At 38.8% G+C, this 57671-nt stretch carries 61 protein-coding genes (1 of these 61 running past the window's edge); 24 read left to right on the forward strand and 37 right to left on the reverse strand.

Annotated features, from left to right (window positions below; all coding sequences use genetic code 11):
• The 4 genes from EAH57_RS11655 to EAH57_RS11670 form a co-directional block, all read right to left on the reverse strand.
• Positions 1 to 709: phage late control D family protein (locus EAH57_RS11655; RefSeq protein WP_215624552.1), on the reverse strand; the 709-nt coding region annotated here is incomplete at its 3' end.
• A 148-nt stretch (positions 710 to 857) separates the two neighbouring features.
• Positions 858 to 1211 (reverse strand): winged helix-turn-helix domain-containing protein, encoded by a 354-nt coding sequence (locus EAH57_RS11660; protein WP_121930194.1) that lies wholly within the window; start codon positions 1209 to 1211, stop codon positions 858 to 860.
• Between the two features lie 61 nt (positions 1212 to 1272).
• Entirely contained in the window at positions 1273 to 2382 is a 1110-nt protein-coding gene (locus EAH57_RS11665) for an S-(hydroxymethyl)glutathione dehydrogenase/class III alcohol dehydrogenase (protein WP_121930322.1), read from the reverse strand.
• Positions 2383 to 2402: 20 nt separating this feature from the next.
• Positions 2403 to 2678: a metal/formaldehyde-sensitive transcriptional repressor gene (locus EAH57_RS11670; protein ID WP_121930195.1), complete on the reverse strand. Its 276-nt coding sequence runs from the start codon at positions 2676 to 2678 to the stop codon at positions 2403 to 2405.
• A 296-nt stretch (positions 2679 to 2974) separates the two neighbouring features.
• On the opposite strand from EAH57_RS11670, the gene EAH57_RS11675 reads away from it, so the two are divergent.
• Complete coding sequence (locus EAH57_RS11675) at positions 2975 to 4483, forward strand: phospholipase D family protein (RefSeq protein WP_121930196.1); 1509 nt, start codon at positions 2975 to 2977, stop codon at positions 4481 to 4483.
• 16 nt (positions 4484 to 4499) lie between these two features.
• Here the strand turns inward: EAH57_RS11675 and EAH57_RS11680 are convergent, their stop codons facing one another.
• Entirely contained in the window at positions 4500 to 5090 is a 591-nt protein-coding gene (locus EAH57_RS11680) for a uracil-DNA glycosylase family protein (RefSeq protein ID WP_121930197.1), read from the reverse strand.
• Positions 5091 to 5261: 171 nt separating this feature from the next.
• Here EAH57_RS11680 and EAH57_RS11685 point away from each other — a divergent pair, with 171 nt between their 5' ends.
• Positions 5262 to 5894: a glutathione S-transferase family protein gene (locus EAH57_RS11685; protein ID WP_121930198.1), complete on the forward strand. Its 633-nt coding sequence runs from the start codon at positions 5262 to 5264 to the stop codon at positions 5892 to 5894.
• 175 nt (positions 5895 to 6069) lie between these two features.
• Here the strand turns inward: EAH57_RS11685 and EAH57_RS11690 are convergent, their stop codons facing one another.
• The 5 genes from EAH57_RS11690 to EAH57_RS11710 form a co-directional block, all read right to left on the reverse strand.
• The gene (locus EAH57_RS11690; protein ID WP_121930199.1) at positions 6070 to 6330 is read right to left on the reverse strand and encodes a hypothetical protein; all 261 of its coding nucleotides are present in this window, start codon (positions 6328 to 6330) and stop codon (positions 6070 to 6072) included.
• A gap of 174 nt (positions 6331 to 6504) precedes the next feature.
• A complete protein-coding gene (locus tag EAH57_RS11695) occupies positions 6505 to 7203 on the reverse strand; it encodes a histidine phosphatase family protein (RefSeq protein ID WP_121930200.1) in 699 nt (232 codons plus the stop codon).
• Between the two features lie 188 nt (positions 7204 to 7391).
• Positions 7392 to 8264 (reverse strand): MBL fold metallo-hydrolase, encoded by an 873-nt coding sequence (locus tag EAH57_RS11700; RefSeq protein ID WP_121930201.1) that lies wholly within the window; start codon positions 8262 to 8264, stop codon positions 7392 to 7394.
• A gap of 1 nt (position 8265) precedes the next feature.
• Positions 8266 to 8685, reverse strand: a complete 420-nt coding sequence (locus EAH57_RS11705) for a YeeE/YedE family protein (RefSeq protein WP_121930202.1) — start codon at positions 8683 to 8685, stop codon at positions 8266 to 8268.
• On the reverse strand, positions 8685 to 9101 hold the full coding sequence (locus EAH57_RS11710) for a YeeE/YedE family protein (RefSeq protein ID WP_121930203.1): 417 nt from the start codon (positions 9099 to 9101) through the stop codon (positions 8685 to 8687). The genes EAH57_RS11705 and EAH57_RS11710 overlap by 1 nt, the downstream gene beginning before the upstream one ends.
• A 232-nt stretch (positions 9102 to 9333) precedes the next feature.
• Here EAH57_RS11710 and EAH57_RS11715 point away from each other — a divergent pair, with 232 nt between their 5' ends.
• Positions 9334 to 9705, forward strand: coding sequence for an MbcA/ParS/Xre antitoxin family protein (locus EAH57_RS11715; protein WP_004671256.1), 372 nt, complete (start codon positions 9334 to 9336; stop codon positions 9703 to 9705).
• Positions 9702 to 10466: an RES family NAD+ phosphorylase gene (locus EAH57_RS11720; protein WP_121930204.1), complete on the forward strand. Its 765-nt coding sequence runs from the start codon at positions 9702 to 9704 to the stop codon at positions 10464 to 10466. Before EAH57_RS11715 ends, EAH57_RS11720 begins: the two co-directional genes overlap by 4 nt.
• Before the next feature lie 56 nt (positions 10467 to 10522).
• Here EAH57_RS11720 and EAH57_RS11725 read toward each other — a convergent pair whose 3' ends face one another.
• The 6 genes from EAH57_RS11725 to EAH57_RS11750 all read right to left on the reverse strand — a co-directional run bounded on the left by EAH57_RS11725 (position 10523) and on the right by EAH57_RS11750 (position 16227).
• Positions 10523 to 10999 carry a DUF6438 domain-containing protein gene (locus tag EAH57_RS11725; RefSeq protein WP_121930205.1) on the reverse strand — a complete coding sequence of 159 codons (477 nt, stop codon included), beginning with the start codon at positions 10997 to 10999 and terminating at the stop codon, positions 10523 to 10525.
• A 144-nt stretch (positions 11000 to 11143) separates the two neighbouring features.
• A complete protein-coding gene (gene ispD, locus EAH57_RS11730) occupies positions 11144 to 11839 on the reverse strand; it encodes a 2-C-methyl-D-erythritol 4-phosphate cytidylyltransferase (protein ID WP_121930206.1) in 696 nt (231 codons plus the stop codon).
• A complete protein-coding gene (ftsB, locus tag EAH57_RS11735; protein ID WP_004671267.1) occupies positions 11829 to 12194 on the reverse strand; it encodes a cell division protein FtsB in 366 nt (121 codons plus the stop codon). The genes ispD and ftsB overlap by 11 nt, the downstream gene beginning before the upstream one ends.
• A 127-nt stretch (positions 12195 to 12321) precedes the next feature.
• Positions 12322 to 13611 carry a phosphopyruvate hydratase gene (gene eno / locus EAH57_RS11740; RefSeq protein ID WP_004671269.1) on the reverse strand — a complete coding sequence of 430 codons (1290 nt, stop codon included), beginning with the start codon at positions 13609 to 13611 and terminating at the stop codon, positions 12322 to 12324.
• 91 nt (positions 13612 to 13702) lie between these two features.
• Complete coding sequence (kdsA, locus tag EAH57_RS11745; protein ID WP_121930207.1) at positions 13703 to 14560, reverse strand: 3-deoxy-8-phosphooctulonate synthase; 858 nt, start codon at positions 14558 to 14560, stop codon at positions 13703 to 13705.
• 35 nt (positions 14561 to 14595) lie between these two features.
• Positions 14596 to 16227: a CTP synthase gene (locus tag EAH57_RS11750; RefSeq protein ID WP_121930208.1), complete on the reverse strand. Its 1632-nt coding sequence runs from the start codon at positions 16225 to 16227 to the stop codon at positions 14596 to 14598.
• Positions 16228 to 16597: 370 nt separating this feature from the next.
• On the opposite strand from EAH57_RS11750, the gene EAH57_RS11755 reads away from it, so the two are divergent.
• Positions 16598 to 17035 carry an internalin gene (locus EAH57_RS11755; protein ID WP_121930209.1) on the forward strand — a complete coding sequence of 146 codons (438 nt, stop codon included), beginning with the start codon at positions 16598 to 16600 and terminating at the stop codon, positions 17033 to 17035.
• Positions 17036 to 17106: 71 nt separating this feature from the next.
• On the opposite strand, the gene EAH57_RS11760 is transcribed toward EAH57_RS11755, so the two are convergent.
• From EAH57_RS11760 to EAH57_RS11775, 4 genes are all read right to left on the reverse strand, one after another.
• On the reverse strand, positions 17107 to 18192 hold the full coding sequence (locus EAH57_RS11760) for a YheT family hydrolase (RefSeq protein ID WP_121930210.1): 1086 nt from the start codon (positions 18190 to 18192) through the stop codon (positions 17107 to 17109).
• A gap of 19 nt (positions 18193 to 18211) precedes the next feature.
• Positions 18212 to 18928 carry an SGNH/GDSL hydrolase family protein gene (locus tag EAH57_RS11765; protein ID WP_121930211.1) on the reverse strand — a complete coding sequence of 239 codons (717 nt, stop codon included), beginning with the start codon at positions 18926 to 18928 and terminating at the stop codon, positions 18212 to 18214.
• A gap of 28 nt (positions 18929 to 18956) precedes the next feature.
• On the reverse strand, positions 18957 to 19370 hold the full coding sequence (locus EAH57_RS11770; RefSeq protein ID WP_121930212.1) for a nuclear transport factor 2 family protein: 414 nt from the start codon (positions 19368 to 19370) through the stop codon (positions 18957 to 18959).
• A 76-nt stretch (positions 19371 to 19446) separates the two neighbouring features.
• The gene (locus EAH57_RS11775) at positions 19447 to 21471 is read right to left on the reverse strand and encodes an NADPH-dependent 2,4-dienoyl-CoA reductase (RefSeq protein WP_121930213.1); all 2025 of its coding nucleotides are present in this window, start codon (positions 21469 to 21471) and stop codon (positions 19447 to 19449) included.
• A gap of 125 nt (positions 21472 to 21596) precedes the next feature.
• On the opposite strand from EAH57_RS11775, the gene EAH57_RS11780 reads away from it, so the two are divergent.
• The gene (locus EAH57_RS11780; protein ID WP_005196825.1) at positions 21597 to 22154 is read left to right on the forward strand and encodes a PadR family transcriptional regulator; all 558 of its coding nucleotides are present in this window, start codon (positions 21597 to 21599) and stop codon (positions 22152 to 22154) included.
• Complete coding sequence (locus EAH57_RS11785) at positions 22154 to 23065, forward strand: alpha/beta fold hydrolase (RefSeq protein ID WP_121930214.1); 912 nt, start codon at positions 22154 to 22156, stop codon at positions 23063 to 23065. The genes EAH57_RS11780 and EAH57_RS11785 overlap by 1 nt, the downstream gene beginning before the upstream one ends.
• Before the next feature lie 61 nt (positions 23066 to 23126).
• On the opposite strand, the gene EAH57_RS11790 is transcribed toward EAH57_RS11785, so the two are convergent.
• Positions 23127 to 24170 (reverse strand): 3-deoxy-7-phosphoheptulonate synthase, encoded by a 1044-nt coding sequence (locus EAH57_RS11790; protein ID WP_121930215.1) that lies wholly within the window; start codon positions 24168 to 24170, stop codon positions 23127 to 23129.
• A gap of 608 nt (positions 24171 to 24778) precedes the next feature.
• Between EAH57_RS11790 and EAH57_RS11795 the strand changes: the two genes are divergently transcribed.
• Positions 24779 to 26356 carry an ATP-binding cassette domain-containing protein gene (locus EAH57_RS11795; protein ID WP_121930216.1) on the forward strand — a complete coding sequence of 526 codons (1578 nt, stop codon included), beginning with the start codon at positions 24779 to 24781 and terminating at the stop codon, positions 26354 to 26356.
• 61 nt (positions 26357 to 26417) lie between these two features.
• On the opposite strand, the gene EAH57_RS11800 is transcribed toward EAH57_RS11795, so the two are convergent.
• The 5 genes from EAH57_RS11800 to argC form a co-directional block, all read right to left on the reverse strand.
• Positions 26418 to 26780, reverse strand: coding sequence for a YnfA family protein (locus tag EAH57_RS11800; RefSeq protein ID WP_121930217.1), 363 nt, complete (start codon positions 26778 to 26780; stop codon positions 26418 to 26420).
• Positions 26780 to 29065: an ATP-dependent Clp protease ATP-binding subunit ClpA gene (gene clpA / locus EAH57_RS11805; protein WP_121930218.1), complete on the reverse strand. Its 2286-nt coding sequence runs from the start codon at positions 29063 to 29065 to the stop codon at positions 26780 to 26782. The genes EAH57_RS11800 and clpA overlap by 1 nt, the downstream gene beginning before the upstream one ends.
• A gap of 519 nt (positions 29066 to 29584) precedes the next feature.
• Positions 29585 to 29998, reverse strand: a complete 414-nt coding sequence (gene clpS / locus EAH57_RS11815; RefSeq protein ID WP_171065229.1) for an ATP-dependent Clp protease adapter ClpS — start codon at positions 29996 to 29998, stop codon at positions 29585 to 29587.
• Between the two features lie 22 nt (positions 29999 to 30020).
• Complete coding sequence (locus EAH57_RS11820) at positions 30021 to 30770, reverse strand: DUF6776 family protein (RefSeq protein WP_121930220.1); 750 nt, start codon at positions 30768 to 30770, stop codon at positions 30021 to 30023.
• Positions 30771 to 30851: 81 nt separating this feature from the next.
• Positions 30852 to 31895 (reverse strand): N-acetyl-gamma-glutamyl-phosphate reductase, encoded by a 1044-nt coding sequence (gene argC, locus EAH57_RS11825; protein WP_121930221.1) that lies wholly within the window; start codon positions 31893 to 31895, stop codon positions 30852 to 30854.
• 295 nt (positions 31896 to 32190) lie between these two features.
• Between argC and EAH57_RS11830 the strand changes: the two genes are divergently transcribed.
• Positions 32191 to 33720, forward strand: coding sequence for a hypothetical protein (locus tag EAH57_RS11830; RefSeq protein WP_121930222.1), 1530 nt, complete (start codon positions 32191 to 32193; stop codon positions 33718 to 33720).
• A 137-nt stretch (positions 33721 to 33857) separates the two neighbouring features.
• Here EAH57_RS11830 and EAH57_RS11835 read toward each other — a convergent pair whose 3' ends face one another.
• On the reverse strand, positions 33858 to 34553 hold the full coding sequence (locus EAH57_RS11835; RefSeq protein WP_121930223.1) for a SprT family zinc-dependent metalloprotease: 696 nt from the start codon (positions 34551 to 34553) through the stop codon (positions 33858 to 33860).
• The gene (gene rpiA, locus EAH57_RS11840) at positions 34553 to 35224 is read right to left on the reverse strand and encodes a ribose-5-phosphate isomerase RpiA (RefSeq protein ID WP_121930224.1); all 672 of its coding nucleotides are present in this window, start codon (positions 35222 to 35224) and stop codon (positions 34553 to 34555) included. The genes EAH57_RS11835 and rpiA overlap by 1 nt, the downstream gene beginning before the upstream one ends.
• Before the next feature lie 98 nt (positions 35225 to 35322).
• On the opposite strand from rpiA, the gene ilvA reads away from it, so the two are divergent.
• The 3 genes from ilvA to EAH57_RS11855 all read left to right on the forward strand — a co-directional run bounded on the left by ilvA (position 35323) and on the right by EAH57_RS11855 (position 39023).
• The gene (gene ilvA, locus EAH57_RS11845) at positions 35323 to 36867 is read left to right on the forward strand and encodes a threonine ammonia-lyase, biosynthetic (RefSeq protein ID WP_171407456.1); all 1545 of its coding nucleotides are present in this window, start codon (positions 35323 to 35325) and stop codon (positions 36865 to 36867) included.
• A 166-nt stretch (positions 36868 to 37033) separates the two neighbouring features.
• Complete coding sequence (locus tag EAH57_RS11850; RefSeq protein ID WP_121930226.1) at positions 37034 to 37684, forward strand: potassium channel family protein; 651 nt, start codon at positions 37034 to 37036, stop codon at positions 37682 to 37684.
• Position 37685: 1 nt separating this feature from the next.
• The gene (locus EAH57_RS11855) at positions 37686 to 39023 is read left to right on the forward strand and encodes a TrkH family potassium uptake protein (protein ID WP_121930227.1); all 1338 of its coding nucleotides are present in this window, start codon (positions 37686 to 37688) and stop codon (positions 39021 to 39023) included.
• 47 nt (positions 39024 to 39070) lie between these two features.
• On the opposite strand, the gene EAH57_RS11860 is transcribed toward EAH57_RS11855, so the two are convergent.
• A complete protein-coding gene (locus EAH57_RS11860) occupies positions 39071 to 40240 on the reverse strand; it encodes a phospholipase A (protein WP_121930228.1) in 1170 nt (389 codons plus the stop codon).
• A 22-nt stretch (positions 40241 to 40262) separates the two neighbouring features.
• Positions 40263 to 43202, reverse strand: a complete 2940-nt coding sequence (locus tag EAH57_RS11865) for an insulinase family protein (RefSeq protein ID WP_121930229.1) — start codon at positions 43200 to 43202, stop codon at positions 40263 to 40265.
• A 659-nt stretch (positions 43203 to 43861) separates the two neighbouring features.
• Here EAH57_RS11865 and EAH57_RS11875 point away from each other — a divergent pair.
• The 8 genes from EAH57_RS11875 to EAH57_RS11910 all read left to right on the forward strand — a co-directional run bounded on the left by EAH57_RS11875 (position 43862) and on the right by EAH57_RS11910 (position 49672).
• Complete coding sequence (locus tag EAH57_RS11875) at positions 43862 to 44875, forward strand: adenosine kinase (protein ID WP_121930324.1); 1014 nt, start codon at positions 43862 to 43864, stop codon at positions 44873 to 44875.
• 16 nt (positions 44876 to 44891) lie between these two features.
• Positions 44892 to 45200: a Rieske (2Fe-2S) protein gene (locus EAH57_RS11880; RefSeq protein WP_121930323.1), complete on the forward strand. Its 309-nt coding sequence runs from the start codon at positions 44892 to 44894 to the stop codon at positions 45198 to 45200.
• 21 nt (positions 45201 to 45221) lie between these two features.
• Positions 45222 to 45833 (forward strand): OB-fold-containig protein, encoded by a 612-nt coding sequence (locus EAH57_RS11885; protein WP_121930230.1) that lies wholly within the window; start codon positions 45222 to 45224, stop codon positions 45831 to 45833.
• Positions 45834 to 46343: 510 nt separating this feature from the next.
• Complete coding sequence (cydP, locus tag EAH57_RS11890) at positions 46344 to 46535, forward strand: cytochrome oxidase putative small subunit CydP (protein WP_034595018.1); 192 nt, start codon at positions 46344 to 46346, stop codon at positions 46533 to 46535.
• Positions 46535 to 48112 carry a cytochrome ubiquinol oxidase subunit I gene (locus EAH57_RS11895; RefSeq protein ID WP_121930231.1) on the forward strand — a complete coding sequence of 526 codons (1578 nt, stop codon included), beginning with the start codon at positions 46535 to 46537 and terminating at the stop codon, positions 48110 to 48112. Before cydP ends, EAH57_RS11895 begins: the two co-directional genes overlap by 1 nt.
• A complete protein-coding gene (gene cydB / locus EAH57_RS11900; protein ID WP_121930232.1) occupies positions 48109 to 49254 on the forward strand; it encodes a cytochrome d ubiquinol oxidase subunit II in 1146 nt (381 codons plus the stop codon). The genes EAH57_RS11895 and cydB overlap by 4 nt, the downstream gene beginning before the upstream one ends.
• Positions 49255 to 49269: 15 nt before the next feature.
• Positions 49270 to 49374: a cytochrome bd-I oxidase subunit CydX gene (gene cydX / locus EAH57_RS11905; protein ID WP_005080515.1), complete on the forward strand. Its 105-nt coding sequence runs from the start codon at positions 49270 to 49272 to the stop codon at positions 49372 to 49374.
• Between the two features lies 1 nt (position 49375).
• Positions 49376 to 49672, forward strand: coding sequence for a cyd operon YbgE family protein (locus EAH57_RS11910; RefSeq protein ID WP_121930233.1), 297 nt, complete (start codon positions 49376 to 49378; stop codon positions 49670 to 49672).
• A gap of 158 nt (positions 49673 to 49830) precedes the next feature.
• Here the strand turns inward: EAH57_RS11910 and EAH57_RS11915 are convergent, their stop codons facing one another.
• The 6 genes from EAH57_RS11915 to EAH57_RS11940 form a co-directional block, all read right to left on the reverse strand.
• Complete coding sequence (locus tag EAH57_RS11915) at positions 49831 to 50385, reverse strand: GNAT family N-acetyltransferase (protein ID WP_121930234.1); 555 nt, start codon at positions 50383 to 50385, stop codon at positions 49831 to 49833.
• Between the two features lie 68 nt (positions 50386 to 50453).
• Positions 50454 to 51134, reverse strand: coding sequence for a DUF2057 family protein (locus tag EAH57_RS11920; RefSeq protein ID WP_121930235.1), 681 nt, complete (start codon positions 51132 to 51134; stop codon positions 50454 to 50456).
• A gap of 229 nt (positions 51135 to 51363) precedes the next feature.
• On the reverse strand, positions 51364 to 51960 hold the full coding sequence (locus tag EAH57_RS11925) for a nitroreductase family protein (RefSeq protein ID WP_121930236.1): 597 nt from the start codon (positions 51958 to 51960) through the stop codon (positions 51364 to 51366).
• Positions 51961 to 52144: 184 nt separating this feature from the next.
• Positions 52145 to 53269, reverse strand: a complete 1125-nt coding sequence (ftsY, locus tag EAH57_RS11930) for a signal recognition particle-docking protein FtsY (RefSeq protein WP_121930237.1) — start codon at positions 53267 to 53269, stop codon at positions 52145 to 52147.
• A gap of 117 nt (positions 53270 to 53386) precedes the next feature.
• On the reverse strand, positions 53387 to 53716 hold the full coding sequence (locus EAH57_RS11935; protein ID WP_121930238.1) for a hypothetical protein: 330 nt from the start codon (positions 53714 to 53716) through the stop codon (positions 53387 to 53389).
• 139 nt (positions 53717 to 53855) lie between these two features.
• Positions 53856 to 54215 (reverse strand): hypothetical protein, encoded by a 360-nt coding sequence (locus tag EAH57_RS11940; RefSeq protein WP_005197129.1) that lies wholly within the window; start codon positions 54213 to 54215, stop codon positions 53856 to 53858.
• 241 nt (positions 54216 to 54456) lie between these two features.
• Here EAH57_RS11940 and EAH57_RS11945 point away from each other — a divergent pair, with 241 nt between their 5' ends.
• The 3 genes from EAH57_RS11945 (at position 54457) to EAH57_RS11955 (ending at position 55984) form a co-directional block, all read left to right on the forward strand.
• Entirely contained in the window at positions 54457 to 54690 is a 234-nt protein-coding gene (locus tag EAH57_RS11945; protein ID WP_004671340.1) for a hypothetical protein, read from the forward strand.
• Between the two features lie 344 nt (positions 54691 to 55034).
• Positions 55035 to 55412, forward strand: a complete 378-nt coding sequence (locus tag EAH57_RS11950) for a DUF2750 domain-containing protein (protein ID WP_121930239.1) — start codon at positions 55035 to 55037, stop codon at positions 55410 to 55412.
• A 140-nt stretch (positions 55413 to 55552) separates the two neighbouring features.
• The gene (locus EAH57_RS11955; protein WP_121930240.1) at positions 55553 to 55984 is read left to right on the forward strand and encodes a CBS domain-containing protein; all 432 of its coding nucleotides are present in this window, start codon (positions 55553 to 55555) and stop codon (positions 55982 to 55984) included.
• Positions 55985 to 56046: 62 nt separating this feature from the next.
• On the opposite strand, the gene EAH57_RS11960 is transcribed toward EAH57_RS11955, so the two are convergent.
• A complete protein-coding gene (locus tag EAH57_RS11960; RefSeq protein WP_121930241.1) occupies positions 56047 to 57261 on the reverse strand; it encodes an aspartate aminotransferase family protein in 1215 nt (404 codons plus the stop codon).
• A gap of 167 nt (positions 57262 to 57428) precedes the next feature.
• On the opposite strand from EAH57_RS11960, the gene grxD reads away from it, so the two are divergent.
• Positions 57429 to 57671, forward strand: the 5' portion of a protein-coding gene (gene grxD / locus EAH57_RS11965) for a Grx4 family monothiol glutaredoxin (protein ID WP_004671348.1). Its footprint extends 99 nt past the window's final position; only the first 243 of its 342 coding nucleotides appear in the window; it begins with the start codon at positions 57429 to 57431; the stop codon falls past the right edge of the window.

Consider the following 57671-nt stretch of genomic DNA (forward strand, 5'->3'; position numbering starts at 1 on the left):
TGGCACTGCTGCGATGGTAGCGAATCGTTCTTCGATTTAAGGCTTGGTATTGGTTGTTGTCATCGATCAAACGAAGTTTTTGGGCTTGGATTGGGCTATTGCTGTTGGCAACGTTGAGTTGGGCTTCATCGATCAGCCAGTTAATGCCTTCGCTTCTGAGTAAGCGGCTAATAAAGTCGTAGTCGCTTTCATTGGCTTGCATCACAAAGGGTCGGACATCGTAGTCTTGTGTAACGCCGCTAATATCAAGCGTAAGACTGGATGCAAATAAGGGACTACGTTGTTGCCATTCTTTGAAAAGGGTTTGAATAATATCCAACACGGTTTTATTCATAAACACGCGGCTGTTACGGCGTTTGTGCCACAGTGCAGTAGGGTCTTGCAGTTTGAGTTTATATAGAGTCAAACTTCCATCAGACTGCCCTTGTACGGCCTCGGTGATAATCCCTGTGGTTCTGAATAGTGTGCCTATATCCGTAACGGTATCGACAGCAACTTGGCAACCAATGAATTGTTTTAAGGGAATAGCCACATTGGTTGATAGGCAGAACAGTTCGGCAGTAACCCCACCATTCAGACTATGCGTACCTTCAATACGCTGCAAAAATACCTGATTGGCTAAAGCAGGATTCGAAAATTGAATATGAATTGCACGTTTTTGTGCGGTTAAGCCAAGTTGTTCTAATGCAGCATAAATAGTCTTGAACATTGCTTCTTATTGAGTTTTTTTAAACGTGAAGGCATTTTACAGGAAAAATCGCGCTTATGTTCAGACAGTTTCGTCTATTTGTGACGATTTGTGTCACCATCATAGAAGGGATGCCTTTTAAAAATTCACTGGACAATCATCCTATTCTTCATTTTACTTTCATATAATTAGATAGCTCTTCAAATTCAGTTGCTAGTGCTTGAGCCACATGCTGCTCCATTATTCTAAATTTATTTAATACCAATTGTCCTAATTCCGTGACCACTGCACCACCACCATGCGTTCCACCAGTCTGGGTTTCAACAAGATTGGAACGAAAACATTGGTTCATGGTATCTACCAATTGCCACGCACGCCGATAGCTCATATTCATGGATTTAGCGGCTTGAGAGATTGAACCTGTACGTTGAATCGCTTCAAGTAACTCTGCTTTTCCAGGTCCAAACGCAATTTCATTTTCCGACAGTATACGAACATGAATTTTTAAACGTACTTTAGCCATGAATAAATGCTCATAAATGATTTGATGGCACTTTTCGCACCATCAAATCTAAACTTAAAAATTAGAAATGAATCACAGTACGGATAGATTTACCTTCATGCATCAAATCAAAGGCTTCATTAATATCCTCAAGTGGCATGGTATGCGTTACAAAAGGCTCCAGTTGAATTTCACCTTTCATCGCATCTTCTACCATTTTCGGGAGTTGCGAACGACCTTTCACCCCACCGAAAGCTGTACCCATCCACTTACGACCTGTGACCAACTGGAAAGGACGTGTCGAAATTTCCTGACCTGCACCGGCCACACCAATAATCACTGATTGTCCCCAACCACGATGTGCACACTCCAACGCAGAACGCATCACATTGGTATTACCAATACATTCAAAAGAATGATCAACGCCCCAACCTGTCATTTCTACAATCACTTGCTGAATCGGTTGTTCATAATCTTTTGGATTTAAACAATCCGTTGCACCAAACTGTTTCGCCAATTCAAATTTCTCTGGATTTGTATCCACCACAATGATTCGCCCAGCTTTAGCCTGACGTGCACCTTGTACTACAGCCAAACCAATACCACCTAAACCAAAGACTGCAACACTATCGCCCTCTTGTACTTTGGCTGTGTTATGTACTGCACCGATACCTGTCGTTACACCACAGCCTAATAAACAGACTTGTTCATGATTGGCTTCAGGGTTGATTTTCGCCAAAGAAACTTCAGCTACAACCGTATATTCGCTGAAAGTTGAACAACCCATATAGTGGTAAATTGGCTGGCCATTATAAGAAAAACGGGTTGTGCCATCAGGCATAACACCCTTACCTTGAGTTGCACGAACCGCAACGCATAAATTGGTTTTGCCCGATTTACAGAATAAACATTCTTTGCACTCAGCGGTATACAGCGGAATGACATGGTCACCAACTGCAACACTGGTTACACCTTCTCCGATTTGAACCACAACTCCTGCGCCTTCATGACCCAAAACGGCAGGAAAAACACCTTCAGGATCATCACCTGATAAAGTAAATGCATCTGTATGGCATACACCTGTATGCGTAATTTTAATGAGGACTTCACCTGCTTTAGGTGGCTCAACATCAAGCTCTACGATTTGTAATGGTTCACCAGCGGCAAAAGCAACGGCTGCACGAGATTTAATCACAATGACACTCCTGAATTTTACTTTAAATAAGATTTAAGAATTTTACTGACTTGAATCAGCTCTTGACTGCGTTGCAACTCGGAAGATTCACCGACAACCAAAGTATCTTTTAAATGAATTTCGAGAAGTTCAGTCATCAAACCATTTATTGCGCCACGAACTGCACAGATTTGCTGCAAAATATCTGCGCATTCTGCGTCATTTTCCAAAGCACGCTCAACACTCTGGACTTGACCTTGGATTCGTCTTACACGAGTGAGGATCTTTTTTTTGTCCTCTAATTGCTTAGGCATAATGTAGACCACATTAAATCTAAAAATATACTATACACCAGTATAGTACTATGGCTCAATATTTATTGATTTATATACTATACAGTTGTACCGATTGAGAGTATTTAGATAGGAAAAATATATAAATAAAAATATAAGTTATTGATTATATTTATAATTACATTTAAACCTTGGAAAGAAAACGTATTTAGATATATAAGAAAATCAATCACCTACAAATTACTGTTGGACTCACACGCTTGATAAATAAAATGATAAATAATTCATACCATTTCAAAATAACGACACTTGTTATTATGTTAGCAATGAGTGGCTGTTCACTGCCCCCCAATCAAAACCATGATCGGAGTAATCCTTTGCAAACAAAAACAAAATGGATAAATGATCCTCAAACCGATCTTAATATTGAAAAGGGTTTAACTGCATTTTTAGCTTTGGATGATGCATTTTTAAGTATCGCATCTCGTATTCACTTAATCAGGAATGCTAAACATCGTTTAGATTTGCAATATTACATTTGGAATGATGATCCAATTGGCAAATTGATGCTTTATGAATTACTCAATGCTGCTGACCGAGGGGTTAAAATCCGGCTACTTATTGATGATCAAAATGGCGTCAAACTTGATAAAACTCTCAAAGCGCTATCCATACATCCAAACCTAGACATTCGTATTTTTAATCCATATAAGTTTAGACATCTGCGATTCATTGATTATATTTTTAGGTTAAAGCAAATTAATCATCGAATGCACAATAAACTCACAATTGCTGATTCATCAATCGCAGTTACTGGTGGCCGAAATATTAGTAATGAATACTTTGACGCCAGCGATCAATTCCAATTTAGTGACATGGACATCTTATTTTATGGTGCGTCTGTTGATCACGCTGCTGAGGTCTTCGATGAGTTTTGGCAAAGTCCTTTAAGTTATTCTACTGAACAGTTGCTTGGCCAAGGCACACCGCAGCAATTTGAAAGTATTAGGCAAAGCTATCAGGCTTTTGACGAAGAAAATACGCTCACGGAAAAGAAGCTTGAAGCTGCGCAGGATTATTTAAAAATCCGTCTTCAAAACTACCCTGTTCAATGGGCAAAAGCACACTTTGTTGCGGATCGTCCAAATAAGGCGTCAGGTCAAGCTAAAGATCAAGAACTGCTATATTCGCAAGTCTTAAAGATTATGGGGCCCCCCACGCAGCACATGGAATTGGTTTCGGCCTATTTTGTGCCAACTCAACGTGGAACAGAATACTTAAGCCAATTATCGAATAACGGTATCAAAGTTAGGGTGCTCACAAATAGTTTGGTCGCCAATGATGTCGCTGTGGTACATTCATTTTATAGTCAATACCGTAAAACGCTTCTACAAAATGGCGTACAACTTTACGAGTTCAAACCCAATATCGAAAGAAAAAAACGGACTTGGTATGAAATCGCAACGGGTAGCGTAATTCCTGTAAAAGGCAAAAATCGCTCAAGCCTACATGCAAAATTCTTTGATGTAGATGGTAAAGTTTTTATTGGTTCTTTTAATTTTGACCCTCGTTCTGCGCATTTAAACACTGAAGTCGGTTTGGTGGTTGAATCAGATCAATTACAGAATCAAATTACCGCACTTCTGGATGAACACATGCTACAAGTCGCCTATAAACTTAAACTTGATTCAGATGGCAATATTGTTTGGTTTGAACATAAGGAAAATGGTCAAGTAATTGAACATCATCACGACCCTGAGAGTACTAGATTCCAAAGGTTTAGCATGTATTTCGTGTCTTATTTTCCAGTGGAATGGATGATGTAGTTCAATTTTAGATTGATTACACCAAACCAATTATTTCAAAGAATTGTCGATAAGCATCCGCTTTTTTTTCTAAGGCTAAAGGATATGCCCGTGACGATGATGGTAAACGATATAAATTAAGCTCACGATTAGCATAATTTACTTGTACAGATTGACCAATCATTGGCTTATTTGCTTGCTCTGGAAAATGCTGCATTAAAGTATCAGTTGCCTTATCCCCTGTGGTCATGATGGTATGGCACATTGGGATTTGCTCTAGCAATTCCGATAAATCTGTTGGTTTGACGATTTCCAAAAACTTGTCCGAAGCATTACCTTGCAGTCGTTTAACTTGATAGGCCGTATCAAATATTCCGATACCAATTTGTGTTAAGAAATCACGAATTTTTGGTTCCTTAAAATTTCTGTTCGACAAATCTAAAAAGTAATCTTTATCTTCAAAGAAAATCAAACCAAAGATACGCCACATATCGTTCTGATAGTTTGGATAATAAAAATTCATTTTCCATCTATTTTGAGGTGGTGGAAAACTTCCTAACATGAGCAGTTTTGCATGAGCAGGCAGAAAAGGAGTTAGCGGATGTGTTTCTATTTCTATATCAGCCATTTATGTAAAAAACCAAATTTAAAATTGAGTGAATAATTTTGATCATTTTATAGAAATTTCAAGCTTTTTGCTTGTGCCTTTTCGTATAGCAACATTTCAACGCGTTTAATCGTTTATTGAAATTCGAAAAGTGTGTGAAAATTGCCGTAAAACTCATTAACAGGAATTATCATGATCACATTACATCATTTAGATCAATCACGTTCTTTTCGAATTTTGTGGCTACTTGAAGAAATTAAACAGCCGTATCAACTACAACGCTATTACCGTGATTTAACCACACATTTAGCACCTGAGTCCTTAAAAAACATTCATCCTTTAGGTAAGTCTCCTGTGATTGAGTGGCAAGGTAAAACCATTGCGGAATCGGGTGCTATAATCGAATTATTAATTCAGAAATTTGCACCTCACTTAGCACCTGACATCGATGATGCTAGTTATGTAGACTATCTACAGTGGATTCATTTCTCTGAAAGCTCTGCCATGTTGCCATTTTTATTAAAAGTTTTTAATGAGATAGAGACGAAGCAAGGTACACAGTTGGTATTTTTAGAAAACTATACTCAAGTAGAATTTGATAAGGTCTTTGGTTTTCTTAATGAATATTTAGAAAATAAATCATATTTGGTGGAGGATCGTTTAACTGGTGCAGACTTTATGATGGGATTTGGACTTCATGCCTTAATTCATCAAATGGCACAAGGTGAGAAATATCCAAATATTCAAAAATATGTCGAGGGATTAAGTTTATTACCTAGCTGGAAAGCAGCAGTAAAAATTGAACAAGACGGAATGAAAACCTAAAACGAAAAATATTATTAAATCACTGAATAGGAAAAGATAATTGTTGAACTGAATGCTGAATTACAGATTTATGCTGTTTTTATCGTTCTTCTTTTCCTTCTAAGTTACTAAAACAAGAGTTTTTATACAATACAGAAATGGAAAGCCCAGCTAAGGGCTTTCCGATCTAATCATTTTAAGCGTGAAATTCCTTCGTGGTCATCTCACCTAAATAACAAATAGATAACGTAAACAAGTTCTCAGGATCTGCTGATGAATCATTCTTTCTGATCCACTCCAATCCAATTACACCAAGCTCATTTAATTTTGATTGGGAAACGGGTGGTAAAAAGGTTTCCAAGGGCAGTTGAATGCTAAAATTTCGAGTATTACCACTACCATTCTTATCATTAAAAGTATAACCAATTAAATACCAGTGATATTTTTGTTCAGACATTTCTTATTCTCAAGTTGAATTGTTGAGATATTTTTATACCACAGAAACTCGAAAAACCCACTCAGAACACGTGTGCCTGTCTATTTTTTGTCACATTTCCATAGACTCACAAGAGTTGAAGTCTGAGTAAGCGGACATCACTTTTTAGATGATTTAATACACGAGTTTTCCAAGTTACAACCAAGTTAACAAATCTGGATTTTTAGATTTGATAAATTGATGCTCATTCACACTTAGCAACTGTGGTTCACCATTGACTAACTTCAAGGTAGTAACACTTGTGTTCGCAATCGACCAGCTTAGCGCGAAAGTACGTTGCACACTTAGCTCAAGTAATTTACCAACTACAACGGAGATCACGCCACCTGAGGTGAAAACAACGGCTTCTTGGGGTTGTTTATGTGCTAACTCTGTACATAAACTTTCTAATGCACTTTCTACACGCATTTTAAAGGTGATCCAAGATTCGTCATACTCATGATGAAATTCTTCATTTGTCCAACGAGCAATCGCTTGATCGAAAATCTGAAATAAATAAGCTCTTGGATCTACTTCTTGAAAGACATCTTGTTGCAATACTTCTGGTTGGGCAAACCTTGGCTCATATAAAGAAAATACTTGCTGATGATTAAACTCATTCCATAACCCATCAGTTTTATAATCTGCTTGAGGAAAACACTCATTCAATGAAATTTGCGTGGTTTGTTGATGGCGCTTCATGCTACCTGAAACGATATAAGGCGGTTCAGTAAAAAGATGCTTAAAATACTGCCCTAAGAGCTTTGCTTGTGCTTCACCATTTTCAGATAGCTCATCGTAATCACTTTTACCAAATGAAGCCTGACCATGTCTGACTAAATAAATGGTGGTCATTTAAACACCTTAATTTCAGCAAGTTTTAAAATGAATTGTATTTTTATCATAGCGTTGACTGAATGTACAAAAGTTTATGTTAGGAAATTGAATGGTGCTAAGGTTAATAAAATAGATGATTAAATTTACTTAGGCTATTTTTAGCACATGCAATAACATCGACATTTAGTAACCCCGGCTTAGATGATTCACTGCTTAAAGTAGTTAAGAGGTAACTTTAAATAACGTATGCCATTGGACTCAGGTTCAGGAAAACGTCCAGCATCCATGTTGATTTGAATAGATGGCAGAATCAGTTTGGGCATAGCTAAAGTTGCATCTCGTGCTTGTCGCATATTCACAAAATCTTGTTTGCGGGTTTTAGCATCGATATGAATATTACTCTGTTTTTGTGCATTGATACTTGTTTCATAACAGTATTCACTTCTTCCTTCAGGTTTGTAATCATGGCAGAGAAAAACTCGTGTTTGATCAGGAAGCTCATATAAAGCTTGTACAGAATCAAATAAAGTATCTGCACTGCCTTTGGGAAAATCACACCGTGCCGTACCGTAATCAGGCATAAATAGTGTATCGCCTACGAACACGGCATCACCGATTACATAGCTCAAGCATGCAGGTGTATGCCCAGGTGTTGGAAGATTAAATGCATCCAATTTACCAATGCTAAAATGCTCATTATCTTTAAATAAATAATCAAAGGTTTGATGTGTATTAAAATACTTTATATCAATGCCATATATCGCACTAAAAGTTTCTTGAACAATGCTGATCTTTTCACTCATCGCAACTTTTCCGCCCAATTTTGATTTTAAATATTGCGAAGCCGTTAGATGGTCTGCATGTACATGTGTTTCCAATATCCACTCAACTTTTAATTGATAATCCCCAATATATTGAATGATTTGATCCGCGCTTTCAGTCGAGGTTGAAGCTGATGCAGCATCATAATTCAATACACTATCGATTACAGCGCAACAGTTCGTTTGTGGATCGTTCACTACATAACTAAATGTATTGGTATCTTGATCAAAAAAAGCTTTAACTTGAGGATGTTGCATTTTATTTCTCCGACCGTTCAACCCATACATAATCGATAAACATACCAAACAGCATTGCCATAATGAAATACCAAATCTCAGAATAACCCAAACCAATCAATGTAATTGCAGGCGCAGGACAAACACCCGCAATTCCCCACCCTATACCAAATAGTATGGCTCCTATCACAAGTTTCTTATCAATTTGAGTATTCGTTGGTAAAGTAATTTTTTCTCCAAATAATGTTTTTGGGTGCCGAATTGCTTTTTGGAAAGGAATAATCGCAACGGCAATTGCTCCAATCATCACAAACATTAAACTAATATCCCATTGGCCAAAGATATCTAAGAAACCCAAAACCTTTTCTGGATTTGACATCCCAGAAATCATTAAACCTAAAGCAAATAAACCACCAAAGAAAAAAGCGAAAATATTTTTCATTACATCGCTCCCAATAGATGACGAGCTATATATACCGTTACGATCCCAGCAAACATAAATATCATCGTTGCGATTATTGAACGGATAGATAAACGACTTATCCCACAAATACCATGTCCACTGGTACAACCTGACCCTAGACGTGTACCAAAACCGACCAATAAACCAGCAATAATCAAGGCTATCGGCGATGACACTAAGATAATTTCAGGCTGAATAAAAAATTGATAAATAAATGGGGTGATAAGCAAACCTAACAAAAACCAAAAGGCAGAACTTTTAAGCATTGATTTGGGTTGAAGTAGTTGGGCGATCAAACCACTAATACCTGCGATACGACCATTCACATATAAATAACCAACGACTGCTAATCCAATAAGAACACCACCAAACAATGCCATCAAAATGCTATACATATCTCACCTCAACATTATGTGTTTTTATAATATATTATTTAGCATAATAATATAAGCTATTTTATTAATCCAATCTAATGATTGATTTATCTATCTTTATTCCTTAAAAATTAGAATCATTGATCAAGCTCTACTTCTATCATACTGACAAAAAACCATTACTCAAGCACCACATTGTGCATAATGCACAATTAAACTATAATAAGTGCATATACAACATGAGGGTTTCATCATGAGTGCATTACTAAAACAACCCGCAGACAAAAAAGTAGTCCTCGCTAAAGCGGTGCTCAATGCAGCAGAGCAACTTGACCTAAAACAAGTACAATTGGCCGCCATTTTAGGTGTACACCGTACAGCGATCAGCCGATTGAAAAACAATCCTGAGTTAGATCCTGCTTCTAAACAAGGTGAATTGGCGCTATTGCTTATTCGTCTATCACGCGCATTATATGCTTTGACAGGTGGAGACACAGACTGGATGCGTCACTTTATGAATACACCAAATCGTGTGACTGGTGGTGTTCCTGTTGAACAAATCGAAAGTGTGAGTGGACTGGTGTCTGTTCTGCAATTTGTTGATGCAATTCGAGGTAAAGTATGACGGCCATTGGAAAAAATCTATGGCAACAGTGTGAAGGAAACAAACAAATAACGCCTCTATCTGGTACTTTATATCGTTTAGTTGAGAGCCAAGAACAAATTGCGACACGACAATTAGTTGATACCTTAGAAGAACAAGCATTATTGGAGGATATGCTGGAATTGGTTAAGCCACCATACCCTCCACACTCAGATCATTTACATTATCTGCTTAAAACACCTTTTCGCTACCCGCCATTAAAATGGGGTTCACGTTTTGGTCGTACCTTTGAACCAAGTATTTTTTATGGAGGATGTAGCATCACGGTTACACTAGCAGAATCAGCTTATTATCGCTTTATATTCTGGCATTCAATGGATGGAAAACCTAAGAAAAACACGATACGTACCGAGCACACCTTATTCTCAGTCGGCTATCATTGTACTAATGGAATTCGTTTACAATCTCCACCATTTGACCAGTATCTTGATTTTATCGCTCACCCGACAAATTATAGTTATGCCCAGCAACTTGGTACAGCAATGAGAAATGCAGGCATAGAAATATTTGAATATCCATCTGCTCGTGAAAATAACCATGCAGCTTGTGTTGGACTATTTACAGCAGATCACTTTAGCCAAAATAGCCCAATTGATCGAGCGCAATGGTTTTGTGATATTGGTGCGGATGAAGTTATATTTAAAGCGGTCGAAGATTCAAGCATTGTTCGTTTTGAATTATCACAGTTTTTACAACAAGGTGAATTTCCAATGCCAGCATAAAATGGCAATCTTCATATAAAAATGCCCCGATATATCGGGGCAAATAAATATTCTATTTAACTCACTAAACCATCAACCCCAATCATTTTTGGTAACTTTTCAATCAGTTTATTTAGCTCAGCATTTGCTGGAGAAATACAGCCCATGTAGTGACTTAAATTAGTTACTGTACCATCTGGGCGTGACCAAGAAAAATAGGCATTCTGTTGGTCAGTTGCGGTTTCTTCACAAGCTGTAGTTTTTACACTCGTACCAGTTTCAGGGCGATACGTTTTCAGCTCTTGTTGAAGCTTGCTATAAATAGAAGGATCAACGGTAAGATCTTGTGCCCCAACAACTTTTGTATATTGCTTCCCATCAAAATGAACCTTCCCTGAAGGAGAAATTTCAACAGAATAAATCGGGCATGTACCAAAACAAGGGCTGGTTGAGTAACGAATCGTTTCCTGTACGGTATCTTGAGGCTGTTGAGTTGTTGTTGCACAACCAACTAAAGAAAAACTAAAAAGACCTGCAAGTAATAATTTTTTCATTTATTGATCCATTATTAAGAATGTTGTTTAAATTTAACAAATTGTGAAATCTTTGTCATTTAAGTAAGTAGAAAAATTATAAATTTCATCTAATTCTTACTTAGGCTATTTTGGGATTTGATCATCACATGTTTAATGATTGAATTAATTTGCTTGAGACTGAAGAATTAATCGAGCAAGCTCTAAATCATCGGCATAAGTGATTTTAATATTATCTGAACGCCCCTGTACAACCTGCACCGGCTCACTGATATATTCCAAGGCACTTGCTTCATCGGTGATATTGATTTGGGCAGCCAAAGCAGCCTCAATCGCATGTTTGAGCGTTTTTAATTTTGCCATTTGTGGTGTTTGTGCTTGCCATAAATGCTCACGACTGACGGTTTTTTCGATCTGATTATTAGCATGTACATATTTTAAAGTATCGCGCACTGGTATCGCTAAAATCGAACTTTGATTTGCTTGTACCGATGATCGTACTAATTTCTCCAAACACGCTGTTGTCACACATGGTCTTGCGGCGTCATGTACCAGAACCCAGTCATTTTCATCTGCAATATTAGATAGATAAATTAAGGCATTAAGCACTGAATGAACGCGTTCTACTCCACCTGAACAAAAGTGCAATTTATCTGAATGTTGGAAAGCAAGTGTTTCGGCATGATTGTCTTGCTCACCGATCGCAAGTACACATCCGGTCAAATTCAATGTATTTAAACGGTTGACCGTATGCTCAAGTACAGTTTGATTTTGGATGTATTGATATTGTTTGAGTTCTGTTTTGGAAAAGCGACTGCCCGAACCTGCTGCTGGTACAACCGCCCACAGCTTAGTTTTCATTGGTTGCGGTATCTACTTTTGCATTTGGATCAATATAAATGGGTTTGTAATGGGTACTGATGGTACTCATTTGCACAAAGGTTTCATTAGGTTTGACTAAACCTAAATCTAGGCGTGCATGTTCCTCAATTGCCTCACTTCCATTTTTTAAATCAAAAACTTCTGCGGCCAAAATGCGGTTACGCTCTTTTAACTCGGTGTTGATTTCAGCTTGTTGTTGAATTTGATGGGTTAAAGCCTGATGAGGAACGTATCCGCCCTCACCTAGCCAAAACCGATACTGTAAACTTGCAATCAAAACGATTGCAAGTAACAGAATCAACTTACTTGAAGTAGATCGAAAAATCTCTAACATAAAAAACTCCCTATATCCCTCTTTAAAGGAAGATCAGTCACGAATTCTATAGGATTCTGAATTCGTGAAGTTTCTCTCTTTTGTAAAGAAAGAGGGTCAGGAGAATTCAACATAGCTGAGATTGACCTTAATTTAGACCTTTAAACTCAGCTTTACCGCGGTAAGCTGCTTGAGTTAACTCTTCAATACGAAGCAGTTGGTTATATTTTGCAACACGGTCAGAACGACATAGTGAACCAGTCTTGATTTGACCTGCTGCTGTACCAACTGCTAAATCAGCAATAGTTGAATCTTCTGTTTCACCTGAACGGTGTGAAATAACAGTGCTATAACCATTTGCTTTAGCAAGGTAAATTGCATCTAAAGTTTCAGTCAAAGTACCGATTTGGTTATATTTGATCAGAATAGAGTTACCTACTTTCTCATCAATACCACGTTGTAAAATCTTAGGATTGGTTACAAATAAATCATCACCAACCAATTGGATTTTATCACCAAGGATTGAAGTGAGGTAGCTCCAACCTTCCCAGTCAGACTCATCCAAACCATCTTCGATTGAGATAATTGGATACTGGTTTACAAGGCCCGCTAAGTAGTCAGCAAATTGATTGCTAGTAAATGCTTTGTTGCCTTCACCCGCAAGAATGTATTGACCATTTTTGTAGAATTCTGATGATGCACAATCAAGCGCAAGCATAATATCAGAACCTGCTTTATAGCCAGTTTTTTCAATTGACTCAAGAATAACAGTAATTGCTTCTTCATTAGAACGAAGGTTCGGCGCAAAACCACCTTCATCACCAACTGCTGTATTTAGACCTTGTTTCTTTAAAACTGATTTTAAAGAATGGAAAATTTCAGCACCTGCACGTAGTGCCTCAGAGAATGAAGTGAAACCGACTGGTTCAATCATGAACTCTTGAATATCTACATTATTATCCGCATGTGAACCACCATTGATGATGTTCATCATTGGAACAGGCATCGTCAAAATTGTTTGACCACGAAGATCTGCGATGTATTGGAAAAGCGGTGTTTTCTTTTCGTCAGCAGCAGCACGTGCAACCGCTAAAGATACAGCTAGCGTTGCATTAGCACCTAATTTTTCTTTGTTTTCAGTACCGTCAAGCGCAATCATTGTATTATCAATGTCTTTTTGCTCAAAAACTGATTTACCCAACAAAGCATCACGAATCAGTGTGTTAACGTTATTAACCGCTGTACGAACACCTTTACCTAAGTAACGTGCTTTATCACCGTCACGAAGTTCTAAAGCTTCACGAGAACCAGTTGAAGCACCAGATGGTGCACATGCACGACCAACAATCCCAGATTCTAAAATTACGTCTGCTTCGATGGTTGGGTTACCACGAGAGTCCAAAATTTCGCGCGCACGAATATCAACGATTTGGCTCATGAACAATTCCTCTGTTGAATGAATAATAAATTAAACCCATATTTCCTTAGCGTTCCCCTTTTATAGAGGAACTCAAAGGGGAAAGATTGGTTTAATGTGTATCTAACTTTTTGAATCCTTTGATCAAAGTATCCAATTCTTTTAATTGCGCCAAAAATGGCTCAAGCTGAGATAAACGCAATGCACAAGGTCCATCACATTTTGCATTTTCAGGGTCTGGATGTGCTTCTAAGAACAAACCAGCTAAACCAGTTGCCATACCAGCACGTGCTAATGTGGTTATTTGCGCACGGCGACCACCAGCAGAATCTGAACGACCGCCAGGTGTTTGCAATGCATGGGTCACATCAAAGAAAACCGGAACATTCATTTCTTTCATCGTGTCAAAACCGAGCATATCAACAACCAAGTTGTTATAACCAAATGCTGAACCACGTTCACAAAGAATAAGTTTGTCGTTCCCAGCTTCCAAACATTTATGCAAGATATGACGCATTTCGTGTGGCGCTAGAAATTGTGCTTTCTTGATATTAATAATCGCCTGTGTCTTTGCCATTGCTTCAACAAGATCAGTCTGACGACTCAAAAAAGCTGGAAGTTGGATAATATCTGCAACTTCTGCAACTTCCGCTGCCTGATACGGTTCATGCACATCGGTAATAATTGGAACATTGAACTGTTTTTTTATGTCTGCAAGCCATTCAATTCCTTTTTCCAAACCTGGACCACGGAATGAATTTAAGCTAGAGCGATTCGCTTTATCAAAGCTCGCTTTGAACACGTAAGGAATATCTAAGCGCTTGCAAATATCGACATAAGTTTCAGCGATTTCAAAGGCTAAATCTTTTGATTCGAGTACGTTCATTCCGCCAAATAATACAAATGGCAAATGATTTGCCATTTGTATATCGCCTAAACGTACAACTTCTTGTGCTTTTAATTGTGACATCTAAACTTTCCCAGTTTATTTAAAGCCTACATTATTTACTTCTGATGCTGTTTTTTTGCAGCCTCAATAAAACTAGCAAATAATGGATGTCCATCACGTGGTGAACTTGTAAATTCCGGATGGAATTGTACAGCAATAAACCAAGGATGTTCAGGAATTTCTACAGTTTCAACTAAGTGTTGTACTGATGAATAACCAGAAACCTTCATTCCAGCTTGTTCAAGTGTTGGAATAAAACGGTCATTCATTTCATAACGATGGCGGTGGCGCTCAACAATTTCAGCTTGACCATAGATGCTACGAATTTTTGCACCCTCAACCAATTCTGATTTTTGTGCACCTAAACGCATCGTACCGCCTAAGTCTGACTCAAGACTACGATGTTGTAATTCGCCACGTTCATCTAGCCATTCTGTAATTAAGCCAATAAGTGGATACTTGGTTGAACGATTAAATTCAGTTGAGGTTGCTTCAGGCACACCTGCAACATTACGCGCATATTCAATCACAGCCAACTGCATACCCAAACAGATACCTAAAAATGGAACACCATTTTCACGCGCATATTGAATTGCACGCATTTTACCTTCAGTACCACGCTCACCAAAGCCACCAGGTACTAAGATCGCATCCGCAGTTTCAAGTACAGAAATATCCTGACCTTCTAAAGATTCAGCATCAACATAATCAATTTGTACTTTAACGCGATTTTGGATACCCGCATGTAAAAGTGCTTCATTTACAGATTTATAAGCATCTGGTAATTCAACATATTTACCCACCATCGCGACACGCACGATATATTCTGGGTTTAATAGTGCATCAACCACATTATCCCAGTCTTCAAGATTTGCTTCTGGAAGATCGTTATAGCCAAAACGTTCGCAGATTAAGTCATCTACGTTTTGTTCAGAGAAATTACGTGGAATTTGATAAATTGTTTTTGCATCTTTACATACAACAACTGCACGTGCTTCTACATTGGTAAACAATGCAATTTTACGTTTAGTATCTGCATCAACATCATATTCAGTACGGCAAATAAGAATATCGGGTTGAATACCAATTGAAAGCAACTCTTTCACAGAGTGCTGAGTTGGTTTGGTTTTAAGTTCAGCAGCCGACTTGATGTATGGCAATAAAGTTAAATGCATCAACATGGTCCGTTTATGACCCAGTTCAACCATAAGCTGACGCACTGACTCCATAAATGGAAGTGATTCGATATCACCTACTGTACCGCCGATCTCGACGATCGCGACATCGTAACCTTCACCGGCACGTAATACACGTTCTTTAATATTATCGGTAATATGCGGAATAACTTGGACTGTACCACCGAGGTAATCACCACGGCGTTCTTTGTTTAAAACGTCTTGGTAGACACGTCCACTGGTGAAGTTATTCAACTTCGTCATTTTTGCACGACGTAGGAAACGTTCGTAATATCCCAAATCTAAGTCAGTTTCAGCACCATCCTCTGTGACAAAAACTTCACCGTGCTGAAATGGGCTCATGGTACCTGGATCGACATTGATATATGGATCCATTTTTACCATCGTGACATTTAAGCCACGAGCTTCCAAAAGTGCGGCAACAGAAGCAGCAGAAATACCTTTACCTAGTGATGAAACCACACCACCAGTGACAAAAATAAAATGGGTCATTAAGTTTCTCGTACAATCAAGCCGAAATCGGCCTACAATGTTGGGCAATTTTACTGTACTCTGCCCCTATAAAGCAAAGTCAAACCGCTTCAATTCAAAGAACTATAAACAACTGGTTATTCTATCAGCATTTTCAATAAAATTTTATGGGATTTATGGAGATTTCATATAAAAATTGCTTTTAACAAATCAAAAACACGGCTCCGATGAAAAAAATCCCCTTAGAACCCCAACATCGATCCACTTCATAACACATGCATCTATGCAAACATTTATAAATTATCAACAAACTCGATAAATCCGAGTGCTTTTTTCAGTTAATTTTGCTGTTATAATCCTCGTCGTCCTTATTTGATATGTTGTTTTAGCGATGGCGAATAATAAACTTTTAATTTGTGCAGCACTTGCGACTGGTCTTTTACTTACAGCTTGTGTGAAAAAAGAAGAACCTAAAAACGAAGAGCAGCCTGAACAGGCTACTGAAACACAAATGACAGAGCAACAGCCTGAAGCTGCGAAAACTGAAGTGTTTGAGTCTTTAGAAAGTATCAATACAGAAGAAGCTCCCGCGCCTGTAATTGAAACGACACTTGAAGAAACCGAGAATACGACAACCGAAATTCGTCGTGAAACTCGACCTGCTCAAACCCAAAATACAACTGTCCAATCTGAAGCTCCTCGTACAGAACAACCGAGTGCACCAAGAGTTGAACAGCCAAAACCATCTAAATCGAATACTTCTGGTCAAAGTGAAGAAGATGCTGTCGCTGCTGCAATTGCTGCTGCAACGCCTGCATTAAATAATTAATCTCTTAAAATAAGCGTTTAAAAAAGCCAGTTAAATGTAACTGGCTTTTTTATATAGAATATTAAAAACTTCTAATAACTCTTAAAGAAATCTGCCATCAACCGAGATGCCCAAGACTTCATCGTTAGACTCTCATAGAAGCCACAGTGACTTCCCTTTTTCGTAGTAATCACCACCATATTATCCATCTGCTGAATCTTATCCTTATAAGGCTCTAAATTTTTAATTGAACAAACCGGATCATCCTCTGCGTTTAGAATCATCAATGGGGTTTTGATATTTTCAAATACATAAATTGGGTTTATGGCTTTACAATAAGTTTGATAATCCTGATAGCCTGCCATTTCAAAATATGCTTTTTCAAATTCCTCTAAGCTTGTTGTCGCTAATACCTTTTCAAGAGAAGCAACCCGACTCCAGATATTTTGATAAGGGTAAATAAAATGTTTGAATAATTTTTTGGTCATCAATTTACTATAAAAAGGATGAACATTTTTAAAGCCAATTTCTGTGTCATAACCCGGACACATCGCGAAAGCCGCCTTAAATGGCGTATCTTCACCTTGCTCACCCAAATAACGTACCAATAATCCTGTACCCGCAGAAGATCCCACTGCATATAAATCAGAACTTGGGAATAATTGCTGAATATGATCGAGTTGTTCTTTTAAATCGCGAGTAGAACCAAATAAAGAAATTTGTGGCACTGGCATAGGTAAACCAGCATGGCCACGGCGTAGACAAAGTGCGATTCGCCAACCCGTATATTGATGTAAATCTTTGACTAACTCTCGCATGCTTTCAAGCGTACCTGTGATGGTATGCATGATCACAACAGTTGGTGTAGTGACAGGAAGATAATATCCATACCAAGCAATTGCGGTCACACCACCATCTTGCATGGTAAGTTGGTCGATACGATCATATTCCAGCTTGATTGTTTTCTTTCTAATGATATCAAAATATAAGAGATGGACATGTGTATTACTCAACCAAGGTGTTGGGCGATACTTTTGCTTTAATTGGGGTAACTTCTCCAGAACATCTTTAATTTTGCCCTTTGGGTGATAATACATTTTTGGTGGTTCGGCACCGAGTGCCAAATCAAATAGATTTAAACCTAAAACTTTCAGTTTATTTAGAGTGAATATACCCATACTTCATTCCTCCCTCTACTTAGGGTCTAAACGACTGTCGCACTAAATCTGCGACTTGTTTCCCCCAAATTGCATAAACTTCTTTACTAGGATGAAAGCCATCCCTTGCCATCGGCAGATTTAGCGCCTGAAAAGCTTCGATATCGTATGCAATAAATCTAAATTGATCTTGTGAAGTGAGCCATTGTTGTAATGTTTTATTCATTTGCTCTGCATATTTTCCGAACAACCAAGCCAGTGGCTGAGGCAGTGCTGGAAAATGCTGCATCGGTGGTACTCCTGATACAATAACCAATTTTGGCTGAAAACGCTGCTGTATTTCGGTAAATAATTGTTTTTGTTGTTTTATCCAAGACTTCGCTGAAATAAGTTTAGTCACATCATTAACACCAATCGACGTCACCACAACATCATATTGTTGTTGATCTAAACCCTGTACCGCTTGGAACACTTGTTTGGTTGTATCACCCGTTTTCGCGTGAAGTTTCCATTGCAAGGCATACTGCGTTTTTAATTCGGAGATAACCACTCCAGACAAGGCATCTTGTTGTGTTTCAACACCTACACCTGCCGCAGCGGAATCACCTAAAATTAAGATCGAAAGAGGTTGACCTTGACCAATGTACCCCTCACGATCACCACTCGGTTCAGACAAACGTGGCGTATTCTTACGAACTCGTGTTCCTTGTACAATCAGCACAGGTAACAAAGCAATCGTTGAAAGTTTTAGCCACATTTTAATGATCTCGACGCACTTAGGCTATTTAGGATTGAGCAGTCTGGTACTGTGCCAATCGAGCGCCCATTTGTTCTGCCAACGCTGCTAAACCACTCATTGGACGAATCATCACCTCGAAATCAGTAATTTTACCTTGTTCATCAAAACGGATCATATCAATACCTTTTAATGATTTACCGCTTACATTGGCGCTAAATTCGAGTACGACATTTTCACCATCGTCGGTATAAAACTCACGATGATACTTAAAGTCTTGAAAAACTTGGATGACATTACTCAAGATAAAGAAAACAACTTGTTTCCCTTCATAAGGCTTATGAGCGACTGGCGAGCGGAAAACCACATCATCAGAGAGCAAGTCATTTAAAATGGACAAATCACCTATTTTAATCATTTGGTGCCAAAGTTGTACCGCTTGTTTTGTTATTTCAATCGTCATTGTTATATTTCCTTTGGATTTTAATCTTTAACGGAATTGACATTTCCTCCTAAGAGAAAATGTCCATAAAATTTATTTATAGCACCGCAGCCAATTCAGCACCTTGACGAATCGCACGTTTCGCATCTAATTCACCTGCTTCTTTCGCGCCACCAATCAGATGAACATTCTTACCATCTACTTTAAGCTGATCAAACATTGCTGTATAAGACTCTTGACCCGCACAGATCACAACATTGTCGACTTCAAGAACTGTGCTGAGACCATTCAAAGTAATATGTAGACCCTGATCATCAACTTTATCGTAGCTAGCACCCGCAATCATTTTTACATCACGATGTTTTAAGCCTGTACGGTGAATCCATCCCGTGGTTTTACCTAAACTAGAACCAACAGCAGCACTCTTACGTTGTAATAAGTAAATTTCGCGCTCAGACTTTTCGATTTCAGGTTGTTTTAAACCGCCAACATGCTCATAAGTGGTATCAATGCCCCATTCTGCATAGAATTTTTCAGGATTTAAGCTTCCACTTTCACCTTCATGGGTTAAATACTCTGCTGTATCAAAGCCAATACCACCGGCACCAATGATCGCGACACGTTTACCCACAGGCATACGCTCTCTTAAAACTTGGAGATAACTTAATACTTTTGGATGATCAATCCCTTCGATCTGTAATTGACGTGGCGTAACACCTGTTGCTATCACGATATCATCGTAATCTGCTTGGCTTAGCTCTTCATAGGTCACGGTATGATTCAGGACTAATTCAATATTAGGTTGTAATTCAATTTGACGCTTGAAGTAACGCAAGGTTTCATAGAACTCTTCTTTACCCGGAATGGTTTTGGCAATATTGAACTGACCACCAATTTGATTACTTGCATCAAACACTTTTACCTTATGACCACGACTTGCAGCATATACCGCAAAACTTAAACCTGCTGGCCCTGCGCCAATGACTGCAATATTTTTGGTCGCATTGGTTTCTTTGAAAATTAACTCAGTTTCATAACATGCACGTGGGTTAACTAAGCATGTTGCAATACTCATTGAGAAAATATGATCTAAACATGCTTGGTTACAACCAATACAGGTATTAATTTCATCACTACGACCTTCACTTGCTTTTAATACAAACTCAGCATCTGCAAGCATCGGACGCGCCATGGACACCATATCTGCATGACCAGAAGCTAACACGTACTCCGCCATTTCTGGTGTATTGATACGGTTAGAGGTAATCAATGGAATCGATACTGTACCTTTTAACTTTTCAGTCACCCATGTAAATGCAGCGCGAGGTACTTTGGTTGCAATCGTTGGGATACGTGCTTCATGCCAGCCAATACCCGTATTGATAATCGTTGCACCTGCTTTTTCGATTTCTTTGGCGAGTTGTACCACTTCTTCTAGCGTTGAACCACCTTCAACTAAATCAAGCATGGATAAACGATAGATAATAATGAAATTCTCACCAACTGAAGCTCGAGTACGTTTTACGATTTCGATTGGAAAACGAATACGATTTTCATAACTTCCGCCCCACTCATCATCACGATGATTGGTACGAGCTGCAATAAACTCATTAATGAGGTAACCCTCAGACCCCATGATCTCAACACCATCATAACCCGCATATTGGGCTAGCTTGGCGCAGTTGGCAAAGTCATCAATGGTTTGCTGTACTTCAGCAGAAGACAATGCTTTTGGTTTAATTGGATTGATTGGTGCTTGAATGGCAGATGGTGCAACATTATCAGCTTGATACGAATAACGCCCTGTATGCAAAATTTGCATCGCAATTTTACCACCAGCGTCATGTACAGCTTGGGTAATCACTTTATGCTTTTCAGCTTCTTCACGTGTATCTAATTTAGTGCCATGCGCAAATACCACGCCATCATCGTTTGGAGAAACACCACCAGTAACAATTAATCCAACATCACCCTTCGCACGTTCAGCATAAAACGCTGCCATACGTTCATAACCTTGCGGTGCTTCTTCAAGACCAATATGCATAGAACCCATCAGTACACGGTTTTTCAATGTAGTGAAGCCTAAATCAAGTGGTGCTAATAAATGCGGATAAGCTGACATGTGTTCTCCTTTGGCTAGCAATCTGCTTGCTAATGCAACTTGTTGCACAAACTTATAAACAAGATTTGATTTTTATGCAACATTTTGCATAATCTAAAGAGTCACTTTTTATTTCTTGGATGGTTATGTCACTTGCCCATGTTTTATTGACCAGCTTATTAGAAAAACCGAGCACAGGTTTTGAATTAGCTCGTCGTTTTGATCGCTCCATGGGCTTTTTTTGGAATGCCACTCATCAGCAAATTTATCGTGAACTCAATGGTATGCTGAAAAAAGAATGGATCTCTACCATAGAAGAGCAAACAGCCAATAGTCGAAAAAAAACCTATCAAATCGAACAGCTCGGAAGAATACAACTCGCTGCATGGATTGAACAGCAAAGCGAACCAGCTCAACTACGTGATGACCTCATGGTTAGATTAAGAGCTGAAGCACAGCTAGGTGGCAATAAAATTTTGCCCGAATTAGAACGACATTTAATACTACATAAGGAAAAATTAAGTCTGTATCAAGCAATCCATGATAAAGATTTTAAAAATACTGAACCGACCAATCGCGTTTTGTTCATCCATAAAATGATTCTTGAACTTGGTATCATTAAAGAAAACGAATGGATAAAATGGTTAGAACAGATGATTCCTCAACTTAAGAAGTTTGATGAACTAGACAAAGGAGAAAAATAATGCCGTTTTATACCATGCCCGATCAACAAAAATTATTTGTACGACGTGTGGGTGAAGGTGAACCTGTACTTGTTTTATCCGGGCTGGGTATGCAAAGCTGGCAATGGCTTCCTTTTTTATTTGCAAACCGTAAGCAATATGAATTTATTATTCCGGATTGGCGTGGCTTTGGTGGTTCAAAACACTGCGCAATTCCTGAGACTGATGCAATTTCTAGTCATTGGAATGATATTGATCATCTGATTAAACAATTAAAATTAGATCAGTTTATCTTGATGAGCTACTCCATGGGCGCAACCACAGCGATGCATGGCATGAAACATGGTGGTTTGGCAGGAAAACTCAAAGCCTATCTTCATATTGACCAAACTCCTAAGATTTCAGTAGACGACTCTTGGCATTACGGCTTGTTTGGACAAAAGCATGCTCAATTCAAAAATCTACTTCTCGATATTCAAACACTTTTATTAGATTATAAGCATGCACAAAAGCTTGAAGACCTACCAAGTGATATCCGTTATAAGCTAGTAAGTTTATGGGCCGCTTTTATTGAACTACAAAGTAGCAATACCTATAGCCCTAAAATCGTTAAACTCGCACTAAATCGCCCCTTCCTACAAAAATATTTACTGCCGATTCAACGTTTAGATTATTTGCTTTGGTATGTTGAAAATTATTTAAATCACAATGAAGACTATAGAGAAGCGCTTCGCCAAGTGAACTGCCCAACCACGTTCTTTATCGGTCGTGAATCTAGCCTTTACCCTGAAACGGGTCAGACACTGATTGCAAAAAGCCTAACAAATGCTAAAACTGTTTATTTCGAACGCTCTGGACATACACCATTGATTACAGAACCCAGAAAGTTTAGCCAAGAGATTGGTCGTTTTCTTAGCGCACAGTCCATATAAGCGGTTTAACGGAATTGAATAAAAAAGCCAATCTGATCTAGATTGGCTTTTTTAAGGAAGATTATTTCTTATGTCTCATTTGTTCAACAATATCTAACAAAACTTGTTCCGTTTTATCCCAACCTAAACAACCATCTGTTACTGATTGACCATAAGTCATATCACAAGAAATCTTCTGATTCCCATCAACCAAATGGCTTTCAAGCATAACACCACGTACGTTTGATTCAGCTCGCTCAACAATAATTTGCTGCAAAACCTGTGGTTGTAACAAAGGATCTTTACCACTATTACCATGACTGCAATCAATCACCAATGCAGGTAAATGCTTATGTTTAAAATGCATCGCCTGAATCGCTGCCAAATCATAGTTTGTCCCTTGATTTGAACCACGTAAAATCAAATGTGGCAATGGATTACCTTCACTATGCAAAATTGCAGGTAAACCTTGTTGTGTCATCCCTAAAAATTGATGACCATGTACCGCAGATTGGATTGCATCTAACGCAATTTGAATCGAACCATCGGTACCATTCTTGAAGCCAATACTGTATGACATATGACTGGCAATCTCACGGTGAATTTGAGATTCGCTGGTACGGGCGCCAATTGCCCCCCAAGCGAGTAAATCATCAAAATAACCAGTTGCCATTGGACTAAGGATTTCACTCGCGATTGGTAAACCTTTCTCAATCAACTGTAAATAAAGCGCGCGTGATTTTTCTAAACCAAGTTGTAAATCCGATGATCCATCTAAGTTTGGATCATACAAAAAACCTTTCCAACCCACTGTTGTCCGTGGTTTTTCAATATATGCGCGCATCACAAGAAATATCTGATCTTTTACTTGTTCTTGTAGTTGCTGTAGACGATCAGCATATTCTAGAACGGCGATAGGATCATGAATCGAACAAGGACCTGTAATCACCATTAAACGGTGATCTTGTCCTGATAAAATATTCTGAATCGTTTGACGATGTTTTGAAATTTGCTGCGCTAAAGTAGCAGACAAGGGATACTGCGCTTTAAGTTGCGAAGGTAAGCTGAGCATTGTTTCTTTTGTATGACTTTTTGATTGTGTTAAAGCAGTATTTAAAGCGTTCATTGGCAATTCCTTTGGACTGTCGCACAGTCCGAATATTTATTTGAGCAAGTGTGATCTAAGCGATGTCGATTTCTTTGCAAAGTAAAACCAAGAAGTCTTGCTAAAATATGAAACGTTAAATATGTACATGCTATTTCTCCTAAAGTGATGAATGTTAAAGCATAAAAAAACCTGATCGGGGTTGCCGATCAGGTGTTAACTGGTTGGGCAACCTTTTGTTGCCCGAAACGCTTCAGGCAACTAAATATATTGCCAAAAATAAAAATAAGCGTTGGTATTTACAGTATGCTTTAACATCATTATTTCAAATATCTAAAAAACTGTTTCTCCTTACTAAACTACGCACTATTGGAGCATTTGACAAGTTTTTTTTCTCCTTTTTTAAACAGAGCTTAAAAGAGTGAAATTTGACCTTTAACCCATCCATCAATAGAATAGTGTAAAAATAAACCCATTTGAGATCACGCCGATGAAGTAAGTTCTATTTTTATCATCAAAGTTCATTTTCTTTTTTGATGTGCAAAATAGACTTATCTATCCCTTAGTGATTTGTATTTTAAAAATTCTCTATCTCATTCTATTTTGCATATCCTGTTTATGAGGTTCTTATGACTCAACAGGCATGTATCATTACCAATCTAACCCTAGAACTATCTCAGCTTAAGCTCTTTGAAAGCCTATCCTTTCAACTCCCCTTAAAACAATTTTCTGGAATGATTGGTCGTAATGGCCAAGGTAAATCGGTATTAATGTCTATTCTGCATAGACAAGCAGCCAGCAACTTATCCTATTCAGGTCAAATTACGTGGCAATGCCCACATCAATATTTGGCGCAACTTCAGCGTGTGCAAGCACAGACCATTGCACACGCCTTAGAGATTGAAAATTTATATTCAAGTTTTCAGCGTATTCAACAAGGTAGCGCTTCATTTGCAGACTATGAACAAGTTGAAAATCTGTGGCATTTGCCTATGCAATGGCAGCAGCTCTTAGAAAGCGCTGGCTTACCCACAGATCTCAGCACACCTATTCAACATTTAAGTGAAGGTCAAAAAACCAAACTTGCACTTTGTCGCTTATTTCTACTTAAAGATCATTATCTACTACTTGATGAACCCAGCAATCATTTAGATAGTCAAGGTCGTCAATGGCTAATCCACCAAATGGCTCAACATACTCCAGGTGGACTCATCATCAGCCATGATCGGCAGCTATTGGCTCATGTACAAAGTATTTTCGCATTAAATCAATTTGGTTTAAATTATTATGGTGGGAATTATGCACTTTATCAGCAACAGCATAACCTCCAAGTCAAAGCCTTGTCACAAGCTGTTCAGCAAGAAAAAAGAGAATTGAAGCATCTTAAGGAACAGCAACACCTCAGCCAAATCAAAGCACAAAAACGCAAAAAAACTGGTGAAAAGTTAAGGTCGTCTGGTTCGCAAGCTCCAATCTTATTGGACGCAAAAAAAGAGCAAGCCGAGCAATCACTCTCTCATCTACGTAAGCAACAGAGCAAACAATTAGCCGATGCAAAAGACGAGTTGCTACATAAGCAAACTCAATTGGAACATTTGAAACCGCAATCTTTTGAATTTACCCCAATCTCTGGAAAATCATCAGTGGAAATCTTACGCTGTCATCAGCTTAAATTGGCTTTTGCGAATACCACTCCTCTTAATCTCGCAATCTCTGCTAGAGAGAAATTGCATTTGAAAGGTATAAATGGCATTGGTAAATCAACTTTACTAAAGACCATCCACGGTCTAATTCCTCCAGCTTCGGGAGAGATTTATTGCAAAGTAAGTTCTATTTATCTGGATCAGAATCTTTCATTACTTGACGAAAGTATATCGGGCGTTGGTTATTTATGTGGACTTGATTCAAATTTAACCGAGCAACAAGCGCGAACCTTGCTGGGAAATTTACAAATCCGTAGAGATAAAGCACTTGCTCCTTTAGCAACTTTAAGTGGTGGCGAACGCTTAAAAGTAGCGTTGCTTGCGTTGAAACAACAAACTGTAGAACTATTACTTTTGGATGAACCAGAAAATCATCTCGACATCGAATCACGCGAATTACTTGCTCTGGCAATTCGCTCTTTTAATGGTGCTGTGATACTGGTATCCCATGATGAATCTTTCGTAGAAGAATGCGGAATTTCAGAAGCTCACATATTAAGATAGTATTCTTTCTTATATTTAAAAAAATAAGCGTGACAACATTATTGTTGTTATGCTTAAGTGCTTAACGCACCAATCCTTGCGGTTGTAAGATAATCAAACTTGCACCGCAGAGCACAATGATCCCACCCAAAACATCCCAACGAGTTAACATCACTTGATCAACGTAACGTAGCCACATCAACGCAGTGAAAATATAAACACCACCATAAGCTGCATAAATACGACCTGATGCAGCTGGATGCAATGTGAGTAGCCACACAAATACCGCTAAACTCAATGCTGTGGGTATCCATAACCAATGCGATTTTCCTTGATTCAAAATCAAATAAGGAAAATAACAACCAAGTATTTCAGCAATTGCAGTTAATAAAAATAACCCGAATACACTTAGTATTCGGGTTATAGAAAAAGAGAGTTCAAACATTAAGCGGGTTCAGCACTCGGATTGATATGGTCTTCAAATACTTCCAATTTCAAACCAACGTCTTTGCCATCTTCATGTTTGACAGAAACAGCAACATTACCGCCATGTTCAGCTAACTCACCAAATAAAATCATCTCAGCAAGTGGTTTTTTCAAATGCTCTTGAATCAAACGTTGCATTGGACGAGCACCCATGAGGCGATCATAACCATTGGTCGATAACCAGTCACGTGCACTTTGATCAACTTCAAGCACCACTTGTTTTTCATCTAGCTGCGCTTGGAGTTCTGTTAAGAACTTATCAACCACAGATTCAATGACTGTTGTTGGTAATGATTTAAATTGAATCACACCATCCAAACGGTTACGGAATTCAGGTGAGAATGCACGTTTCATCGCATCTTGGTTATCAGCACTGTGATCTTGTTCTGTAAAACCAATACTTGCACGAGAAATACTTTCCGCACCCACGTTGGTTGTTAATACGATAATCACATTTCTGAAATCAGATTTTCGACCATTATTATCGGTTAGAGCCCCATGGTCCATAACTTGTAATAATAAATTGAATACATCTGGATGTGCTTTTTCAATTTCATCAAGTAACAAGACACAGTGTGGATTTTTATGAATCGCATCGGTCAACAAACCGCCTTGATCATAACCAACATAACCTGGAGGTGCACCAATCAAGCGTGAAACTGCATGGCGTTCCATATATTCAGACATATCGAAGCGGACAAACTCCACACCTAACAGTTTTGCCAATTGTTTAGTAACTTCTGTTTTACCAACACCTGTAGGCCCAGCAAATACAAAGCTACCAACTGGCTTATCTGGTGCTTTTAAGCCTGCACGAGAAAGCTTAATTGCTGACGATAATGCCGTAATTGCTTCATCTTGACCAAAGACCACACGTTTTAAATCGCGCTCAAGATTTTCCAACACAGTCTTGTCATCTTTCGAGACTGTTTTAGGTGGAATACGCGCAATCTTAGACACGATATCCTCAATGTTTTCGACAGAAATCAGTGAGCCATCTACTTCCGCTTTTAGGCGACGTCCCGCACCTGCTTCATCGATAACATCAATGGCCTTATCAGGTAAAAAACGGTCATTGATGAATTTTGCAGAAAGCTCTACAGCAGCTACAAGCGCTTTGTCGTCGTATTCAACGTGATGAAAATCTTCAAATTTGCTTTTTAAACCGCGTAATATCTCGATCGTTTCACCAATGCTAGGCTCACTTACGTCAACCTTTTGGAAACGGCGTGATAATGCATGGTCCTTTTCAAATACTTGACGATATTCTTGGAAAGTTGTCGAACCAATACAACGTAAACTTCCATTTGCCAAAGCAGGTTTAATTAGATTCGATGCATCCATTGTGCTGCCCATACTTGAACCAGCACCAATAATCATATGGATTTCATCAATAAATAGGATCGCATTTGGATTCTTTTTTAACGCGTTTAACAATTGTTTTAAACGCTTCTCAAAGTCACCGCGATATTTTGTTCCCGCAACCAATGCGCCAATATCAAGGCTATACACCTCAGCATTCGCTAATGGTTTAGGTGCTTTTCCATTTACAATCAACCATGCCAAACCTTCGGCAATCGAAGTTTTCCCAACACCAGGATCTCCCACTAAAAGTGGGTTATTTTTACGACGACGGCATAAGATTTGTGCCGCACGTTCAATTTCTTTCTCACGACCAATTAAAGGATCAGTTTTACCCTTTTGCGCTTCAGCATTGAGATTTAGCGTATATTGCTCTAAAGGTCCTGCATTTGCAGAAGCAGCACTTTCTCCATCAATATCTTCAACTTCCTCTTCAACTTGAATCTCTTCTTTACGTGTTCCATGAGATAAGTACTGAGTTAAAGTTAAACGATTAATTTGATGGCGTTTCAATAAATAAACAGCGAAAGAATCTCTTTCAGAATACATAGCAACTAATACGTCTGCCCCTTCAACGGTACGATCTCCACCGCTTGATTGAACATGAAAAATTGCTCGTTGCAAAATTCGGTCAAAACTTTCCGTTGGGTGTGGGGCTTGTTCGCTATTATCACCAAGCTTTGGGGTGTGTTGCTCTACATATTCCTCTAATTCTTTACGTAAAGTAACGATATCAGCACCACATGCTTTTAGTGCGTTTACAGCTGAATCATTATCAAGCAAAGCGAGCAATAGATGTTCAACTGTTAGAAACTCATGCCTCTTTTGACGAGCCATGCTTACAGCCAAACGTAACGATACTTCTAATTGACGACTGAGCATGTAACCCCCTTATATTTTGGGCCTCATCAAGAAAAGACGTATCTTTAACTGAAAAAGCCAATTATGGACTAATCCGCTTGAGTATCTGCAATCGTTATCTAACGTACGTTTACAAGCCTCTTTGCTTCATAGTCTACTGTTAGCATTAGTTGAGTGTATTGGTCAAGATTCAAAACAAAGTATTGTTGTAAAAATTTAATTACAAAGAGAATATGAACCATTCAATTGTTTAAAAAACAGACATACTTGTTGTTTAACCGTTACTTTCCTTCATCATCCATTCAAATTTTACTTGAACGTTTGATTATATTTTTTACTCGAGGTTAAATTTGCTACGTTCGCAACTTGAGCATATATGGCGCAAGGTCTTCTTACGAATCTTTAAACGCTTCTCAGGACAAAGCCTTAAAGCAATGCTTTAAGTTTGTTTTATCCGCCACTCGGGCATAGCGTTGCTTTGTTTAACCCGCCACTCGAGCTTAGCTCTCGTCTTGCGCTCGGACAAAGCGTTGCTTTGTTTTATCCTCGCTCAGGTTCGATCTGACAAAGCAATGGATGCCCTTGTGCACGCGCATAATTGTTAACTTGATTTGCTTTAGTTTCAGCAATATCTCGAGGATAAATACCTGCAGTGCCTTTGCCTTCATAATGGACTGTTAGCATCACTTGACTCGCTTGATCCAAGTCCATAGAGAAATAACTTTGTAGTACATCAATCACAAAATCCATTGGCGTGTAATCATCGTTTAATAAAACAACTGCATACAATGGTGGTCGCTGCACTGCTGGTGGAGCTGTTTGCACAACCAGCTCACCATCATGATCCTCTTGCGAATCACTTAAACGAGGATTTAAGTGCCAGTCAACATAACCCGATTGATGAAAAGAGTTTTTCACTTCACTTAAATTCATTTGACGTCGATATCTTCGCATATTCGGTTCTTAATCTATAAATTTACTGAGCATTTGCTTCAGCTTGAGGGATTTCTGACACAAAAGCAGAATTTAAATCAACGGGTTGACCACGTTGCCAGCTAAAACGCTTAATCACAGGTGTGCCACTACCCGATAAACGCACTTCAATAAATTGTGGCGTAAATCCTTTTGGCATGGTCCAACGTCCAGTTAAACGCTCAAAATCATCAAAATTAAAGCTTTTATCTTCTAGTGGTACATCCAAAATCTCAGTATTTCGAATTAGACGCAATTCAACAGATCCTGCTGCACGGCGTTTATTCGGGCTCACTTGAACAAGATCAATTTGATACTCAAACGCATTTTCAGGTAAAGACTTGATCGCCAAACTCTGAATCGTCAAACTCACGCCACCGCGCTGTCTCAAAATATCTCGATAAATGGCATTCATGCCCTCAAACTGAATCTTATCAGCATTGGCTTGATTGACCGCTTTGAATAGATCATCAGCATTACCAACAGCCATGTCCCGCTCTTGAACAGCAGCATTCAAACTTTTGTTAATAGAGTCTAATGCTGTCTTCTGTTTTTGAACAACATCTACTAGCTGCTCAGCATCGGCATCATAACCAACAACAGTTAATCCTTGACGGTGCCCAACTGTATAACCAATCATAAAACTACTACCAATAAGAATGGTTGCAGCTATAAGTAAAGGTAAATTCGTTTTTAAGAATTTGTTTTTCTCAACCGAACTTTCTGGTGAAGTCGTTGGTTCAACGTTATCCATCATTATCTCTATCGTTACGATCTACATCAAAGCACACATTTAAATCCAATTTTAAATGTGTGTGAAGTAGAAAAGCGTTTTTTATGGTAATAAACCAATACCTTCCAAACCTGCAGCCTCATCAAAATCAAACATTAAGTTCATATTTTGAACTGCTTGACCCGCTGCTCCTTTCACCAAGTTATCCTGTGCAACAAGCACAATTAACTTATTGGGTTGAGGCTGATGTATCGCGATACGTAATTCATTTGCACCGCGGACACTACGTGTTTCAGGGGAACTATTGGCAGGCATCACATCTACAAAACGTTCATTTTGATAGAAGCTTTCATACAATGCTTGTATATCTGTTTGTTGACCCTGTTCAGTTAAATCAACATAAATCGTGCTTAACATACCACGAATCATTGGAACCAAATGCGGTACAAAAATCAGTTGATCAAACTGACCTTTTTGCCCTGAAATATTCTCAAGGGCTTCAACAATCTCTGGATGATGGCGATGTCCTGCAACGCCATAAGCTTTAAAGTTATCCGCATTTTCACTGTAAATCATACCAAGGCTGGCTTTACGCCCTGCACCTGACACACCTGATTTTGCATCAACAATAATACTTTGGGTATTGATCAAGCGATTCTTTAATAATGGTGCCAAACCAAGCTGAACCGTGGTTGGATAGCAGCCTGGATTCCCAATTACATTCGCTTGTTTGATTTTTTCACGATTCAATTCAGTTAAACCGTAAACTGAATCTTTGAGTACAGTTGGGCAATGATGTTGCATGCCATACCACTTCTCGAATTGGGCTAAATTCTGTAAACGAAAATCTGCCGCTAGATCTATTACTTTCGTACCAGCAGCAACCAAATTCTCAGCATGTTGCATCGCAACACCATGCGGCGTTGCAAAAAAAACAACATCACACTGTTTAAGCTGATCCAAATCGAGATCAGAAAACTTAAGCTCAGTATGTCCTCGTAAACTTGGGAACATATCTGCAACACGCTTTCCAGCTTCAGTACGCGAAGTGAGAATACTGACCTGAACTTGTGAATGTCTTAACAATAGACGTAGTAGTTCAACCCCTGTGTATCCAGTTCCACCAACAATACCAACAGAAATCACGTGTCACACCTCTAGCGTTCATTTGGACAAATAGTATGGCAGTTTGGCTTGTTTTACACAATCTTCAAGTCTCTAACTTATAAGAAAATAAAACGAGTGGTCATCATCAAATTAACATGAATCAATTGGCTTATATTTCAAAAATCAGATATATAGAAAGGGAAAAGATATTCTTTTATATTGAGCTGATTTTACCATTGGTCAAGAAAGACTATTGAATCAGTATAAGATTCGCATAGAATAAAACGATGCGGTAATAAAAATTTCATGGATGCAAAATTTTTGGAGAGCTGGAATGCCTTCTTTGATGTCAGAACAAAGATTACATCATCATATTTGCTTAGGGTTGAGTACACTTTTACTTAGTTCAGCTTTGATTGGTTGTGGTAGTGGTGAGAGTGAAGCACGTAAGAGTACTCCACCTGAAGAGATCGTAGCCCAAAAACCGAAAAACTTTAATATTAAAGTACCTGTCGAAATACGTGAAGTTGTTGTTAAAGTCTTTGATAACGTTGATGACCGATTAGTCTTAGAACAAAATTTTAGCACAACAACCGATTTATCGATCACCCTACCTGAAATCCTAAATAAAAACCGTTTATATCGAGTTGAATTAACGACTACGCCTAATTCTTTCATATACGATTTTCTGAGTGGTCAATATAAAAGAATTGATCTGACATTGCGAAGCTTAGTCAAAGTTGATGTGAGTGATTTAACTCAAACGATATTTATCAATCCCAGCAGCGAGGCAATTTATCAACGTGCCTTAGTTCGTTCAGGACAGTTGCCAAGTGATGAAAGCAACTACGCCATGACCGTCACAGCAGGACAGCTTGAACTTGCCACATCAGATGTTGAAACTGCGTTATTGAGTGCCTTCAAATATTTAAACATCACCAACGTGAATCCATCCAATATACTGCATGTATTCTCACCACAAAGTTCCAATATAAATTCTGGATTATATTTAAATACCTACCTGAGTTTTGGTTACTTACAGCAATGGGCAAATGTATATCCTGATAGTGACTTAGGGGAGTTCTCTAAAAATTTAGCCATTGATTTAAGAGATGGCTATCTAGATGCAAAAAAAATCCGTGGTGATCAAGACCCTTTGACATCTTTGGTGCTCACGACACCAGATAATATCGACCCTGCCAAGAACAACATCATCGGTATAACGAATAACCAAAAAAACACAAGAGAACAATACGCTGCTTCATTAAAGCAAGCGGTGTTGCAACTCGCAGATTCTTATCAACAAAAAATTTCCAACCCGACTCATTATGCGCGATTGCAACAGCGAAACTATTCGGGTGTTGTACCAACAGTCAATCCATCTACACCGCACAATGTTCGTGTCACTGGTGCGGGGGATTACCGTCGAGCTGTTGGTTTTTCAGATACAACCGCAACTTGCAATGGTTCAATTTACCCATGCAAACAAGGGATTACAGGGATAAATATCATTAATCATAGCTCACCTTCTATTGAATATTTGATTGGCCGCTATCAAGATAATAGTCAAGATTGCCAACTTAATATTCGTGCCGATGGATGGCTGGAACTAACCAAAAACAATCAGACATTTCGATCAAAATTGGATGGTGACAGTACAGATAATCTATTACAGGTTGATAAAGAAAATCATGAATATCTATTAAATAGTAGTTCACCAGAACCAACTAATAACAATTCACAATATCAATTTGTGCAAGTAAATATTAAAGCCAATCAAGTACTGAGCGCCAGCGCTGGTTTTGATGCTCACAAAGCACCCGATCAATTGCAAAACACACAGCTTCAATGTAATTTTAATTAGCAAAAACCCTCATCCAACAGGCAACCGAATAAATATTCATTTGCCTGCTTGATGATCTTAATTATTTAAGTAGTAACAATGTGCCAAATTTAAAATAAGCTTGGCGTATTCGTAATGGTTGATCTTCAATCCTTAACTTAGATCTTTTTATGATACCAATGCGGTAGCTGTATCTGCTTTAACTGCCTACGATGCTCTAGATAATTGTGATCGTGTTTAGCCACCTCACTCCAAAATGCAGCACTATGATCAAAATGTTTGGTATGCGCTAATTCATGTACACACACCGCTCGCACATTAGATTCAGGCATCAATACCAACGCTGCATTTAACATGATGTCATGTTTTGAACTGCAACTCCCCCAGCGTGTTTTGGGTTTTCGGACTGCACACGCTTGGTAAGGCAAGCCAATTTCTCGGCTGACTTGATTTAAATATTCAGGTAAAAATTGTTTTGCATAAGCCAATACAGCCGCTTGTAAAGCAGCTTCAGGTTGTTGGTTCCGTATAAATAATTGGTGTTGCTCCCAATCGAACTTAAAAATATAGCGCTGCTGTTGCTGAATAATATGAAAGGGTTGTGAATGGAAAAACAAATATAACGCTTCGGGAAAATCATTCCCTCGATTTAATTGTTGCTGCTGTTTTGACCAAGTGTCGACTAGCCATTGTTCTGACTGTTTCAAAAATTGTTGAATTTGGATTTTCGTACAAAATGGAGGAACAGTGAGACGTATACCCGTTGGCTCAACACGCAAGCGCAAATTTCTTGCCCTTGCATGTCGAACCACTTTAACTTCAGGTAGTAACGCTTCCAAAGAAACTGATGGCATTATTGTGCGGTACGTTCTTCGATACCATGATCAGTTGCAACGATTGCGATACTCGCTGCATTTAAGGCAAAAATACCGTTTGTTACAACGCCCGGAATGTTATTGATGGTTTTTTCTAAATCAATGGCATTTAAGATATTTAGATTAAATACATCCAAAATCACGTTTCCATTGTCAGTTACAACACCTTCACGATAAGCAGGATCACCGCCTAAAGCGACGATTTTACGAGCGACTGCTGAACGTGCCATTGGAATAACTTCGATCGGTAATGGGAAATCACGTCCCAATTGATCCACCCATTTAGAGTCATCAACAATACACACAAATTTCTTTGCAATTGAGGCAACAATCTTTTCACGCGTCAAAGCAGCACCACCACCTTTGATCATATGCATGTGACGGTCGATTTCATCTGCACCATCGACATAAGCATCTAAACCACCCACTGAGTTCATATCAACAACTTCGATACCGAGTTTTTTTAATCGCTCCGCTGTTGCATTCGAACTTGCAACCGCCGCTTCAAGTTGCAGCTCAGGCAACAAATCGATAAGGAAATTAACCGTACTTCCTGTTCCTACGCCTAAAATGCCGCCTTTGGGTAAATGTTTTAAAGCGGCTTTTGCTGCTGCTTGTTTTTTTTCATCTTGGGTTGCATATAGACTCATGACTTCACTCAACTATTTTGACATTTGCTTTAAGAAAACAGCGCAAATGTACAGGGGTTTGCTACAATGACTCCCTATTTTAAACTGTTATAGGGAAGATGAACATGCTGTCTCGTGTGGTACGACAAATTTTACAAGCAACGGTTTACGATGTTGCGATTGAAACACCGCTTGAAGCAGCTCCCCGAATTAGTCAAAAAATCAATAATAACATTCGCTTTAAACGCGAAGACTTACAACCTGTGTTCTCTTTTAAACTCCGCGGTGCGTATAACCGCATCAGCCAGCTCCCAAAAGATCAATTAGATCGCGGGGTAATCTGTGCTTCTGCTGGCAACCATGCTCAAGGCGTTGCCTTGTCGGGTAAAAAACTCGGCATTCCTGCAATTATTGTGATGCCAATTACCACGCCAGATATTAAAGTCCAAGCCGTTAGAAACTTAGGCGGTCAAGTTGTTCTACATGGTGATAGCTTTGATGTTGCCAATAAATACGCAAAACAACGTGCTGAGACTGAAGGTCTAGTTTTTATTCCACCCTATGATGATGAACTCGTCATTGCAGGACAAGGCACCATTGCCAATGAGCTACTTCGTCAATGGCGTGATGTTGAGTATGTTTTTGTTGCTGTTGGCGGTGGCGGTTTAATCGCAGGTGTTGCAGCATATCTAGGTGAAGTCGCACCTCACGTCAAAGTTATAGGCGTGGAATATGAAGAATCGGCTTGTTTAAAAGCTGCACTTGAATCCAATGAACGTGTGATTTTACCGCATGTCGGTTTATTTGCAGATGGCACGGCGGTTGCACAGATTGGTGAGTTACCATTTGAAATGGTCAAACTACGTAAATCTGACAATTCAGGTCCAATTGTTGAACCAGATGTAGTGACCGTCGATACAGATGAAATTTGTGCAGCAATTAAAGACACCTATGACGAGAACCGCAGTATTGTTGAACCTTCTGGTGCAATGGCATTGGCAGGGATCAAGAAATATGTGGCTCAACATCATTTGACGAATAAAAATATGGTGTCGATTGTTTGTGGTGCAAACATGAATTTTGATCGCCTCCGCTATATTGCCGAGCGAACCGAGTTAGGTGAGCGCAAAGAAGCCATTTATGCAGTGACGATTCCTGAGCAGAAAGGCGCATTTTTACAATTCTGTCGTGCTTTACAGGGTCGCAATATTACTGAGTTTAACTATCGTGCCAGCAATAGCGGTCTAGCTCAGGTATTTGTTGGGATTAGCTTAAAAGGTGGTGAAATCGAACGCCATGAGATTCATGAATTGCTCAAACAACAATATGAAGTTGATGATTTATCTGATGATGAGGTCGCAAAGCTACATATCCGTTATCTGATCGGTGGACATGCAAATCTCGAAAATGAACGTTTATTCCGTGTCGAATTCCCTGAACGTCCAGGTGCTCTACTCACCTTTTTAGAGCGTTTAGGCCCAACCCATAACATTACGCTATTTCACTATCGTAATCATGGCGCTGCCGAAGGACGAGTACTGGTTGGTTTACAAGCCACTGATGCGAAGCAAAATCCGGATGGGCTGATTGAAACCTTAGAACAGATTACTTATCCATATGCGGAGATTACCAATAACATTGGATATCAACGTTTCTTGAAATAGAACAACTCGACAAAAAAGGATTGAACTCTATATTACGGAGCTCAATCCTTTTTTTGCCTCCCAAAATACCGATAATTTTATATTTCTAAAAAAAATTACACACACCCTTCTTAATTCTCAATAAAATGAATAAAAATATTTTCTGATCATTGGTTTAGGGGTAAGCATGGCACAGTTTGCAATTATTGGCTTAGGTAGTTTTGGTGCAACAGTTGCCTTAGAGCTGACTAAACTGAATCATGATGTTATTGGTATCGACACCCAAAAGCGGAATGTCGAGAATCTTGCAAATAAAATCACGCATGCCGTTATTGCAGATGCAACTGACGAGCATGTTCTTGATGAACTAAACGTACAAAATTGTGATGCTGTTGTGGTCGCGATTGGTGAGGATATTGAAGCCAGTATCCTTTGTGTGCTGAGCTTAAAGAATTTAGGAATCGATAAAATTTGGGTGAAAGCAAAGACCAAAGCACATCATACGATTCTTTCCCACCTGAATATCAATAAAATCATTCATCCTGAAGAAGATATGGGGGTTCGTGTAGCACAGGCGCTTAATTACCCAATGGTAAGCCGCTATATGGCATTAGATGATGATCACTTTATTATTAAAGTGCCGATTATAGATAAATTACATGGCATTAACTTATCAGGACTGATGAAGCTCGCGCCTCATGTAAAACTTTTATTGGTCAAACGTAATCATGAAATTTTTTACGAAACAGATTGTAATTTCACTTTGTATAGAGGCGATGTACTCATCCTTGAGGGATTATTGCCAAACCTAAAAAAACTGTCTGAGTGCTTCCAATAAAATGACAATCAATACAAAGGCACAAAAGATTTTTAATCTGAGTCCTCCATCCTTACTTGCGATTGGTTTCTTAAGTTTTATCTTGATTGGGACGATGTTATTAAAACTTCCTTTTGCGCATACGGGACAAGTTTCTTGGATGGATGCGTTATTCACAGCAACTTCTGCAGTGACCATTACAGGATTGTCTGTTGTCAATATTAGTGAAGCCTATACCCATTTTGGACAATTGATTATTTTGCTGATGATCCAATCTGGTGGGCTTGGGTTTATGACTTTTGCGATCTTGGCGGCACTCAGTTTGTCTCCCAAAGTCGGATTGCGACAACAAATGATGGCGCAAGAAAGTCTTGGTCAAACCAGCTTATCTAAAGTTACGTTTATCGCGAAAGGCGTTGTTGCCTACACGCTTTTCTTTGAATTGATTGGCGCGATATTATTGGCTACAACGTTCATTCCACTTTATGGCATTCCCAAAGGTATTTATTACTCTATTTTTTATAGTATATCAGCCTTTAACAATGCTGGCTTTTCTTTATTCGATAACGGTCTGACCAACTTTTACGGCAACTATTTCATTTGTATCACCATCAGCATCCTCTATATTTTAGGAGGGATTGGCTTTTTGGTATTGATGGACATTAAACAGAATAAAAAATGGCGCAAGCTCAGTCCAAACAGTAAATTGGTAATCAGTACAATCGTCATTATCAATATTATTGCTTTTATCGCCATTTGGTTACTTGAAGCACGTAACCCTATGACTTTGGGCAATATGAGCTTGGGAGAGCAAGCGGTCAACTCATGGTTTCAAGCCACTGTCCCACGTTCTTCAGGCTTTAATACACTTGATACAGGCTCGATGAATAACAGCACAACGCTATTGACCATGTTATTGATGTTTATTGGTGGTGGTTCACTCAGTACTGCCGGTGGTATCAAAGTTGGAACGTTTGTAATCTTGGTTTTATGTGTTGTCGCTTTCCTGAGGCGGAATGACGAGATTCGCATCTTTAATCACGCAATTTCGCATGAAAGTACTTATAAGGCACTGGCTGTAGCATCCATTACAGGCATGTTAATTTTTATAGGTGGCTTCATTATACTCATCTTAGAACCTGAGTTAGATGTTCTAGATCTGATGTTTGAGGTGTTGTCTGCGGCTTGTACTGTAGGACTTTCCAGAGGCGTGACGGGCGAACTACATGACGGTAGTCTATTAATGCTGTGCTTGCTCATGTTTACTGGGCGGCTTGGTCCGCTGACTTTGGCCTATTTAATTGCAACACCGAAAAAGAGCCGTTTAAAACACCCTCCAGCCAACATTCAAATTGGATAATAAAAAAGCAGATGAAATCATCTGCTTTTTTATGGACTCAAATTAGCTTAATACAAGTTCATCAAGGATACGCCTAAACCCACATAGGTCGCACGGTGATTATAATCAATCAAGCTCTCACCATAACCATCAAAAATCTGAAAATGTCCACGCAGCTTATCTTTGATCGGAAATGCCCAGTCAAACTGCACAGCGCCATTGGAACGATCACCACCTTTCAGTGAATGACGTAACATCAAAGAAAAATCATTTTGCTTATGTCGATAAAAAGCAGTTAAATCACCACGCCCGATGTAATCCTTAATATCTGGATTATTATCATCTTTAGCATCTTCTTCGACACGGTACCAAGGGCGCAACATCAATGCGAAATTATCTTTTTCAAATCCGAAATTAAAAATCACACGATTCCAACTACGAGATAATGGATCAGAACGACCATTTGATTGATGATTTAAAGTCACACCAAGTAAACGTGCGTTTAAACCCAACACATTGTAATTGGTTCTAAACATGAGGCTGGCTTCAGGCTCATAATTAGTCTCACGGAAAGGCCTAGACTCCTCTGAGTTATAAACCTGCCAACGTGAAGACTGGGTATATCCCACCCAAAGATCGCCATTGTTACCAAAAATATTTTCCCAAGCTTTGGTCTTTAATGAGATTTGAAACTTCGCCTCTGCTGACGTTAAGTCCTGTTTCTCTTCCACCGTGTTTTGCGGATTTGGGCTATTCGGAAACTCATTTTTATTGCTGGTCCAAAAAACTGGCAGTAAATAGACCGGTTGATAGGCCCGAATATTCCAGACACCTAATTTACTTTCTTCAGAAAGTTCCCAACGACGATCTAATAAAGAAACATTCGGGTCAAACTTTGGCGCAGCACCTAAGATATGCAAGTCACTCACCTTTTGAACCACTTTATCTCTAAATGACTCAGGTTGACTGGCTTCACTCGCACGTTCAACAACCACTGGACTTGCTGCAAGAACAGGCTCAACGACTGGTGTTTCTGGCTGAATAATCGTTGGCGCTTTAAACAAACGATCATAACAAGCGAGTCGATCCGCATTTGAAGCCAACGCCACACACGCCTCAGCTGTGGCTGGGCTTATTGGAGCAAACTCTTGCGCGTTTGCGAACGAAGCGGTCAAAGAACCAAGTATTACAAATATACTTGGCTCAAAATAGCCACGCTCAAAAGATTTGAACGCCATACATATCTCCAGTCTTTATTTTTTAATTAACCTGTTGAATCTCAAAGCCAAGTTTCTGCAGTTCATCACGCTTAGCAAAAGGTGCTACTACTGCTTTTACTGGTTTCTGCTCAAGCAAATATTGTTTCGCTACACGTTGTAAATCTTCGAGAGTTACATTGAGTAAACGCTCACGCAACAATTTACGGAATGTAGGTGTTCGAGCATGTAATAATGAATAGCAAGCGGTAATCGCTTCGCCAGCAGGTGAACCAGGTTTATCCATACTCGAAACCAATCCCAAAATCGCTTCTTCGAGTTGGTATGCTTGCTGTTCAGTATTGAATAACCATTGTACGCTTGCTTCAAAATCATTAAAAGTTTCAGCTAAACGTGGATCACGATAGCTGAAGAAACGGAATGAACAAGCATTGCCATCGTAACTCGCCCCACCACCGTATGCCCCACCTTTTTCACGGATTGCACTATGCAAGAACCCATTACGTAGGTACGCTGCCAAGACCATTAATGGTGCTGCATCAGAGTGTGCCACATCTACGGCTTGATAAGCAGATGCACAAAACTGAACATTGGTTTGAATCAACCATGCTTCATCTGTATTGGTATTCACCTGTTCAACTTGGGTTAAAGTTACAGGGGTCTGATCAACTTCTAATTTATCCCAAACATTTTGGATTTCTTCAACTAAACGATCAGACTGATGTTCTTCACACACCAATAAGAACTGCTTAGGCGCTTGTAAAAGTTGGCGATGAATGGCTTTTAATTCTTCAATCAATGCTTGATAAGCCGTGTCATCTTGATCAATTTTAGTCACTAAATCACTGAGCCAATTTAACGCACCTAGGCCTGTATTATGATAATCACGACGTGCCAAAGCACTCATTTGACGTGAAGCAGCTTGCATTGCATAACTGTGACCAGAACCAGACAAACGTGATTGCCAACGAGTTTTGCGTTGCTGCAATAACTCAATGATACGATCTTTCTCATCGAAACGTAGTTTTTCAAAAGCTAACTTTAATAGCTGGATCGTATCTAATTTTTGTGTGAGTGATTTGGTGGTTAAAGTTAACCAAGCACTGATGCGATCTTTATCATCAACCTTACTGCGCAATGATGCGCCCATGCCTAAGCCGCCACTCACCGCAGTTTGGATTTGTTGAAACTCGAGATAATCGTATTCGCCAGCACCAACTTCACCCATCAAAATAGAGAGTAAGTTGAAATAAGGTGACTGTACGATTTCATCAGGCACTTGAATTAATACCTGTTGATAATAAATCCCGTTCGTCCCCGCATGATATAGATTCAATGGCATATCTGAACGATTAATGATAATTTCACGCAATTGGCCCTGCACGATCTGTAAATCAGCGGGCACATCTTCCAGACCAACTTTTGGCAGCAATTCTAAATTATCAGGCGTATCTTGGCGTTTTTTCAGCGCTTCAGTTTTCTCTTGAATTTCAATTTTCTGAGCATCAGTAAGATTTGCAGTGATTTCAGCTAAACGTGCTTGTTCAGCCTCTTGCTCTTTTACAGATTTAGTTGCATCAGGCACCAATGTCATTTGGACACGATGAGGATTATCTAACAAATGTGTTTGAATCAAGTTGGATAAGCACATTGGGTCTTTCAACTCTTCTTTGACTTGTTCAATCGCTGCATCCACATCCCAAACATGAATTGGATCCGTGTGATGAATCGCACAACCCAAACCATTCAAGATCAAACTTAAGCCATAAGGTGTACCATCACCATTGATTTCACGTTGATGCAATTCAATTTGATGAAGAATAGCATCAACCAAATCTGTATCTATCGGTTTAGATGCAACATCTTTTAGAATATCTAATACGCCATTTTTAAAGGTATCAGCATGTTCAGCATTTGAACCTTGAATGCCGCAATAAAAGGTCATTTCAAAATTACTATCATCTACACCCATGATTGGGCCAGTTGATTGAGCATAACCACAGGTTTCTAAGTAATGACGTAATGGAGAAGCTGAGTTTTCTAATAAAATCCCTTCAACCAAACGCATCCCTAAACGGAGTTTGATATCACTGGTTTCAGGCAACAACCATGACATAACATGATAGGTTTTATCTTTTAAATCTTCACTATCGACCGCATAGCTTTCAGTCACTTCAACTGGCGCTGCTAAACGTTGCTCAGGTGTTGAATATAGGGTCGTACCCTGAGAAAACTTATGCAGTGCTAATTTTTCAAACTGCTCTTGTAGGTCATAAGCACTTTGATTGCCAAAAGTCATAAATACGGCATTGCTCGGATGATAATGCGTTTTATAGAAATCAACGAGCTGCTCGTAACTTAAATCTGGAATGTCTTTCGGATCACCACCAGAGTTGTAGTGATAAGTGGTCTTTGGAAATAAATGATGTGCCAGTTGATGATAAAGCTGATCTGTAGGAGAACTCATTGCCCCTTTCATTTCATTGAAGACCACGCCTTTATAAACAGCTTGATCATTTTCAAGCTCTATACGAATACCTTCTTGAGCAAAGTCTAAAGGATTTAAATTCGCGGCAAATGCAGCATCCAAATACACTGACAATAAGTTTTGAAAGTCTTTTTTATTCTGAGTCGCAAATGGATATGCAGTCCAATCTGCGGCAGTAAACGCATTCATAAAGGTATTGAGTGAACGGCGAATCATTAAAAAGAATGGGTCACGTACAGGAAACTTTTCAGAGCCACACAAAGCAGTATGCTCTAAGATATGTGCCGCACCTTTTGAATCCATGGGTTGTGTTCTAAAAGCGACTAAGAACACATTTTCATCATGCTCTGTTGCCAAATGGTAATGAACCGCACCTGTCACTTTATGTTTGTATTCTGAAACGTGAATATCGAGTGCTTCTACATGGTGTTGACGTAATAGCTGAAACGCAGGGTGAATAGTTTGAGTAATGCTTTCAGAAACATCTACAGTCATGTGATCTCCAATTTATCTATTTAAATAACGACGATTGATAGTACAGAGTCTACCGAAGAATACCTATGGATATCCATGTAAATTACTCTATATTTGTAGAAAAATTCAGCGAGTAATCTAAACAGCGTCACATAGAAATCTTTCTAAAATTCGTATGAGGCAAAGCAACCTTCTCATATCTCATCATTTGATAAAAATGAGCTACATTTTCAGTATCCGTAAACAATTGCAGCTCATTAAAATAAGCCCGTGCATATCGCTCGATAGAGGATGAATATAAGAATGACGTATGCGCCCCACTTTATTTACATCATAGTCATCATATGGGTTCTGATTAAGCCCACAAAATGGCAATCAAACGATTCTGTTCATATTCAGCGAATAAAGCTTCACCCAACTGATTAAAACAATTTTCACCATTTTGAAAATCACACTTCAGCCTTTCTAAAAACCTAAAACCTTCAATTTTGAAGACTCAATGAGGGCATCAAGCTGTACTGGTAAATCTAAAACATTTTCAATCCTTAACTAATCCAATGTAACCATTTATTCCCTTCTTTCATCTTAATCCATTCAACACCTGAATTTTTTTCAACAAACTACAGTAATCCTGAGCATTGGTGTAAACTTTAGTTTTTGATTTTACTGTGATGACAAACATGGCGACTGTTGATCTTTTTGCAATTGGAAATGCGCTCATTGACCAAGAATTTAAAGTTTCAAATGAGTTTTTAACTCAACAAGCATTGCAAAAAGGTACGATGCAGTTGGCTGATGGTGATACCCAAGCGGCTTTATATCAAAAATTACAAGATACACAGACCTATAAGGGTCAAGCCAGTGGTGGTTCAGCAGCTAATACAACGGTTGCATTCAGTGCATTAGGAAGTACAGCTTTTTATGGGTGTCGCGTTGGGAATGATGAATTAGGCTCAATTTACCTAAAAGGTTTAAATGACGCTGGCATCAAAACAGCCATACAATCCATCAGTGAAGGCGTAACAGGTACTTGTATGGTACTGATTAGCCCTGATTCAGAACGCACCATGCACACCTATCTCGGCATTACTGCTGAATTAACGGCTGAACAAATTGACTTTGAACCATTAAAAACGGCGAAATGGCTATATATCGAAGGATATTTATCGACCAGTGATACTGCACGCAAAGCAGTAAAACAAGCGCGAGAAATAGCAAAATCACATGGCGTTAAAATCGCACTATCGCTTTCCGATCCTGCGATGGTGCAATACGCACGTCAAGGTTTAGAAGAACTATTGGATGATGGCGTTGACTTATTGTTCTGTAACGAACAAGAAGCATTGATGTTTACCAATACAGAAAATCTGAGTGATGCAATTGACGTATTAAAATTAAATAATCAACATATCGTCATTACCCAAGGTGCAAACGGCGCAATGATTATTGATCCTGCACAGCAGTTCCATGTCGCTGGTCGTCATGTTGATGCCGTGGATGCGAATGGTGCTGGTGATGCATTTGCAGGTGCATTTTTATATGCAATCAATGCAGGTTTAAGCTTAGAAGCCGCAGCTCAACTCGCGATCTTGATTTCAAGTGAAGTTGTTGCCCAATTTGGACCTCGTTTAGCCGTCGAAAACTACGCTAAACTATTTGAGCAATTTAAAACATCGCAACAGGAATGTGCTTAACATGGAAAAGATTTGCATGACTGAGGAAGTCCCTGAACGTGAGTCTCGTGCATACGATACTTTAAAAGGAACGACCATTTTCGTTACTCAAAAAGATGGCAACTTTTACGCCTATCAAAATGTTTGTCCGCATTTGCAAACAGAGCTTGAATATTTAGAAAATCAGTTTTTAGATCAAGATCGTGAATATATTCAATGCTCTACTCATGGTGCCTTGTTTTCGGTAGAAACAGGCGAATGTATTTCTGGACCATGTCTAGGTGACTTTCTTGAAAAAGTAAACTTGGAAGTCCACTCCGATGGTGGTATTTATATCATTGATTGATACCTAAGCTAGAATTCTGCGATGACTGAGTTTTTTTTTAATTACTACCTAATGCCATTTCACATGAGCGTGGTTGCTTTAATTTTGCTCAGCATTGCAGAAACGATTGGGATTCTGATTGGTTTACGACCAAGTTCTTTAGTAAAAAAATTTACACCTGAATGGATTTTAAACTCACCGCTATTAGACGTTAAATTTTCTAAATATTTAATCGTCGTGTTTTTACTGATTAATTTTAGTTTTGCGGGTTATTTTCTCGAACTTTCTTTCTTTGCTATTCAGCATTATTTCATTTCCCCTTACTACCTCTTTATACCGGCATTAATCATCGATATATTTTTTACGGTATTTATGATCCATTGCTTAGATCAAGTGATCAAGCCAAAAGTCAATCATACCCACGCCAATCTTGTTGGCCGTTTAGCCACAATTTCCACAGGGAATGCACGTCCTGGGTTTTCTGCACAAGCACGTGTTCGTGATGAATTTGGACAACTTTACTATGTTCAAGTTGAGCCAGAATATGGTGAATTAGAACTTCAATCCCAAGTGCTCCTCATCAGCCAAAAATCCAATGCATATTATCTCGCAAAAAAAATATCGATTTCAAATAAACTGTTTACCCCTGATTAAGTTCGAGCTTAGATCTAATTTTTACAAAAAATTACAATAAAGCCACTTAAAAATAATGCTCTCGCCTACTCGTTTTAAATTCAAGTTTGAGCAAAATAAAAAAACGAAATGAATCACATTTACGTTAACAAATCCAGACTAAAACACTTGGTTCTAATGGCTATTTAATCTAAATATTTTTTATATAAATCTATAGATTCGCAACTATATGTAAATATTATATATATTTAATTCATACCATTTCAATCGACTTTAAAACAGGGAAATAAAAATTAAAACCAACCATTTTAATTTGATTTTATTTTTTAATTTTAAGCAATTTAGTCGGATTTAAAGCACAGAAAACAAAGTATTTTAGTTGGTTAATAAAATTATTTATACAAATAAATTTAAATTATTGATTTAAAATACAATTAATTCAAAAAACCCATCAAAACCTCATAAATTTTATTTTCAATGCATTTTAATTAATAATAAAAGAATCTCCCATTTAATATGAAATGCAGTTCTATGAACACAATTTCAAATGATCAAAATCGGCGATTAATTCGAGAAATAACGATCATTCTTATTATTAAAGTAATCCTTCTCTTGGTCATTAAACACATTTGGTTTGATGCACCAACGATTCCAAAAGATTTTAACAATCAAGTTGCCGAGCGTATTACAGGCAATCCATCTAACACTCAGGAGACACGTTGATGATTTCTGAAAGCGTGGTCGATCTTTCGCGGTTCCAGTTTGCAATGACTGCGATGTATCACTTTCTTTTCGTTCCGCTGACTTTAGGTCTCGCATTTATTCTTGCCATCATGGAAACCACCTATGTGATTTCAGGCAAAGAAATTTATAAAGACATGACCAAGTTTTGGGGAAAACTCTTTGGGATTAACTTTGCTTTGGGTGTCACCACTGGTTTAACCATGGAATTCCAGTTCGGTACCAACTGGGCTTATTACTCGCACTATGTCGGCGATATCTTCGGTGCACCGCTCGCAATTGAAGGCTTAATGGCATTTTTCCTTGAATCAACCTTTATTGGCTTGTTCTTTTTTGGTTGGGATCGACTCTCTAAATTTCAGCATTTAGGTGTAACGTGGCTGGTTGCGATTGGTTCAAACATGTCAGCTTTATGGATTCTGATTGCCAATGCTTGGATGCAAAACCCAGTCGGTGCAGCATTTAACTATGAAACCATGCGAATGGAATTGGTAGATTTTGGTGCGTTGATATTCAACCCAGTTGCGCAGGTCAAATTTGTGCATACCGTTTCGGCTGGCTATGTCACAGGTGCAATTTTTGTTCTCGCAATCTCAAGCTATTACTTGTTAAAGAAACGTGACTTACCCTTTGCACGTCGCTCTTTCGCTATTGCAGCAATCTTCGGTTTGGCATCAACATTCTCTGTTATTTTACTGGGTGATGAATCAGGTTATGAACTCGGTGATGTGCAAAAAACCAAACTCGCTGCAATTGAAGCAGAATGGCACACTGAACCAGCTCCAGCAGCATTTACCTTATTTGGTATTCCTAACCAAAAAGAAATGCGTACCGACTATGCGATTAAAATTCCTTATGCAATGGGGCTGATCGCAACTCGATCAACGGATAAACAAGTCACTGGCTTACATGATTTGATGAAAGAACATGAAGTCCGTATTCGTAATGGTATGGTGGCATACAGTGAGTTAGAAAAACTGCGTGCTGGTGATCGCTCTCCAGAGTTACTCGCGTCATTTGAGAAAAATCAAAAAGACTTGGGTTATGGTCTTTTATTGAAAAAATATTCTCCAAACGTGGTGGATGCGACTGAAGCCCACATTCAAGCTGCAACCAAAGATACCATTCCAAACGTAGCAGCATTATTTTTCTCTTTCCGTGCCATGGTCGCGTCTGGCTTCCTGATGCTCATACTCTTCCTTTTAGCAACTTGGGCGGTTGCCAAACGCAATGCCGAAGACAAACCTTGGTTGCTCAAATTTGCGTTATTTTCGCTTCCACTCCCATGGATCGCAGCGCAAACAGGTTGGTATGTGGCTGAAGGTGGTCGTCAACCATGGTCTATTGGTGAGATTTTACCAACTCATTTATCGGCTTCGAGTGTCAGTGCTGGCGATGTGTGGGGATCAATTATCGCGCTTGCGGCGTTCTATACCGTACTACTTATTATTGAAATGTACCTAATGATCAAGTTTGCGCGTCTAGGCCCAAGCTCTTTGCACACTGGTAAATATCACTTTGAAAAACTAGAAGCAGAAACAGTGGAGGCTCAACCATGATCGAATATGAATTACTAAAAATTATCTGGTGGATATTGGTTGGTGTTTTACTGATCGGCTTTGCCCTCACCGATGGTTTTGATATGGGTTCAATGGCACTGATGCCATTTGTAGGTAAAACTGATTCTGAACGTCGTGCCGCAATTAACACAATCGCACCACATTGGGATGGTAACCAAGTTTGGTTTATTACTGCGGGTGGTGCACTGTTTGCAGCATGGCCAATGGTCTATGCCGTTGCCTTCTCTGGTATGTATTGGGCACTACTTCTGGTCCTCTTTGCGCTTTTTCTACGACCTGTAGGATTTGACTATCGCTCCAAATTAGAAAATACCCAGTGGCGTAACGCTTGGGATTGGGGGCTATGTATCGGTGGTGCTGTTCCTGCACTTGTCTTTGGTGTTGCATTTGGAAATCTATTTCTAGGCTTACCCTTCGGTTTGGATGATACGTTACGCTCGCAATACACGGGAAGCTTCTTTGCGCTGCTCAACCCATTTGCTTTGATTTGTGGTGTTGTAAGCCTATCTATGCTTTGCGCGCACGGCGGTGCATGGTTAATGTTGCGAACAGATGGAGCGCTCTATCAACGCTCTGCTAAAGCGACACAAATCATGGCAGCTATCTTCCTTATTTGCTTCTTAGCAGCTGGTGCTTGGTTATTCTTCGGAAATATTGAAGGTTATAGCTATGCCACAGTGGTCGATACGAATATTGCACTGAACCCGCTTGCAAAAGAAGTGCTGACCAATGCCAATCACGGTTGGCTGAATAACTATACGATTTTTCCAATCACAATTGCTGCACCAATTGCAGCAATTTTAGGTGCCGTATTTGTGATTCTAAGTGCGACCAAACATAAAGCAGCCTTAAGTTTCACTGGCACGAGCTTAATGATTGTCGGTGCAATCTTAACTGCGGGCTTTGCATTATTTCCATTCTTATTGCCATCAAACATAGATCCTGTTTCAAGCTTGACCATGTGGGATGCGGTTTCGAGTCATAAAACACTCGGTGTGATGACTGTTGCTGCATGTATTTTTGTTCCTCTCATTTTGATTTACACCTCTTGGTCTTATTACAAAATGTGGGGTGTCATCACCAACAAACACATTGAAGAAAACTCACATAGTTTGTATTAATCAAGGAGATGTGAAATGTGGTATTTTGCGTGGATTCTAGGCATTTTGATGGCATGTTTCGCAGGTGTACTTAGCGCACTGTATATCGAACATCATCAAAATTTAGATGAGGAATCATAAAATGGCGAAAGCAATGGCAACACCGAAGAATAGTAAAGCTCAAGTGCTTGCAATGACCGTTTCGTTTTTGTTGGCATTGCCCCTTGCTACTATTTTATTGGTACATCCATCACTGATGCTCGATGCGAACGGACACTATAATCATAGGTTACTCATGTTAGTAATGATTGGTATCTCAGGGGGCTTCATTCATGGCGTTGGGTTTAAACCAATATTCTGGTTATGGAAATGGTTATTCAGTCCTTATATCGCATGGCCCTTAATGGTTTTAGGTTATTTTCTTTGGATCGGTAATTAATTCTGCAAAATCATAAAAAAGGAAGCAAATTTGCTTCCTTTTTTTGATATAAATTCCCAAGTAATCTTTAAAAATATTTCACGCACGTCTAAATACCACTATATTGTCATTACAATGGAATGATTTTTAATAGACATCCTATCAAAACATTTGAATCGTTAAAATTTTCTTGATGATTTTTCGTATATATTTCTAGTTATTACTTTTTCCAATTCAATCAATTGAGTTGCTATGAGGGGTTGCCCAACACCTGCCTCTATCGGATAAGATTCCTTTCGTCCAGTCACTTGATATCCACGTCGCCGATAATAAGCAATAAGTTCAGAGCGTACATCTAATACATACATCATCAAACTCACAACTTCAGGATAATACTCCTCCACGTATTCCTCTACAAAATGAAGCATCTCACGCCCATATCCTAAGTTTTGCACCGTAGGATCTATCGCAAAGGTGCCAATTTCAACTCTCGTTTTATCAAAGGTTAACCCTATACAGGCAATAATCTCTCCAAGTTCATTTTCAGCAACAAACAACTCAAATAAAGTCTGTTCTAATTCGTAATTTAATTGTTGTTTGGTAATGCGATGACCAGCAATAAAATATTTTTCTGTTGTCCAGCTACGACTTGATTCGCTTCTATAGGCGATGTTAATTAATGCAACAAGCTGTTCTAAGTCATCATTTTTTACTTTTCTAATATTTAAAGGCATTTCTATTCTATTTCGGACATTCAATATAAAACCGATGATAACATCGGTTTTATAAAACAATGAATAAGTTAGTTGCTTTGACCAGCTAACCAAGCCATAAACTTTTGACGTTCTGCTTTAGAAGCTTGCTGCCACAGCTCAACCAATTGTTGGTCTGTCGTTTTCACTGCACCCACCGAGGCAGCTGTTGTTACAGCGACAGGTGCGCTGGCAACGGCTACTTGTTTTTTACCCGTAACTGGTGCTGGTTGATTTGCCGTATTGTTCTTATTTTTTTGGGTCAGATCCAAAGTACGACTTAATAAATTATTACCTGAGAACCAAGGTTTTGCTTCATTATTTGCACCCGTTTGCTGTACGACGAGTTGTTTATTTTGGTCATAGAGTGCAACTGTCGGCTGTTCAGCGTATTTTTTTGCAGCTTCAAAATCTTTTGGTGCATTGACCAGAGCTAAACGATAGCTTTGATTATCCTTTAAGTTTTGGGCTTGAATGGTAACTACACCAGATTTGACGATGTCATGCTCACCAGTTAAATGCTCAAAATACTCACGGTAACGAACATTAACAGTTAAATCACCAGCATCAACTTGATAGTTATTTTTACTTGAAGGAAGTATTCCTGAATTCACTTCTTGGCCATTTACAGCCAGAATCACAATTTCTTCAGGTGCAGTGATCGTAACCGCTGAAAAGACTGAACCACTGAATAATAACCCGAAAGCCGCAATACCAACTCTTAAAGACATTAGACTCTTCTCGATATAAACTATTTATGAAATCGTATGCACTATGCTACGAGATTGTGACTATTTTATGACAATAAGCCGAACTATCTATCCTAACGATTCGACTTATTAAGATATATACCCATTTTTCATACTAAAGACCATACTGCTTTTGGCGAATTTTGCTGTTTTTCTTATTACAACAAAAAGAGCACATGACGTGCTCTTTTTAGTTAACAACAATTTAAACTTAATTAAAAGTTTTAAAACGAACGGCATCATCCATATACGTTTTTTCGCCTGCTGGAGCTTCAATTGAACCAAAGACCAGCTGAGCGCGTAATTTCCAATTTGCTGGAATATCAAAAGTTTCAGCAACTTCAGCATCTACGATTGGATTGTAGTGTTGTAAAGAAGCACCTACACCGATTTCAGCCAATGCCGTCCAAGTCGCGAATTGAGCAATCGCACTTGAATGTTCAGACCATACTGGGAAGTTATCTGCGTACAACGCAAACTGCTCTTGCAAACCTTTTACAACGTCTTGATCTTCGTAAAATAGTGCTGTACCAAAACCAGCCGCAAAGCTATCAATTTTTGCACTTGTATTTGCAAATGCATCTGCAGGAACCATTTTGCGCAAAGTTTCGCGAACGATTTCCCAAAATTTGCTATGAGACTCGCCATATAGAGTAACAACACGTGAGGTTTGTGAGTTAAATGAAGAAGGACTTTGTTTTACTGCTTCACGAATTGTTTCTTCAATGGTTGCTTGATCAACTGAAACGTTTTTACCAATTGCATAGATTGTACGACGTGTTTTGATACTATTTAAAAAGTTACTCATGTTGTTATTCCTACCTATACCTGAAGGGAGTTATCTTGGATTGAGGTCAGTGTATAACGCTGCTTTTTTTAAGCATAGCCCTAAAAATACGACATATCGTTCTATTTTTGAGACATGTTTTTTATTGGTTAAAAAAAACTCCACTTCAATATGACGAAATGGAGTTTTCTTAATCATTGATAATTTATTTTTCTGTTTCAAATAATGCAGCTACAAATGACTTTGCTGAGAAAGGACGTAAATCATCGATTTTTTCACCCACACCAATATAACGAATTGGCACATGAGTCCGGCTAGCGATATTGAATAACACACCACCTTTCGCTGTACCATCCAACTTGGTAATCGTAATACCCGTCAAACCTACTGCTTCATCAAATAATTGCACTTGATTAATCGCATTTTGACCAGTGCCCGCATCTACAATTAACATGATTTCATGTGGCGCAGTCGCATCAATCTTTTGCATCACACGCTTCACTTTCTTAAGTTCTTCCATTAGGTGTGATTTGTTTTGCAAACGACCAGCGGTGTCGGCAATTAAAACATCCATTCCTTTGGCACGTGCACTTTCAAAAGCATCAAAAATCACGGAGGCGCTGTCTGCACCATTGCCTTGAGCAACCACAGGGATGTCATTACGCTCACCCCAAATTTGCAATTGCTCAGTAGCCGCAGCTCGGAAGGTATCGCCTGCCGCAAGCATGACTTTTTTGCCTTCACCTTGTAAACGTTTCGCAAGCTTACCGATCGTTGTGGTTTTACCCACCCCATTTACGCCGACCATTAAAATTACATAAGGTGATTTGTTTGGATCGATATGCAATGGTTTTACACGTGGAGCAAGTAAAGCGACCAATTCTTCTTGCAATGCTTTATATAATGCATTTGAGTAAATCAAATCACCACGTGCAGTTCGTTCAGTCAGGTTTGCAATAATCGTTTTAGTCGCATCAACACCAATATCAGCAACAAGTAATTGCTCTTCAACTTCTTCTAATAACTCATCATCAATTTCTTTGCCACCAATAAGAATATTGACCATCCCATCTGTAAAACTACGACGGGTTTTGGTCAAACCATCTTTCATACGACCAAAGAAACCACCAGCCTTTTGTTGATCATCATGCTCAGGTTCAGATGCTGATTCTGATGTTTCAATAACGGGTGTTGTTTCAACTTGAGTCTGCAGTGGACTCGATTCAATAATTGGAACATCGACAGCAGGTAAACTCGGCAATGTGACATCATCATCGCCGATATCAGCATTTATCAAGAATTTATTTTGCATATTCGATTGCTGTTGCATGTCGATTCCTTGAGAAAAAAGCAGCTTTTTAGAAGATGGCCAGTCTAGCATAAAATCCTATTTTTTTCTGACCAAGCCCAAGCATTCAGTTATTAATGAAAATCAATCAGCCAAAACTTATTCATCTTCTTTGGCCATTGCTGGGTACTGTCTAATTCGATTGGATTCAAATTGATAGGCATTTAAAAGTTTCAGATACTCTAGACGGCGAACTTGATGTTGTTGCAATACATTCTCAGCCATATTTTGAGTTCTTGGAAGGCTTGCTTGTTCTGAAAGTCGAATGATTTGCTGATACTGAAATGTATTAATCGGACGCTGCAACGCACTATACGCAAGTAGAAAAATAGACAATAAAATAAGACTAACCAAAATATTGTAAAATTGGTCTAATTTAAATCCAAGTCTGGATTGCAAGACTTTATGTTTAGAAATGATAGACAACATAACCTACCTCTGAGTTATGAAGTAGTGTATGTGTCTGATTCGCTCAGAACAAGTATCAAGTTTAATGATCTTTCACAGACGATTGCGTTATAGGCTGTTTTTCCACCAATAACGCAATTTTAAAAAGAGATCAAAAAACTTATGCCATGAGTGTTCGAACAAAAGCAAAGTATAGAATCAGTGCAATAATCGCCAAGCTAATAAAGATTGCAAACATCCCTACACCGTTTTCAGCATCCGCTGGATGTAATTCATCATCGTCAGCGATACGCATCAGCTCTCCATTATAAATTTCATAAAAGCGATCTTTTTGCTCAGGCGTCAAACGAATTGCAAAATCATAAACGCGTTTACGCTGTGCAAGACAATAGTCACCCAAATGAATTTCTTGATGAAATACTGCTTCATCAAGCAACTTACGATGGTAATGAGCCAAAGCAATAATTTGGTTTTCTGATGGTGGAATATCAAAGCTTAAACCATCTATGATAGCTGACATGTTATTCTCCTTTTCTTTTATTTTCACTTTGATTTTACTTAAAATTACTTGTTCACAGTGTTTAATCGTGTAAGCTTTTATTTAAACAAAGCGAATAAACGTAAAAGCGAGTTAAATATTTGACAATTCCATTAATTTTGTCATAATAACTTCACAATACAATGTTAAATTAGCTTAAATTCAGAGCAATGTAGCTTTGAATAGAATATGCGGTAATCATAATTAAAATAAGGAGTTATATATGATTCAACATTTTACACAACATGAACTAGAACATGTTTATGCAAACGCGGTAAATACAATCCAGTCGCAAAAAAACTTTCTAGATGCCGTGAAAGAGCTTGAACAAGTTGCACAAGCAGGTCACGGGAAAGCGGCATTATTTTTAGCAGAGTTGTACTATCAAGGTTTTCGAGTCGAACGTGACTCCCTGAAAGCCCAGTATTGGCAGAAGATGGCAACCTTACAAGCATGATAAAACGTCCTTGCGCTACATCAAAGCTTTAATCGCTTTGATCTGCTCAGGTGGCGTTTTTTAATACCTATACTAAATAAAAATATTATTCCCTGAATACTACGCGTTTTGCTTATCTTGCGCTGCCACAAAGCTTTAGTCGCTTTGGTTTACTCAGGTGACGTTTTTTATTCCTTTAATACAAGCCACAACTCTCCAATTGGTGGATGTCCTAATTCACCACTGATGTTGGCATTTGTTAAGGTTTGAGAATATTTGCTTACGATTTTGATGAACAGTTTAAACATAACTGCCGCTTAAGTTTCTTATAATAAAACATAATTAAATAATACCAGTTTAATAATATGTATAGGTTCAATCATTTCCAGCCAGTATCACGAGAATTGATGATCAAAATCTCTATTCTCAAAACCATGATGTATTGTGGCGTTCTTTGGGGACTTTATCATGAAGGTTGGGCGATTAAGTCTGATCAAGATAATCATCTCTTTCCATTTTGGCTCAATGGTGTTCAAGCACATCGCTACGCTAAGTCAAATTGGAAGCATTATAAGCCCCGTAAAATTACGTCGAAGGATTTTCATGAATCCTTACTTCCATTGCTCACACGCTTACAAGTTGAACCTGCTCTATTTAATTCATCTCATTGCAAATTTAAGCTATCAACCCAACAGATGCAGCATTTCTTCTTTAGGCCGCAGCAACCAATTATTGCCGCTTAGCGCAGTTAAGAACAACTCAATGATGGCTTTTTCTTATAAACGCCTAAAAAGTCATCACTGATATTAAATTAGGGCTTTGCAATTAAAAAAAATACCGTTAAGTTAAATGAAAATGACAATACAACACAGGTGGATAAACAATGACAATCGTTGCTCAAGTCATAAAAAATAAAGCTGTACAATCAATTTTTACAATCTCACCAAATGCGACTGTACTTGAAGCGATTAAAATTATGGCGGACAAAGGTGTCGGTGCTTTAGTCGTTGCTGAAGATGAAAAAGTCATCGGTATTTTTTCAGAACGTGACTATACCCGTAAGATTGCATTGATGGAACGCTCATCAAACAGTACGCTTGTTGCAGATATTATGACTTCAAAGGTTATTTCTGTCAGTCTAAACAATACCGTAGAAGAATGCTTACAATTGATGACTGATCGCCATTTACGCCATTTACCTGTGCTTGATAATGAAAAACTTGTAGGTTTTATTTCCATTGGAGACTTAGTTAAAGCTGCGATGGATGACCAACGTATTCTCATCGAACAACTTCAACAATATATTTCTGGCTAATTTCAATTTTCTAAAAAAATGGGCAATTTGAAATTGCCCATTTTTATTTTTGTTTGTTCGCGTTATGCGGTTAAAAAATCTTGAATCGCAGGAACAAGACGCTTGAGCAACTCATCTGCTTGTTCTTTGGTCATATTTAACGGCGGCAACAAACGCACCACTGAACCTGCTGTGACATTGATAATTAATTGATATTGATCACGCGCAATCGCAACCAATTCAGCACAGTCTTTTGGTAATTGAATTCCAATCATCATCCCAAAACCACGCACTTGAACATGATGCTCAGCCAGTTGCTCACGCAACTTTTCAACAATGTACGCACCTACTTTTGCAGCATTTTCAACCGCATTTTCTTGTTGAAGGGTATCTATTACGGTATAGACCACACGAGAACCTAGCACAGTGCCACCATAAGTGGAACCATGGCTACCCGCTCCCAAGATACCAACTGCTTTACCCTGCGTCATTACAGCACCAACAGGAAAACCATTACCCAAACCTTTTGCTGTTGTCATTACATCAGGAATAATATTGGTGTGTTGATAAGCAAAGTATTTACCAGTACGTCCATTGCCTGTTTGAATTTCATCGAGCATCATTAACCAGTTATGCTGATTACAGAGAGCGCGAACTTCTTCCAAATAGCTAAAACCTTGAGGCGCAGTATTCACACCACCCTCACCTTGTATCGGTTCAATTAAAATCGCAACAATTTCAGGATGATGAATAGCTGCTTCTTGGATTGCCTCGATATCACCAAAAGGAACACGGACAAAACCCTCAACAAGCGGTGCAAAGCCTTCCTGAACTTTTTTGTTTCCTGTCGCAGATAGCGTCGCTAAGGTACGGCCATGAAACGATTGCTCAGCAACAATAATTTTTGGATTGGCTATGCCTTGTTGTGCACCAAATTTACGTGCAATTTTAATTGCCCCTTCATTTGATTCTGCACCGCTATTTGAGAAAAAGATTTCCTCCATCCCAGAAACCTCTGCAAGTTTCTGTGCTGCGGCTGTTTGCCAAGGAATTTCAAATAGATTACTGGTATGCACCAATGTTGCTGCTTGCTCAGCAATCGCCTCTGCGATTACAGGATGTGCATGACCTAAACCACATACAGCAATACCCGTTAAAGCATCTAAATACTCTGTGCCATCTGCTGTATATAAATACGCCCCTCGTCCTCGCACAAAACTGATCGCTTGGCGACCATAGGTTGCCATAATATGTGATGGTTGATCAGGTTGCACAGGCGCAAGAGTAATATTAGTCATAACAAACTCAATCTATCATTAGTTGTGGTGAAAAAAGTTATATAAGCAAAAACTTGCGTAGATTGAAAGCGCAAACTCACATTTATATAAGAAAAATCTTGAGTAATCCCCCGCATAGCCTTTTTTTTGGGTATATAATGTCGAAAGTTTAGTTGAGGATCTATCTAATGACGGAACAAGCGCGTGATACAGTAGCGTTAATTCGTGATCAAATTGCGAAACACCCTGTTTTACTTTACATGAAAGGCACTCCACAATTCCCGCAATGTGGTTTTTCTGCTCGTGCAGTAGAAGCACTTAGCCAAATTGGTCGTCCATTTGCCTATGTAAATATCTTGGAAAATCAAGATATTCGTGCAACTTTACCTCAAATTGCGAACTGGCCTACTTTTCCACAATTATGGATAAAC

Origin of the sequence: Acinetobacter sp. 2JN-4 (assembly GCF_003687745.1) — a bacterium.
In the GTDB taxonomy this organism is placed as follows: Bacteria; Pseudomonadota; Gammaproteobacteria; order Pseudomonadales; family Moraxellaceae; genus Acinetobacter; species Acinetobacter halotolerans.

What these genes read in the sequence shown, in the direction of transcription:
- EAH57_RS11680 (WP_121930197.1), bottom strand. Translation starts at nt 5,090, where the DNA reads ATGGCTGATATAGAAATAGAAACACATCCGCTAACTCCTTTTCTGCCT.
- rpiA (WP_121930224.1), bottom strand. Translation starts at nt 35,224, where the DNA reads ATGAGTCTATATGCAACCCAAGATGAAAAAAAACAAGCAGCAGCAAAA.
- eno (WP_004671269.1), bottom strand. Translation starts at nt 13,611, where the DNA reads ATGAGCCAAATCGTTGATATTCGTGCGCGCGAAATTTTGGACTCTCGT.
- clpA (WP_121930218.1), bottom strand. Translation starts at nt 29,065, where the DNA reads ATGCTCAGTCGTCAATTAGAAGTATCGTTACGTTTGGCTGTAAGCATG.
- EAH57_RS11935 (WP_121930238.1), bottom strand. Translation starts at nt 53,716, where the DNA reads ATGTTGTCTATCATTTCTAAACATAAAGTCTTGCAATCCAGACTTGGA.
- EAH57_RS11945 (WP_004671340.1), top strand. Translation starts at nt 54,457, where the DNA reads ATGATTCAACATTTTACACAACATGAACTAGAACATGTTTATGCAAAC.
- EAH57_RS11700 (WP_121930201.1), bottom strand. Translation starts at nt 8,264, where the DNA reads ATGCAACATCCTCAAGTTAAAGCTTTTTTTGATCAAGATACCAATACA.
- EAH57_RS11835 (WP_121930223.1), bottom strand. Translation starts at nt 34,553, where the DNA reads ATGCCATCAGTTTCTTTGGAAGCGTTACTACCTGAAGTTAAAGTGGTT.
- EAH57_RS11880 (WP_121930323.1), top strand. Translation starts at nt 44,892, where the DNA reads ATGACTGAGGAAGTCCCTGAACGTGAGTCTCGTGCATACGATACTTTA.
- ftsB (WP_004671267.1), bottom strand. Translation starts at nt 12,194, where the DNA reads ATGTTAGAGATTTTTCGATCTACTTCAAGTAAGTTGATTCTGTTACTT.
- EAH57_RS11765 (WP_121930211.1), bottom strand. Translation starts at nt 18,928, where the DNA reads ATGTGGCTAAAACTTTCAACGATTGCTTTGTTACCTGTGCTGATTGTA.
- EAH57_RS11910 (WP_121930233.1), top strand. Translation starts at nt 49,376, where the DNA reads ATGGCGAAAGCAATGGCAACACCGAAGAATAGTAAAGCTCAAGTGCTT.
- EAH57_RS11660 (WP_121930194.1), bottom strand. Translation starts at nt 1,211, where the DNA reads ATGGCTAAAGTACGTTTAAAAATTCATGTTCGTATACTGTCGGAAAAT.
- clpS (WP_171065229.1), bottom strand. Translation starts at nt 29,998, where the DNA reads ATGCGAAGATATCGACGTCAAATGAATTTAAGTGAAGTGAAAAACTCT.
- ispD (WP_121930206.1), bottom strand. Translation starts at nt 11,839, where the DNA reads ATGAAAACTAAGCTGTGGGCGGTTGTACCAGCAGCAGGTTCGGGCAGT.
- EAH57_RS11690 (WP_121930199.1), bottom strand. Translation starts at nt 6,330, where the DNA reads ATGTCTGAACAAAAATATCACTGGTATTTAATTGGTTATACTTTTAAT.
- EAH57_RS11770 (WP_121930212.1), bottom strand. Translation starts at nt 19,370, where the DNA reads ATGACGATTGAAATAACAAAACAAGCGGTACAACTTTGGCACCAAATG.
- EAH57_RS11940 (WP_005197129.1), bottom strand. Translation starts at nt 54,215, where the DNA reads ATGTCAGCTATCATAGATGGTTTAAGCTTTGATATTCCACCATCAGAA.
- EAH57_RS11705 (WP_121930202.1), bottom strand. Translation starts at nt 8,685, where the DNA reads ATGAAAAATATTTTCGCTTTTTTCTTTGGTGGTTTATTTGCTTTAGGT.
- EAH57_RS11875 (WP_121930324.1), top strand. Translation starts at nt 43,862, where the DNA reads ATGGCGACTGTTGATCTTTTTGCAATTGGAAATGCGCTCATTGACCAA.
- EAH57_RS11955 (WP_121930240.1), top strand. Translation starts at nt 55,553, where the DNA reads ATGACAATCGTTGCTCAAGTCATAAAAAATAAAGCTGTACAATCAATT.
- EAH57_RS11685 (WP_121930198.1), top strand. Translation starts at nt 5,262, where the DNA reads ATGATCACATTACATCATTTAGATCAATCACGTTCTTTTCGAATTTTG.
- EAH57_RS11885 (WP_121930230.1), top strand. Translation starts at nt 45,222, where the DNA reads ATGACTGAGTTTTTTTTTAATTACTACCTAATGCCATTTCACATGAGC.
- EAH57_RS11800 (WP_121930217.1), bottom strand. Translation starts at nt 26,780, where the DNA reads ATGTTTGAACTCTCTTTTTCTATAACCCGAATACTAAGTGTATTCGGG.
- EAH57_RS11795 (WP_121930216.1), top strand. Translation starts at nt 24,779, where the DNA reads ATGACTCAACAGGCATGTATCATTACCAATCTAACCCTAGAACTATCT.
- EAH57_RS11755 (WP_121930209.1), top strand. Translation starts at nt 16,598, where the DNA reads ATGGCGAATAATAAACTTTTAATTTGTGCAGCACTTGCGACTGGTCTT.
- cydX (WP_005080515.1), top strand. Translation starts at nt 49,270, where the DNA reads ATGTGGTATTTTGCGTGGATTCTAGGCATTTTGATGGCATGTTTCGCA.
- EAH57_RS11760 (WP_121930210.1), bottom strand. Translation starts at nt 18,192, where the DNA reads ATGGGTATATTCACTCTAAATAAACTGAAAGTTTTAGGTTTAAATCTA.
- EAH57_RS11670 (WP_121930195.1), bottom strand. Translation starts at nt 2,678, where the DNA reads ATGCCTAAGCAATTAGAGGACAAAAAAAAGATCCTCACTCGTGTAAGA.
- EAH57_RS11675 (WP_121930196.1), top strand. Translation starts at nt 2,975, where the DNA reads ATGTTAGCAATGAGTGGCTGTTCACTGCCCCCCAATCAAAACCATGAT.
- EAH57_RS11865 (WP_121930229.1), bottom strand. Translation starts at nt 43,202, where the DNA reads ATGACTGTAGATGTTTCTGAAAGCATTACTCAAACTATTCACCCTGCG.
- cydP (WP_034595018.1), top strand. Translation starts at nt 46,344, where the DNA reads ATGAACACAATTTCAAATGATCAAAATCGGCGATTAATTCGAGAAATA.
- EAH57_RS11960 (WP_121930241.1), bottom strand. Translation starts at nt 57,261, where the DNA reads ATGACTAATATTACTCTTGCGCCTGTGCAACCTGATCAACCATCACAT.
- EAH57_RS11750 (WP_121930208.1), bottom strand. Translation starts at nt 16,227, where the DNA reads ATGACCCATTTTATTTTTGTCACTGGTGGTGTGGTTTCATCACTAGGT.
- EAH57_RS11895 (WP_121930231.1), top strand. Translation starts at nt 46,535, where the DNA reads ATGATTTCTGAAAGCGTGGTCGATCTTTCGCGGTTCCAGTTTGCAATG.
- EAH57_RS11715 (WP_004671256.1), top strand. Translation starts at nt 9,334, where the DNA reads ATGAGTGCATTACTAAAACAACCCGCAGACAAAAAAGTAGTCCTCGCT.
- EAH57_RS11860 (WP_121930228.1), bottom strand. Translation starts at nt 40,240, where the DNA reads ATGGCGTTCAAATCTTTTGAGCGTGGCTATTTTGAGCCAAGTATATTT.
- EAH57_RS11785 (WP_121930214.1), top strand. Translation starts at nt 22,154, where the DNA reads ATGCCGTTTTATACCATGCCCGATCAACAAAAATTATTTGTACGACGT.
- EAH57_RS11950 (WP_121930239.1), top strand. Translation starts at nt 55,035, where the DNA reads ATGTATAGGTTCAATCATTTCCAGCCAGTATCACGAGAATTGATGATC.
- EAH57_RS11710 (WP_121930203.1), bottom strand. Translation starts at nt 9,101, where the DNA reads ATGTATAGCATTTTGATGGCATTGTTTGGTGGTGTTCTTATTGGATTA.
- EAH57_RS11695 (WP_121930200.1), bottom strand. Translation starts at nt 7,203, where the DNA reads ATGACCACCATTTATTTAGTCAGACATGGTCAGGCTTCATTTGGTAAA.
- EAH57_RS11820 (WP_121930220.1), bottom strand. Translation starts at nt 30,770, where the DNA reads ATGGATAACGTTGAACCAACGACTTCACCAGAAAGTTCGGTTGAGAAA.
- EAH57_RS11850 (WP_121930226.1), top strand. Translation starts at nt 37,034, where the DNA reads ATGGCACAGTTTGCAATTATTGGCTTAGGTAGTTTTGGTGCAACAGTT.
- EAH57_RS11915 (WP_121930234.1), bottom strand. Translation starts at nt 50,385, where the DNA reads ATGCCTTTAAATATTAGAAAAGTAAAAAATGATGACTTAGAACAGCTT.
- EAH57_RS11790 (WP_121930215.1), bottom strand. Translation starts at nt 24,170, where the DNA reads ATGAACGCTTTAAATACTGCTTTAACACAATCAAAAAGTCATACAAAA.
- kdsA (WP_121930207.1), bottom strand. Translation starts at nt 14,560, where the DNA reads ATGTCACAATTAAAAGCACAAGAAGTTGTACGTTTAGGCGATATACAA.
- ftsY (WP_121930237.1), bottom strand. Translation starts at nt 53,269, where the DNA reads ATGCAACAGCAATCGAATATGCAAAATAAATTCTTGATAAATGCTGAT.
- EAH57_RS11925 (WP_121930236.1), bottom strand. Translation starts at nt 51,960, where the DNA reads ATGAGTAACTTTTTAAATAGTATCAAAACACGTCGTACAATCTATGCA.
- EAH57_RS11720 (WP_121930204.1), top strand. Translation starts at nt 9,702, where the DNA reads ATGACGGCCATTGGAAAAAATCTATGGCAACAGTGTGAAGGAAACAAA.
- EAH57_RS11855 (WP_121930227.1), top strand. Translation starts at nt 37,686, where the DNA reads ATGACAATCAATACAAAGGCACAAAAGATTTTTAATCTGAGTCCTCCA.
- EAH57_RS11725 (WP_121930205.1), bottom strand. Translation starts at nt 10,999, where the DNA reads ATGAAAAAATTATTACTTGCAGGTCTTTTTAGTTTTTCTTTAGTTGGT.
- cydB (WP_121930232.1), top strand. Translation starts at nt 48,109, where the DNA reads ATGATCGAATATGAATTACTAAAAATTATCTGGTGGATATTGGTTGGT.
- EAH57_RS11830 (WP_121930222.1), top strand. Translation starts at nt 32,191, where the DNA reads ATGCCTTCTTTGATGTCAGAACAAAGATTACATCATCATATTTGCTTA.
- EAH57_RS11775 (WP_121930213.1), bottom strand. Translation starts at nt 21,471, where the DNA reads ATGTCAGCTTATCCGCATTTATTAGCACCACTTGATTTAGGCTTCACT.
- ilvA (WP_171407456.1), top strand. Translation starts at nt 35,323, where the DNA reads ATGAACATGCTGTCTCGTGTGGTACGACAAATTTTACAAGCAACGGTT.
- EAH57_RS11780 (WP_005196825.1), top strand. Translation starts at nt 21,597, where the DNA reads ATGTCACTTGCCCATGTTTTATTGACCAGCTTATTAGAAAAACCGAGC.
- EAH57_RS11920 (WP_121930235.1), bottom strand. Translation starts at nt 51,134, where the DNA reads ATGTCTTTAAGAGTTGGTATTGCGGCTTTCGGGTTATTATTCAGTGGT.